Origin of the sequence: Micromonospora sp. NPDC051196 (genome assembly GCF_040682415.1) — a bacterium.
GTDB lineage: Bacteria > Actinomycetota > Actinomycetes > Mycobacteriales > Micromonosporaceae > Micromonospora.
The window spans coordinates 283,431-341,101 of the sequence record NZ_JBFBAY010000001.1; the positions used below are offsets into that span (position 1 = coordinate 283,431).

Annotated in this window: 51 protein-coding genes and 1 tRNA gene (2 of these 52 cut by a window edge); 37 read left to right on the forward strand and 15 right to left on the reverse strand. The window is 70.3% G+C overall.

The features are described 5' to 3' along the window. Nucleotides 1–205 carry the start of a class II fructose-bisphosphatase gene (glpX, locus tag AB0M35_RS01375; protein ID WP_363740285.1) on the reverse strand. 827 nt of this gene lie to the left of the window's left edge, so 205 of the gene's 1,032 nt are visible here — the first part of the coding sequence; the start codon lies at nucleotides 203–205; its stop codon lies beyond the left edge, outside the window. Between the two features lie 157 nt (nucleotides 206–362). Here glpX and AB0M35_RS01380 point away from each other — a divergent pair, with 157 nt between their 5' ends. From AB0M35_RS01380 to AB0M35_RS01390, 3 genes are all read left to right on the forward strand, one after another. Beyond that, the gene (locus tag AB0M35_RS01380) at nucleotides 363–1,004 is read left to right on the forward strand and encodes a DUF4245 family protein (protein WP_363740286.1); all 642 of its coding nucleotides are present in this window, start codon (nucleotides 363–365) and stop codon (nucleotides 1,002–1,004) included. Between the two features lie 103 nt (nucleotides 1,005–1,107). After that, complete coding sequence (locus tag AB0M35_RS01385) at nucleotides 1,108–1,908, forward strand: hypothetical protein (RefSeq protein ID WP_363740287.1); 801 nt, start codon at nucleotides 1,108–1,110, stop codon at nucleotides 1,906–1,908. Nucleotides 1,909–2,100: 192 nt separating this feature from the next. Beyond that, nucleotides 2,101–2,940: a hypothetical protein gene (locus AB0M35_RS01390; protein WP_363740288.1), complete on the forward strand. Its 840-nt coding sequence runs from the start codon at nucleotides 2,101–2,103 to the stop codon at nucleotides 2,938–2,940. A gap of 137 nt (nucleotides 2,941–3,077) precedes the next feature. Here AB0M35_RS01390 and AB0M35_RS01395 read toward each other — a convergent pair whose 3' ends face one another. Further along, nucleotides 3,078–3,299 carry an exodeoxyribonuclease VII small subunit gene (locus AB0M35_RS01395; RefSeq protein ID WP_363740289.1) on the reverse strand — a complete coding sequence of 74 codons (222 nt, stop codon included), beginning with the start codon at nucleotides 3,297–3,299 and terminating at the stop codon, nucleotides 3,078–3,080. A 43-nt stretch (nucleotides 3,300–3,342) separates the two neighbouring features. Continuing rightward, entirely contained in the window at nucleotides 3,343–4,563 is a 1,221-nt protein-coding gene (xseA, locus tag AB0M35_RS01400; protein WP_363740290.1) for an exodeoxyribonuclease VII large subunit, read from the reverse strand. A gap of 154 nt (nucleotides 4,564–4,717) precedes the next feature. Here xseA and AB0M35_RS01405 point away from each other — a divergent pair, with 154 nt between their 5' ends. The 3 genes from AB0M35_RS01405 to AB0M35_RS01415 all read left to right on the forward strand — a co-directional run bounded on the left by AB0M35_RS01405 (nucleotide 4,718) and on the right by AB0M35_RS01415 (nucleotide 7,127). After that, nucleotides 4,718–5,695 (forward strand): 4-hydroxy-3-methylbut-2-enyl diphosphate reductase, encoded by a 978-nt coding sequence (locus AB0M35_RS01405; RefSeq protein ID WP_363740291.1) that lies wholly within the window; start codon nucleotides 4,718–4,720, stop codon nucleotides 5,693–5,695. A 58-nt stretch (nucleotides 5,696–5,753) separates the two neighbouring features. Further along, entirely contained in the window at nucleotides 5,754–6,194 is a 441-nt protein-coding gene (locus AB0M35_RS01410) for a hypothetical protein (protein WP_363740292.1), read from the forward strand. Nucleotides 6,195–6,263: 69 nt separating this feature from the next. Beyond that, nucleotides 6,264–7,127: a hypothetical protein gene (locus AB0M35_RS01415; RefSeq protein ID WP_363740293.1), complete on the forward strand. Its 864-nt coding sequence runs from the start codon at nucleotides 6,264–6,266 to the stop codon at nucleotides 7,125–7,127. Nucleotides 7,128–7,236: 109 nt separating this feature from the next. Here the strand turns inward: AB0M35_RS01415 and AB0M35_RS01420 are convergent, their stop codons facing one another. The 3 genes from AB0M35_RS01420 to AB0M35_RS01430 form a co-directional block, all read right to left on the reverse strand. Further along, nucleotides 7,237–10,503 carry a S8 family serine peptidase gene (locus AB0M35_RS01420; protein ID WP_363740294.1) on the reverse strand — a complete coding sequence of 1,089 codons (3,267 nt, stop codon included), beginning with the start codon at nucleotides 10,501–10,503 and terminating at the stop codon, nucleotides 7,237–7,239. 162 nt (nucleotides 10,504–10,665) lie between these two features. Then, complete coding sequence (locus AB0M35_RS01425) at nucleotides 10,666–11,838, reverse strand: DNA recombination protein RmuC (protein WP_363740295.1); 1,173 nt, start codon at nucleotides 11,836–11,838, stop codon at nucleotides 10,666–10,668. Nucleotides 11,839–11,962: 124 nt separating this feature from the next. Next, nucleotides 11,963–14,701: a sugar-binding protein gene (locus AB0M35_RS01430; RefSeq protein ID WP_363740296.1), complete on the reverse strand. Its 2,739-nt coding sequence runs from the start codon at nucleotides 14,699–14,701 to the stop codon at nucleotides 11,963–11,965. Nucleotides 14,702–15,291: 590 nt separating this feature from the next. On the opposite strand from AB0M35_RS01430, the gene AB0M35_RS01435 reads away from it, so the two are divergent. The 7 genes from AB0M35_RS01435 (at nucleotide 15,292) to AB0M35_RS01465 (ending at nucleotide 24,044) form a co-directional block, all read left to right on the forward strand. After that, complete coding sequence (locus AB0M35_RS01435; RefSeq protein ID WP_363740297.1) at nucleotides 15,292–16,374, forward strand: ROK family transcriptional regulator; 1,083 nt, start codon at nucleotides 15,292–15,294, stop codon at nucleotides 16,372–16,374. Nucleotides 16,375–16,737: 363 nt separating this feature from the next. Continuing rightward, nucleotides 16,738–17,796 (forward strand): extracellular solute-binding protein, encoded by a 1,059-nt coding sequence (locus AB0M35_RS01440; protein WP_363740298.1) that lies wholly within the window; start codon nucleotides 16,738–16,740, stop codon nucleotides 17,794–17,796. Nucleotides 17,797–17,857: 61 nt separating this feature from the next. Further along, nucleotides 17,858–18,931 (forward strand): ABC transporter ATP-binding protein, encoded by a 1,074-nt coding sequence (locus AB0M35_RS01445; RefSeq protein WP_363740299.1) that lies wholly within the window; start codon nucleotides 17,858–17,860, stop codon nucleotides 18,929–18,931. Further along, nucleotides 18,928–20,676, forward strand: coding sequence for an iron ABC transporter permease (locus tag AB0M35_RS01450; RefSeq protein ID WP_363740300.1), 1,749 nt, complete (start codon nucleotides 18,928–18,930; stop codon nucleotides 20,674–20,676). Before AB0M35_RS01445 ends, AB0M35_RS01450 begins: the two co-directional genes overlap by 4 nt. Continuing rightward, entirely contained in the window at nucleotides 20,664–21,539 is an 876-nt protein-coding gene (locus AB0M35_RS01455; RefSeq protein ID WP_363740301.1) for a creatininase family protein, read from the forward strand. Before AB0M35_RS01450 ends, AB0M35_RS01455 begins: the two co-directional genes overlap by 13 nt. Nucleotides 21,540–21,585: 46 nt before the next feature. After that, complete coding sequence (locus AB0M35_RS01460) at nucleotides 21,586–23,046, forward strand: lyase family protein (RefSeq protein ID WP_363740302.1); 1,461 nt, start codon at nucleotides 21,586–21,588, stop codon at nucleotides 23,044–23,046. Between the two features lie 98 nt (nucleotides 23,047–23,144). After that, nucleotides 23,145–24,044 (forward strand): ROK family protein, encoded by a 900-nt coding sequence (locus tag AB0M35_RS01465; protein WP_363740303.1) that lies wholly within the window; start codon nucleotides 23,145–23,147, stop codon nucleotides 24,042–24,044. 153 nt (nucleotides 24,045–24,197) lie between these two features. Here the strand turns inward: AB0M35_RS01465 and AB0M35_RS01470 are convergent, their stop codons facing one another. The 3 genes from AB0M35_RS01470 to AB0M35_RS01480 form a co-directional block, all read right to left on the reverse strand. Continuing rightward, nucleotides 24,198–25,580 carry a hypothetical protein gene (locus tag AB0M35_RS01470; RefSeq protein WP_363740304.1) on the reverse strand — a complete coding sequence of 461 codons (1,383 nt, stop codon included), beginning with the start codon at nucleotides 25,578–25,580 and terminating at the stop codon, nucleotides 24,198–24,200. A gap of 376 nt (nucleotides 25,581–25,956) precedes the next feature. Continuing rightward, nucleotides 25,957–28,743: a phosphoenolpyruvate carboxylase gene (gene ppc / locus AB0M35_RS01475; protein WP_363740305.1), complete on the reverse strand. Its 2,787-nt coding sequence runs from the start codon at nucleotides 28,741–28,743 to the stop codon at nucleotides 25,957–25,959. Between the two features lie 152 nt (nucleotides 28,744–28,895). Further along, complete coding sequence (locus AB0M35_RS01480; RefSeq protein WP_363740306.1) at nucleotides 28,896–29,924, reverse strand: hypothetical protein; 1,029 nt, start codon at nucleotides 29,922–29,924, stop codon at nucleotides 28,896–28,898. 86 nt (nucleotides 29,925–30,010) lie between these two features. Between AB0M35_RS01480 and AB0M35_RS01485 the strand changes: the two genes are divergently transcribed. Next, on the forward strand, nucleotides 30,011–31,051 hold the full coding sequence (locus AB0M35_RS01485; protein ID WP_363740307.1) for a S66 peptidase family protein: 1,041 nt from the start codon (nucleotides 30,011–30,013) through the stop codon (nucleotides 31,049–31,051). Between the two features lie 96 nt (nucleotides 31,052–31,147). On the opposite strand, the gene AB0M35_RS01490 is transcribed toward AB0M35_RS01485, so the two are convergent. Then, entirely contained in the window at nucleotides 31,148–31,837 is a 690-nt protein-coding gene (locus AB0M35_RS01490; RefSeq protein WP_363740308.1) for a hypothetical protein, read from the reverse strand. Between the two features lie 332 nt (nucleotides 31,838–32,169). Here AB0M35_RS01490 and mfd point away from each other — a divergent pair, with 332 nt between their 5' ends. The 4 genes from mfd (at nucleotide 32,170) to AB0M35_RS01510 (ending at nucleotide 39,395) form a co-directional block, all read left to right on the forward strand. Beyond that, a complete protein-coding gene (gene mfd / locus AB0M35_RS01495) occupies nucleotides 32,170–35,850 on the forward strand; it encodes a transcription-repair coupling factor (RefSeq protein ID WP_363740309.1) in 3,681 nt (1,226 codons plus the stop codon). A 67-nt stretch (nucleotides 35,851–35,917) separates the two neighbouring features. After that, nucleotides 35,918–36,694, forward strand: coding sequence for a hypothetical protein (locus AB0M35_RS01500; RefSeq protein ID WP_363740310.1), 777 nt, complete (start codon nucleotides 35,918–35,920; stop codon nucleotides 36,692–36,694). Between the two features lie 2 nt (nucleotides 36,695–36,696). After that, on the forward strand, nucleotides 36,697–37,668 hold the full coding sequence (locus AB0M35_RS01505) for a nucleoside triphosphate pyrophosphohydrolase (RefSeq protein ID WP_363740311.1): 972 nt from the start codon (nucleotides 36,697–36,699) through the stop codon (nucleotides 37,666–37,668). A gap of 107 nt (nucleotides 37,669–37,775) precedes the next feature. Beyond that, nucleotides 37,776–39,395 (forward strand): DUF885 domain-containing protein, encoded by a 1,620-nt coding sequence (locus AB0M35_RS01510; protein ID WP_363740312.1) that lies wholly within the window; start codon nucleotides 37,776–37,778, stop codon nucleotides 39,393–39,395. A gap of 3 nt (nucleotides 39,396–39,398) precedes the next feature. Here AB0M35_RS01510 and AB0M35_RS01515 read toward each other — a convergent pair whose 3' ends face one another. Continuing rightward, nucleotides 39,399–40,091: a hypothetical protein gene (locus AB0M35_RS01515; RefSeq protein WP_363740313.1), complete on the reverse strand. Its 693-nt coding sequence runs from the start codon at nucleotides 40,089–40,091 to the stop codon at nucleotides 39,399–39,401. A gap of 220 nt (nucleotides 40,092–40,311) precedes the next feature. Between AB0M35_RS01515 and eno the strand changes: the two genes are divergently transcribed. From eno to AB0M35_RS01535, 4 genes are read left to right on the forward strand one after another with little or no spacing between them, the layout of a single operon-like run. After that, nucleotides 40,312–41,595 (forward strand): phosphopyruvate hydratase, encoded by a 1,284-nt coding sequence (eno, locus tag AB0M35_RS01520; protein WP_363740314.1) that lies wholly within the window; start codon nucleotides 40,312–40,314, stop codon nucleotides 41,593–41,595. Between the two features lie 30 nt (nucleotides 41,596–41,625). Further along, the gene (locus AB0M35_RS01525; RefSeq protein WP_363740315.1) at nucleotides 41,626–42,273 is read left to right on the forward strand and encodes a septum formation initiator family protein; all 648 of its coding nucleotides are present in this window, start codon (nucleotides 41,626–41,628) and stop codon (nucleotides 42,271–42,273) included. 22 nt (nucleotides 42,274–42,295) lie between these two features. Next, nucleotides 42,296–42,853, forward strand: coding sequence for a DUF501 domain-containing protein (locus AB0M35_RS01530; protein WP_363740316.1), 558 nt, complete (start codon nucleotides 42,296–42,298; stop codon nucleotides 42,851–42,853). Further along, nucleotides 42,850–43,383, forward strand: a complete 534-nt coding sequence (locus AB0M35_RS01535; protein WP_363740317.1) for an amino-acid N-acetyltransferase — start codon at nucleotides 42,850–42,852, stop codon at nucleotides 43,381–43,383. The genes AB0M35_RS01530 and AB0M35_RS01535 overlap by 4 nt, the downstream gene beginning before the upstream one ends. Before the next feature lie 60 nt (nucleotides 43,384–43,443). Here the strand turns inward: AB0M35_RS01535 and AB0M35_RS01540 are convergent, their stop codons facing one another. After that, nucleotides 43,444–43,638, reverse strand: coding sequence for a DUF397 domain-containing protein (locus tag AB0M35_RS01540; RefSeq protein ID WP_363741833.1), 195 nt, complete (start codon nucleotides 43,636–43,638; stop codon nucleotides 43,444–43,446). After that, nucleotides 43,635–44,453, reverse strand: coding sequence for a helix-turn-helix transcriptional regulator (locus tag AB0M35_RS01545; RefSeq protein ID WP_363740318.1), 819 nt, complete (start codon nucleotides 44,451–44,453; stop codon nucleotides 43,635–43,637). Before AB0M35_RS01545 ends, AB0M35_RS01540 begins: the two co-directional genes overlap by 4 nt. A 284-nt stretch (nucleotides 44,454–44,737) precedes the next feature. Between AB0M35_RS01545 and AB0M35_RS01550 the strand changes: the two genes are divergently transcribed. The 15 genes from AB0M35_RS01550 to AB0M35_RS01620 all read left to right on the forward strand — a co-directional run bounded on the left by AB0M35_RS01550 (nucleotide 44,738) and on the right by AB0M35_RS01620 (nucleotide 55,991). After that, nucleotides 44,738–45,079 carry a hypothetical protein gene (locus tag AB0M35_RS01550; RefSeq protein ID WP_363740319.1) on the forward strand — a complete coding sequence of 114 codons (342 nt, stop codon included), beginning with the start codon at nucleotides 44,738–44,740 and terminating at the stop codon, nucleotides 45,077–45,079. A gap of 48 nt (nucleotides 45,080–45,127) precedes the next feature. Further along, complete coding sequence (locus AB0M35_RS01555; protein ID WP_363741836.1) at nucleotides 45,128–46,069, forward strand: Ppx/GppA phosphatase family protein; 942 nt, start codon at nucleotides 45,128–45,130, stop codon at nucleotides 46,067–46,069. Between the two features lie 36 nt (nucleotides 46,070–46,105). Beyond that, nucleotides 46,106–46,309, forward strand: a complete 204-nt coding sequence (locus AB0M35_RS01560; RefSeq protein WP_013731632.1) for an Arc family DNA-binding protein — start codon at nucleotides 46,106–46,108, stop codon at nucleotides 46,307–46,309. Further along, nucleotides 46,306–46,683: a Fic family protein gene (locus AB0M35_RS01565; RefSeq protein ID WP_363740320.1), complete on the forward strand. Its 378-nt coding sequence runs from the start codon at nucleotides 46,306–46,308 to the stop codon at nucleotides 46,681–46,683. Before AB0M35_RS01560 ends, AB0M35_RS01565 begins: the two co-directional genes overlap by 4 nt. Nucleotides 46,684–46,843: 160 nt before the next feature. Beyond that, a complete protein-coding gene (locus tag AB0M35_RS01570; protein ID WP_363740321.1) occupies nucleotides 46,844–47,530 on the forward strand; it encodes a dienelactone hydrolase family protein in 687 nt (228 codons plus the stop codon). A 19-nt stretch (nucleotides 47,531–47,549) separates the two neighbouring features. Next, the gene (locus AB0M35_RS01575; protein ID WP_363741839.1) at nucleotides 47,550–48,263 is read left to right on the forward strand and encodes a uracil-DNA glycosylase; all 714 of its coding nucleotides are present in this window, start codon (nucleotides 47,550–47,552) and stop codon (nucleotides 48,261–48,263) included. A 77-nt stretch (nucleotides 48,264–48,340) separates the two neighbouring features. Continuing rightward, nucleotides 48,341–49,069, forward strand: coding sequence for a DUF4129 domain-containing protein (locus tag AB0M35_RS01580; protein ID WP_363740322.1), 729 nt, complete (start codon nucleotides 48,341–48,343; stop codon nucleotides 49,067–49,069). Further along, nucleotides 49,066–49,653, forward strand: coding sequence for a hypothetical protein (locus AB0M35_RS01585; protein WP_363740323.1), 588 nt, complete (start codon nucleotides 49,066–49,068; stop codon nucleotides 49,651–49,653). Before AB0M35_RS01580 ends, AB0M35_RS01585 begins: the two co-directional genes overlap by 4 nt. After that, nucleotides 49,653–50,660, forward strand: a complete 1,008-nt coding sequence (locus AB0M35_RS01590) for a MoxR family ATPase (RefSeq protein ID WP_363740324.1) — start codon at nucleotides 49,653–49,655, stop codon at nucleotides 50,658–50,660. Before AB0M35_RS01585 ends, AB0M35_RS01590 begins: the two co-directional genes overlap by 1 nt. A gap of 6 nt (nucleotides 50,661–50,666) precedes the next feature. Beyond that, on the forward strand, nucleotides 50,667–52,043 hold the full coding sequence (locus AB0M35_RS01595; RefSeq protein ID WP_363740325.1) for a DUF58 domain-containing protein: 1,377 nt from the start codon (nucleotides 50,667–50,669) through the stop codon (nucleotides 52,041–52,043). Next, nucleotides 52,040–52,606, forward strand: coding sequence for a hypothetical protein (locus AB0M35_RS01600; RefSeq protein ID WP_363740326.1), 567 nt, complete (start codon nucleotides 52,040–52,042; stop codon nucleotides 52,604–52,606). The genes AB0M35_RS01595 and AB0M35_RS01600 overlap by 4 nt, the downstream gene beginning before the upstream one ends. A 155-nt stretch (nucleotides 52,607–52,761) precedes the next feature. Beyond that, the gene (locus tag AB0M35_RS01605; protein WP_363740327.1) at nucleotides 52,762–54,075 is read left to right on the forward strand and encodes an NAD(P)/FAD-dependent oxidoreductase; all 1,314 of its coding nucleotides are present in this window, start codon (nucleotides 52,762–52,764) and stop codon (nucleotides 54,073–54,075) included. A gap of 213 nt (nucleotides 54,076–54,288) precedes the next feature. Further along, nucleotides 54,289–54,369 (forward strand) — tRNA-Leu (locus tag AB0M35_RS01610). 103 nt (nucleotides 54,370–54,472) lie between these two features. Next, nucleotides 54,473–55,351, forward strand: a complete 879-nt coding sequence (locus AB0M35_RS01615; protein ID WP_363740328.1) for a Bax inhibitor-1/YccA family protein — start codon at nucleotides 54,473–54,475, stop codon at nucleotides 55,349–55,351. 319 nt (nucleotides 55,352–55,670) lie between these two features. Then, nucleotides 55,671–55,991: a hypothetical protein gene (locus tag AB0M35_RS01620; RefSeq protein ID WP_363740329.1), complete on the forward strand. Its 321-nt coding sequence runs from the start codon at nucleotides 55,671–55,673 to the stop codon at nucleotides 55,989–55,991. A gap of 100 nt (nucleotides 55,992–56,091) precedes the next feature. Here the strand turns inward: AB0M35_RS01620 and AB0M35_RS01625 are convergent, their stop codons facing one another. Next, nucleotides 56,092–57,351: an acetyl-CoA C-acetyltransferase gene (locus tag AB0M35_RS01625; protein WP_363740330.1), complete on the reverse strand. Its 1,260-nt coding sequence runs from the start codon at nucleotides 57,349–57,351 to the stop codon at nucleotides 56,092–56,094. Between the two features lie 133 nt (nucleotides 57,352–57,484). Beyond that, nucleotides 57,485–57,671, reverse strand: partial view of an SGNH/GDSL hydrolase family protein gene (locus tag AB0M35_RS01630; RefSeq protein WP_363740331.1) — the end only. It continues 617 nt past the right edge of the window; the window shows 187 of its 804 coding nt (coding positions 618–804); its start codon lies off the right edge, out of view; the stop codon is at nucleotides 57,485–57,487.

A 57,671-nucleotide genomic window follows, 5' to 3' on the forward strand; every position in this document is an offset into this window, starting at 1 on the left:
CCTCGCCGATCACCACGATCCCACGCATGGGAATCGAGTTGATCAGCTTGCGCATCGCGTCGACGGCGGCGCCGTCGCCGCCCTCCTTGTCGCCCCGACCGACCCAGCGGCCGGCAGCCATCGCTGCCGCCTCGGTGACCCGGACGAGGTCGAGGGCGAGGTTGCGGTCGAGATCTTGTGGGGTACGCGTCCTGGTGGTCGTCATCTGAACGGCTCCTCCTCGCGGCGGTGCGGGGTTGACCGGGCCGACGGTGAGCTGCTGCCGGCTTTGTTCCTGATCCTCACACGATGGCTGACACGGAGCCGGGGCGGGGCGGTGATGGGCCGGATACCGCCGGTCGGGCGGCTGCCAGAATGGCGGGGTGGAACCCGCACAGCCTGCCGACCGCGAACCCGCAGACCAGCCACCGGGCGATGACCGGCCGACCGCCGACCGACAGGATGGCCCGGGCGGGCCTGACCGGTTGCCGGGCCCGTCGGAGGCCCCCGGGAAGCCTGCCTCCACCCGCTCGCCGCGCGACATGGCCATCTCGCTGCTGGTGCTCCTGATCCCGATCGCTCTGCTGCTCGCCTTCTACCGAGGTTTTCTCGGCGGTGACCAGCCGACTCCGGTCGATCCGACGCCCGCCTTCGAACAGGCGCGGTCCGCTGGGGAGTTCCCGGTGAGCGAGCCGTCCGGGCTGGGCAAGGGATGGCAGTCCATCCGGGCCACCTACCGCGCGGTCGAGGGGGGTGCCACCCTGCGGGTGGGATATGTCACCCCGGAAGGACGTGGCGTCCAGTTGGTGCAGAGCAACGTGCCGCCGGAGCAGCTGCTGCCCACCGAACTCACCGACGCGGGACGACCGCAGGGGCAGACCGATCTCGGTGGTGGCACCTGGCAGCGGTACACCGCGCGGGGTAACGAGCAGGCGCTGGTGCTACTCCAGCCGGACCGCACCGTGATCGTGGTCGGCGATGCCCGGGACAACGAACTGCGGGAGATGGCCGGCGCCGTGGACTGATTTATGGGCCGCGAAGTGTCGCTCCTATCCGTTACGCTCCCGGACGTTCGTTTCTCGGGTGGTGTGAACCGTCCGGCTTTCCCAGTTTGAGAAGAGATTGTCTGTGAAGATTCGACGCTGGAGCGTCGGCGTTCTCGCCGCCACCTTGCTGGTTCCCGGCGTAGCCGCCTGCAATTCCGACGCCACCGACTCGTCCAGCGGGTCGGGCACGTCAGCCTCCATCCCGAAGGACCCGAAGACGGCCCTGGTCGCCTCCACCAAGGAGTTGAACGACGGGAACTTCACCTTCACGATCGACTCGGAGTCGATCAAGGGGGGTGGCAGCGTCCACAAGCCGAGCAACAGCGCGCAGTTCTCCATGACGGTCGGCGACGAGACCTTCACGATGGAGATGGAGATCATCAAGATCGACTCCGACAGCTACGTGAAGATGGACCTGGGTGAGCTGTTCGCCGGCCTCCCCGGGGCGGAAGACATGAAGGGCAAGTACCAGCACGTCGACGCCACCAAGGCCGGCAACGCCAAGGGCCTCGACATCTTCAAGGACGGCACCGACCCGGCCAACTCCGCCGAGATGTTCAAGGGTCTGGGTGAGGTCCAGGAGGCCGGGCCGGGCACCTACAGCGGCAAGATCGACATTACCGCCGCCAAGGACTCCGTGGCCGCGGACGAGGACATGCTCAAGGCCCTGGGTGACCAGGCCAAGGAGATCCCGTTCACCGCGAAGGTCGACGACCAGGGCCGGCTGACCGAGCTGGTGCTCTCCGTGCCGGCCGCCGGCGAGCTCAAGGCGCAGGAGATCACCGTCAAGTACGCCGACTACGGTGCGGCCAGCCCCGCCAAGAAGCCGGCGGATAACGAGATCGTCGAGGCCAACGAGCAGCTCCTGGAGATGTTCAGCTAGGTCGACAGGTGTCACCCGGACGGGGGAGCGGGCATGATCCGCTTCCCCGTCCGGCGTCTGTGGGGTGGGTGGCGGACCGGGATCCCGGGAGTCGGTGCCGGAGTAGGTGATTGCCCGACCGGCCGGCAGGGAACAGAGAAGACAGCCTTCCGGCGCGCGAGATGCGTCGGGCGACCCTGCTGGGAGACACCGATGACCGTTCGACGACTGAGCGCCGGCCTGATGGCCGCCGCGTTGCTTACGCCCGGAGTCGCCGCCTGCACCACCACCGGTGACGGCACCGCCGGGACCACCGCCACGCCGTCGGCCACCACCACCGCCAGTGGTGCGGCCGGTGACGCCGACGCCAAGCAGGCATTGCTGGACTCCACCCGGGAGATCAGCAACGGCAACTTCCGGTTCCGGATGTCCGGTGCCGGCTCCACCGCCGAGGGGCAGGTCCACCAGCCGAGCCAGAGCGCCCAGATGAAGGTGAGCATCGGCGAGCCGACCGACGACCTCGCGATGACACTCGACCTCATCCACGCCAAGCCGGACAGCTGGGTCAAGCTGGATCTTCAGGGCGCGGCGGCGTCCAGCGTGCCGGGGCGGGACAAACTCAGCCTCGGCAAGTACCAGCACCTCGATCAGAGCCGCATCCAGGGCAACCGTAACCTCGGCTTCGACTTCGACAAGGTCGACCCGGCCGGCAGCGCGGTGCTCACCCAGGCCGTCACCGAGGTGCGCCGCACCGGCGATGGAGCGTACGCTGGCACCATCGACCTGTCGAAGGCCGCCGAGGCCGGATCGCTCGACCAGGGCCTGATCACCGCGCTCGGCGCGCAGGCGAACTCGGTGCCGTTCACCGCCACGACCGACGCGCAGGGTCGGCTCACCGAGATGGTCCTTCAGGTCCCCGGCGTTCAGGCGGGGGCGGCGACCCAGGAGATCCGGGTGACCTACAGCGACTACGGCAACGCGACCGCCGCCCAGAAGCCCCCGGCCGACCAGGTCGTCGAGGCGCCGCCGGAGCTGTACAACCTCTTCGACTGAGAACTACCGATCGCGCGGCGGGAGCTGACCGGCTCCCGCCGCGTTCCGCTGGCCTCGCGCCGCGTTCCGCTGGCCTCGCGCGGCGGACAGCGCCGGAAGGGTGGGCTTGCGCGGTGATGGCGGTTCGCGTCGGGTGATCAGTCGGTGGTGGCCTGCCGGCCGGCGTCGATACGGGCCCGGGCCCCGTCGAGCCAACGCTGGCAGATCACCGCGAGCGCCTCGCCCCGCTCCCAGAGCGCCAGCGACTCCTCCAGCGACGTCCCGCCGGCCTCCAGCCGATCCACCACCGATGCGAGTTCGGCGCGGGCCTGTTCGTAGCTGAGCCGCTCGTCGGGCCCGCTCGTCTGCTCGTCAGTCATCGCACCCATCTCAGCACAACGGCCCGACACCGCCCACCACCGGTCAGCTGGTCACCGTGGCGGACAGTTCCCCGTCGGCGAGGCGTACCCGCAGGGGATCGCCGACACCGACCTGATCGGCCGCTCGGACGACGTGGCCGTCGGCGCGCTGCACGATGGCGTACCCACGATCGAGGGTGGCGGCGGGGGAGAGCGCCCGCAGCCGGGCCAGGGTGTGCCGCAGGTCGTCGTCGGCGGCGGCGAGTCGGTGGCCCAGGCAGCGTTCGGCGCGCTGGCGCAGGGCGGCCAGGTCGGCGGCCCGCTGTTCGACCATCACCTGCGGGCGGGCCAGCACCGGCCGGGAGCGTAGCGCGTCGATGCGGTGGGTTTCCCGGTCGACGAGGTTGTGCACCGCCCGGTGCAGCCGGTGGCGCGCCTGGTTGATCAGGCGGATCTCCTCGGCCAGGTCGGGCACCACCCGCTTGGCGGCGTCGGTGGGCGTCGAGGCGCGTACGTCGGCCACGTAGTCGACCAGTGGCGCGTCGGTCTCATGGCCGATCGCGCTGACCACCGGCGTACGGCAGGCGTAAACGGCCCGGCACAGCGCCTCGTCGGAGAAGGGCAACAGATCCTCGATGCCGCCGCCACCGCGCGCCAGGATGATCACGTCGATGCTCGGGTCGCTGTCCAGCACCTTGAGCGCGTCGATGATCTGCGGAACGGCGCTGGGGCCCTGCACGGCGACGTTCACGGTGCGGAACTCCACGGCCGGCCAGCGACGGCGGGCGTTGGTGAGCACGTCCCGCTCGGCGGCGCTGGCTCGGCCGGTGATCAGCCCGATGCGCTGCGGCAGGAACGGGGGGCGGCGCTTACGGGCCCGGTCGAACAGCCCTTCGGCGGCGAGCAGTTTCTTGAGCTTTTCCAACCGGGCCAGCAGCTCGCCCAGGCCGACCTGACGGATCTCGTCGGCCCGCAGGCTGAGGGTGCCCCGGGCGGCGTAGAACTCCGGCTTGGCGTGCACCACGATCCGGGCGCCCTCACGCAGCTCGGGAGCGCCGGAGTCGAGCACGTCACGGTTGGTCGTGACGGTCAGGCTCAACTCGGCCGACGGGTCACGCAGAGTCAGGAAGACCGTGCTGGCGCCGGGTCGGCGGCTGATCTGCGCCACCTGTCCGTCGACCCACACCCACCCCAGCCGAGCGACCCAGGCGCCGATCTTCTGGCTCACCACCCGCACCGGCCAAGGCTCTTCCGAACTGCTCGCTCCCACCCCGCCATCCCCCACACCCCCACCCTAATTCCCCCACCCCCCTCCCGCCCCACCCCCACTCTCTCTATTGATCATGAGGTTGGCGGTGGTTCGGAGATCGACAACTGCCGCCAACCTCATGATCAACAGGTTGAGGGCGGGGGAGGGAGGGGGCGCGTAGGATGGGTGGGTGATTGAGGCTGGGACCGGTAAGCGCGTGCTTTTGGCCAAGCCCCGCGGTTATTGCGCGGGTGTCGACCGGGCGGTGCAGACCGTCGAGGAGGCGCTCAAGCTCTACGGTGCTCCGATCTATGTTCGCAAGCAGATCGTGCACAACAAGCACGTGGTGCGGACGCTGGAGGCCAAGGGGGCGATCTTCGTGGAGGAGAACGAGGAGGTGCCCGAGGGCGCCACCGTGATCTTCTCCGCCCACGGGGTGGCACCCGAGGTCTACGAGCAGGCGAAGGAGCGGTCGCTGAAGGCGATCGACGCGACCTGCCCGTTGGTGACCAAGGTGCACCAGGAGGCGAAGCGGTTCGCCGCCGAGGATTACGACATCCTGCTCATCGGTCACGAGGGCCACGAGGAGGTCATCGGCACCGCCGGCGAGGCCCCGGAGCACATCCAGTTGGTGGACGGTCCGGAGGACGCCGACCGGATCACCGTGCGTGACCCGAACAAGGTCGTCTGGTTGTCGCAGACCACGCTGTCGGTGGACGAGACCATGGAAACGGTGGCCCGGCTCAAGAAGCGGCTGCCGATGCTCCAGTCGCCGCCCAGCGACGACATCTGCTACGCGACCAGCAACCGTCAGCACGTGGTCAAGGAGATCGCGGCTGAGTGCGACGTGGTGATCGTGGTCGGCTCGCGCAACTCGTCGAACTCCGTACGCCTGGTCGAGGTGGCCCTCGACGCGGGCGCCCGCGCCGGTCATCTGGTCGACTTCGCGCACGAGATCGACGACGCCTGGCTGGCCGGTGCGCAGACGGTGGGCCTGACCTCGGGAGCCAGTGTTCCTGACGAGTTGGTCCAGGAGGTGCTGACCCATCTCGCCGAGCGCGGCTACACCGACGTGGAGGAGGTGGTGACCGCCAACGAGCGACTCACCTTCTCGTTGCCGCAGGAGCTCAAGCGCGACATGAAGGCCGCTGCGGCGGCCCGCAGCTGAGTGGCCCGCGACGCCGCATGATGGAACGGTTCGCCCTGCTACCGCGTCGGAGTCAGGTATGAAGACCCTTCGGATCGCCGCTGCCGCGCTGATCGTCTGCACTGCGCTCGTCGCCTGCGCCGGTCAGGACGCCGGAGACGGCACCACCACCCCGACGGGAGCGCCGTCCGTGACCGAGTTGCCCACCCCGGATCCGACCGGCGCCGTACCCCCGCCTTCCGACCCGGTGGACCCGAGCGCACTGCCCAGCCGGCCCGGCAAACGTCCGGGCGGCCCGCCGCAGCCGACGTCCACCAGTGAGATGACCCTGACCGGTCAGATCGAGTCCGGTGTCGAGCCCGGTTGCCTGCTGCTCGACGGCTATCTGCTGCTCGGCGGCCCGCGCGAGGTGCTCACCGCCGGCGCGTCGGTGACGGTGACCGGTCGACCCGCACCTGGCCTGATGACCACCTGCCAGCAGGGCACCCCGTTCCAGGTGGCGTCCGCCAAGCGCGCCTGAGGTAGCCGTCTGCCGAGAGCCGTGGTGGCTGGCGGTGTCCCGGTCGTGGCCGGACGGCAGGATGCATCGATGCGTTCACGATCGTTGCTCCTGTCGATGGCGGGGCTCCTGGCCGCCGTACACGTGGCGGGTGTGCTCACGGCCGCGCCGATCCTGCGCCAAGCCGAGGTCCTCGCGGTGGCCGTGCTCCTGGCGTACGCGCTGCTTGCCGGGTTGCCGTCGCCGCGCTGGATGGCGCCGGTCGGGCTGATCGTGGTGGCCGTCGACGCATGGTGGACGATGCCTGTCGATCCTGCCGACGGCTATCGGTGGCAGCTCCTTCAGCCCGGGCCGCCGCCCGACTTCACCATGGGACTGCGTACCGGGCTTCAGCTGACCTGGGCGGCGCTGGTCCTCGTGCTGCTGCTGATCCTGACGGCCTGGCGGCAGAGGGCTCGCCGCCCGAGTCGGCGGTTCGTGACCGGGCTCGTGATGGCCGCCGGGACGGTGGTGGGGTACGCGGTGCTCCGAGTGGTCGAGAGGCACCGCAACAACATGGTGGACACCGGGCTGTCGGACGACCATGGCCGGCAGTCCGAAACCGGCGTGGCCGCCGCCGCGGTTCTCGCGCCACTCGCGCTCGCGCTCGCCGCCGTCCTGCTCGCCGCGCTGCTCGTTCGTCGGAGTCATCGGTTGGCCGCCGGTGGTGCGGTTCTGCTGTTGGTGGCCGCTCTGTTCCAGTTCGATGCGGCTCTCGCCCCGTACACCCTGCTGCCGCTCTCCCCGAGCCGGGGGACGTTGTTCACCGGCGCCATGGTCAGCCCGGCCCTGGTCACGGCGCCGGCTTTGACCGTCGCCGCCGAACTGGCGGGCTACCTGCTGCTCGTGGCCGGACTCCGGACCAGGCGTACGGAACGGTCGAGGTTGGGGCGACCGGGGCCCGCTGTCGGATAGGTCAGAGGCCGGGGAAGAGCACGGAGCGAGTCATGTCGGGGTTGGACGGACGGGAGCCCGTCTCCGGCGATCCGGAGACGGGCTCCCTGGGTGGTGCGGTGGTGGTGGGTCAGTTCACCGCGCCGATGTTGACGGAGCCGCGGCCGACGACCGCGCCTTCGCTGGTCACCACGGACAGATCACCGGAGAGGGTCCGGCCTGCGGGCGGGGCGGACTGGGCGGTCACCGTACCCGTGAGGGTGCCGGTGGCGCCGTGCGCCAGGGTGAGGCTGCTGCCCGCCGCCGTCAGGGTGCCGAGCGCCGGCGAGGAGTACGAGTCCCGGTAGTCGTACGCGGTGCTGCCGCCCGCGCCGTCCACCGAGTACGCCTCCACGACGACCGTGTAGGTGCCGGCCGCCGGGTTGTTGAGGGTGACGAACTCCTCCGAGTCGCCGTCGGCGTTGTACGCCACCAGGACACCGCCCCGGTAGACGAACAGGTCGAGGTCGGCGCTGGCGTTGGAGACGTTGCCGATGCGGGCGGTGAAGCTGGTGGCCCCCGCCGGGACAACGACGGTGAACTCCTGCACGGCGAGCTCGACGATGGTCGGCCGTTCGGTGTGCGTGCTGGACAGCGCGCCACCCTGGCCGGTCACCGTGACCGGGCCGAAGGTGTTCTTCAGCGACCAGGTCACCGGGGTCGGCGTACCGGTGGTCACCGACGGCAGTTCGACCACGGCCGGCTCGACCGCGACGCCCTGCACCCGTGCCTGGAGCTGGAACGGGTTGTTCAGCGACGGCGAGGTACGCCGCGACTCGACCTCGATCTCCCAGATGCCCGGCATCGGGTTGGCGTAGTCACGCTCGAACGGGTTGCAGACCACCGTGCTGACGTGGTTGGTGAAGCAGGCCAGGCTGGAGGTGCTCTCCACCGGCACGCCGTACGGGTTGATCGCGATGAAGCGGGTCTGCGACGCGGTGGCGATGCCGGAGAGGTTCACCTGCAACGCACCGGCACCCGGCGGCACGGTCACGAAGTACGACGTGGTGTGGTTGCGGTCCACCGTGCCCTGCGTCGAGTAGGCGAAGTTGGGCTGCACGACGTCGTTCGAGGCCACCACCACGGCGGAGAACTCGAAGTCGATCGTGTTGGTGGCCTTGTCGTCCACGGTGACGATGGTGCTGTGCGCGCCGGCGGTCTTCGGCTTGGCGGTGACCGTGATGGTGACGGTCTGGTTCAGCGGCAGGGTGACGTTCTTCGGCGCCGAGAAGGTGCCGTTGTTGCCACGCAGGCCGATGTTGTGCTTGATGTTGCCGGCCGGGCCGCTGGTCCGGGTCAGCTTCACCTGGTACGACTTCGACTGGTTGATCTTCTGTCCACCGTTGGCCGAGTCGCAGCGGTTGTAGATGCCGGTGCCCTGGTTCGGGGTGGCCAGCTGGCTGGACAGCGGGGTGCAGACCGGAGCGTCGGCGGTGTACGAGCGGGTCTGGACGCCCTTGCGGAGCAGCTTCCAGGCGCCCGGCACGTCGAACATGCCGTAGCCCTGACCGTAGGTGGGGGTGTCGGCGATCGGCTTGGCCGAGGTGAAGATCGCCCGGCGCAGCGCCTCCGGCGTGACGCCCAGGTGGTTCGCCTTGGCGGCCGAGAGCAGCAGGGCGGCGGCACCGGCGGCCTGCGGGGAGGCCATCGACGTACCGTTGAACATGGCGTAGCCCGGCGGCAGCGCGTAGCCGGCCTCGGGGACCGGGCTGCCGGCCTGCCAGACCGGGGTGGTGGAGATTGCCGAACCCGGCGCGGCGATGTTCGGCTTGGCGCCGCCGTCCTCACGCGGGCCGCGCGAGGAGAAGTTGAACAGCGCGTTCTTCTTCTTGACCACCGAGCCGTAGTTGGCCAGCCAGGTGTCCTTGCTGACGCTCGCGGCCACGCTGACCACGTTGCTCGACGCCGACGGGTCGCCGATGGTGTTCACACCCGGGCCGGAGTTGCCGGCCGAGATGAACATCTGCACCCCGTACGTGGTGATCAGGTTGTTGTAGAGGGTGGCGCGGGCGTTGTTGCCGTCGTTGAGCGCCGGCAGGCCACCGATCGACATGTTGATGACGTCGACCCCACGGTTGATCACCAGATCGGCCATGCCGGTGGTGAGTGCGGCGTAGGTGCAGCCGCCGCCCCAGGAGCAGGCGCGGGAGGAAACAATCTTGGCGCCGGGGGCGGCACCGTTGAACGCGCTGTTGCCCATCATGCTGTTGGCGGCGGTGATGCCGGCCACGTGGGTGCCGTGCGCGCTCTCGATGATGCCGATGTTGACGTAGTCGACCAGGCCCGGACCACCGACCGGCGCGGTGTCGACGTTCTTGCGGTACTCGACCACGAACGACATCCGCTCCTTGACCGGAGTCGCCGGGTTGTCCGTGCCGAAGTAACCGACGTCGAACTTCTCCTTGTACGGCCGCATCAGGGCCTCGTCGGTGAAGTCGCCGTCCTGGTCGGTGTCGACCCAGATGTTGTTGGTCGCCGGGTCGTACAGGACGCCCCACTGGTCGGTGCGGTCGCCGTCGCGGTTGACGTCACCGGCCGGTTCGCTGTTGGTCGTGATCGACTCACTGAACAGGTTGAACCGGTAGGTGCCGGCCGGTGCGGTCCAGGTGCGGCCGGCGAGGGTGAACGACGGGCCGGTCACCTGGTTGAGCATCGGACGCCAGCTGGCGTCCTCAAGCGGGTCGGTGGCGGTGACCCAGTCGACGATCTTCCGCTCGCCGGTGGTGGTCTGCTGGAGCGCCGGGTGCTCCAGGTCCACACCGGAGTCCATGACGCCGATGGTGACGCCCCGGCCGTCCCACTTCTTGTTGGACTTGACGAACTTGACCGCGCCGGTCTCGCCGGTCGGCATGTAGGGGTTGTCGGCAGGGGTCGTGGCGCCGGGGCCGCTGAGCGTGGCGCCCTGCCTGTCACCCTTCTTGGCGCCCTGGACGACCTCCGGCTTGGGGTCGGGCAGTTGGATCTTCTCGTCGAGGTCGACGGCGGCGACGCCGGGCAGGGTGGCGGCCTTGACCGCCTTGCTGGTCGGCACCTTGGCCAGCACGTAACCGATGGTGTCGTAGCGTTCGGCGACGGCAGCGCCCAGGCCCTTGAGGTCGTCGGCGACGTCCTTCGCCTTGCCCTTGTCGGTGGCGACGATCATCGTGACGGTCGGGGCCTTCTTGGCCTCTGCCTCGGCGAGCAACTTGGCGTCGTGCTCGCCCAGTGCCTCGGCGGGGGTGACCTGGGCCGGGTCGGATCCAGCAGGAGCGGCGCTCGCGGTGGCGGTACCGCCCACCACGGACACAGCGCCAGCCGCCATGACCGAGGCGAAGAGCGCGGCGGAGGTACGCCGGCTCAGGTTTCGGGGTCTACTCACGTTCTCTTTCCTCCAGAGAACTCAGGCGCCCTCAGATGCAGGGCACGCGTGAGCGAAATCCTTCGTGGTGCCGCCCGTCAATGTCACTACCGACAGGTACGTTGTGACCATCTCGTGATACGTGAGACGCGCAATGTCACATCGAAGGTGGTAAAGGCCCGATTAGGCTGACCGACTTCGACCATCCGAGATGGAGTCATCGGCCAGCAACTCAGCAGCCTGCGGCTGGCGGGGAGCCAGCTCGACCTGCCCCGGCGTGGTCAGCTCCTGGTCGGAAACGCCCAGCTCAGCCAACTTGCGGGCGCTGACCAGCACCCGAGCCTCCAGCGACCCCACCGCCCGGTTGTACGCGGTCACCGCACCACCGAGCGACGCGCCGAGTTTTCCGACATGATCGCCGAGGGTGGAAAGGCGACCATACAGTTCACGGGCCAGGGAATGCACCGCGACGGCGTTGCGGGCCAACTGCTCTTGGCGCCAGGACCAGGCCACCGTACGCAGCATTGCGACCAGAGTGGCCGGGGTGGCCAGCACCACGTTGCGGGCGAATGCGTACTCCAGAAGGGTGGGGTCGCGCTGCAAGGCCACATCGAGGAACGGGTCGGCCGGCACGAACAGCACCACGAACTCCGGGGTCGACTCGAATGCCGTCCAGTACGACTTGGCAGCCAGCGCGTCCACATGGGCCCGCAGGTGCCTGGCATGGGCGTCCAGTTGAGTGTCGCGGCTGCGCTCGTCGCGAGCCTCCATCGCGGTCAGGTACGCGTCGAACGGGGCCTTCGCGTCCACCACCACCGTCCGGCCGCCATGCAGTCGGACGACCAGGTCGGGGCGTACGGTCTGCTGGTCGGTGGCGGCGGTGACCTGTTCGGAGAAGTCGCAGTGTTCCAGCATGCCGGCCGCCTCGACGATCCGGCGCAGTTGGTGCTCGCCCCACCGGCCGCGTACCTGCGGCGCACGCAACGCCGCGACCAGCTGTTTGGTCTCGGTACGCAGCTCGCCGGAGACGCTGCTCATCGCCCTGACCTGCTCACGCAGTTCGGCGTACGCGTCAACCCGGTCACGTTCCAGTTCGGTCACCCGCTGCTCGTAGCGGCGCAGGGTGTCGTGCAGTGGGGCGACCGCCCGGGCGACCGCCTCCTGTGACTGGGCCGTCGCCTCGTAGCTCAGCGCCCGCATCGACTGTTCCAGTCGCCCCTCGCCCTCACGGGTGGCCCGCAGGGTGGCGTCCAACCGGGCGATCTCGGTGGCCGCCCGGGACCGGGCCGCGAACCAGCCCACCGCGCCACCGGCACCGAGACAGACGACGACCACTGCCAGGGTCGCTAGCTCCATCTTCACGAGCTTGCCAAAGATGTGCCGACGGTGCCGCGCTGGGGCCGGAAATGCCGATGGGCCGGGCACAAGGCCCGGCCCATCGCCGGTCACCGCATCAGATCGACGCGGTGACCGGGTTCGGTCACTTCAGCTTGTGAGCGAGACCGAGGGTGGCGCCGTCGCGCTCGTACGAGACGAGCAGCGAGGAGCCGGCCGGCAGGGCACCGGTGAGGGGCAGGACCAGGGTGCGGTCCTTGTTCAGCGAAACCTCGGTCTGCGCCACGACCCGCTCACCGTCCCAGATGAAGACCCGGGCGACGCCGGACTTCTTCACCTTCAACTCCACCGAGACCTTCGAGGAGGACTTGGTGACCTTCTTGATCTTGAGGATCTTCTCGTCAAGAGCCGCGTAGCCACCCGGTGCTACCCCGTCCGAGACGGACTGGAGGATGGTCTGCGGCGACTTGACGCTCTGCGCCGCGGTGTCGGGCATGATCGGAGCCTTCGGCGCCGCCGGCCGCGCCGGCAGGCCCGGCAGGGTGGCGACACCCCAGCGCCACGCGTCGGCCCGCACGCCGCTCCAGGTCGACCAGCCGATCCGGGTCTGCGTGGAGAGGTCCTGCGTGTCCGAGTCGTTGACCAGGATGTTCATGCCCATGTTGTTCGGGTCGATGGTGTCCGGCAGCACGCTGAACGGAACCTTGACCTCGATCTGGTACCCGGTGCCGGTGAGAACCGAGGCGACCTCGAGACCCGGTGCGGTCTCCGGGCCACCCTGGTGGTTGTCCCGCTCCCGGGCGAAGCACGGCGGGTTGCCGTTGGCCGGGTCGTTGGTGGCCGGGAAGAGCGCCACGTTGAACACCGTGGAGGTGTTCGCCGAGTTGCCCCGCGGGTCGATACCGAACTCGACGGCGTCGGCACGCCGCGGACGCTTGCAGTCCTCCGGCAGCAGGAACCGGCCGAGCACGTCATCAGTGATGTTGAAGATGGCGTACAGGGCGTCGTCGGTGTGGGCGATCTGGGCGGTGCCGGAGATGTCCGCCGCCGTGGTGGCGGTGCCCTCCCAGCGCGTCGAGATGTCGATCACCTCGCCGGTGTACTCGTGGGAGTGGCCGTGGCCGTCGACGGTCGGCGCCGTGGTGGCCTTCGGGATCACCGTGGTCGGCACCAGGTTGAAGGCACCCGGCTCGGTGGCGCTGCCACCGTTGTAGGTGGTCTCGATCTGGAGCCGGTACGCACCGTTGTCCGGCGCCCGGTTGGCCGTCGGCAGGGTGGCGTCGGTGTTGGTCACCGTGAAGGTCACCGAGCTACGGGTACCAGGCTGGAGCCCGCTGTACGGCAGCTGCTGCGGGGTCGCCGAGAAGCCGGCCGGCAGGTTCAGCCGGACGGTGCCGGACTGGACAGTGTCGCTGTGGTTGGCCAGGTCCACCCGGACGCTGCGGCTCTTACCGCTCGGGATGTTGAGCAGCGACTCGATGAGGGCGTCGAGCTGCTTGACCTTCTTCTGCTCGGTCCACGCCCGGAAGTCCGCGATCTCCTCCAGCGGCTCGAGGGTGCCCCGAACCGGAGCGGTCGCCTGCACCCGCGCACTGCTGGTGCCGCTCCCGTCCTTGCTGCTGGTCATCGTTGCTTCGATCTTGAAGCGGGTGCCCACCGGAAGCTGCGCGGGCGCGGTGACCGTGAAGCTCTTCACGACCTCCTTGCCCTTCTTGAGCGTGCCGACGTTGCCGTTGCCGCTGACCTGCCAGCCGGCCGGAACCTGCAGCGCGACCTTGGCACCCTTGATGTCCTGGGTGGCGTAGAGGACGGTGTCGACCTTGATGGACTTGCCGGCGAGCACCTCCCACTTCTGCGGACGCACGTGGATCTCGGTGCCGAGCGGCAGACCACCCGGAGCACGGAGGGTGGCGCCCTGGAGCGCACCGGTGCCGGCGCCCACGTTCGGGTCCGGGTACGGGGTGCGGGTGTCGATCAGGGTCAGCCGGTTGCAGCCGATGTTGTCCGGGTTGGTCGTCGGGAAGGAGCTGTTGCCCCAGCCCTGCGACACGTACTCCCGGCGGGCCCAGGTCGTGACCGTGTTCCACCGGTTGCCGTCGTGACGCGCCGACTCGTAACCCTGCCAGGTGCCGAAGATGACGTTGCTGGCCTCAGCCGGCGTGAAGCTGGTCTCGCACGAGGGCCCGCTGTTGCCGGAGCCGCTGCCACCGGTCTGGAAGATCCGGGAGACCCGCCAGGGCTCGAGGCCCTCCTTGGTGATCTGCTCCGGGAACTTCTTCGGGTCGGCCGCGGCGTAGAAGGCGTCGACGGCCAGCATCGCGGCTTCCTGGTGGTTGCCGTGGTTGCCCTGGGTGGCCGAGGGGTTCATCGTGAGGATGACCTCGGGCCTGGTGGTCCGCAGGACCCGTACGATGCGGGACAGCGTCTCGTCGTAGCCCCAGACCTCGGCGGTCAGGGGAGCGCTGGCGGTGTACCAGAAGTCGAGGGCGTCGAGGTTGTAGATGTGTTCGATGCCGGCGTAGCCGACCGCCCTGCGCTCCTCGGCCTCCCGGAGGATGCCGAGATCCGGGCCCTCCTCGAAGCCGGTGGCGTTACCGCCACCCTCGCCGCGCGTGGTGGTGATTACGCCGGCCTTCATGCCGTGATACTCGTTCCAGTATCCCAGCATGCCGAGCTGGCCGGCCTCGTCATCGGGGTGGGCGCCGATGAACATGATGTCCAGGTCAACCGGCTTGTCGGACTTCTTGGACGGGTTCTTCGGCTGGCTCTTCGAAGGTGACGGGTGCTTGGGCGACGAGCCCTTGCCGTGAGCCTGAACCGGTGCGGCCAGGCCCAGCGAGAGCAGACTGCACATGGCGATTGTCGCCGGAGTGCGCCATCTCATGGGCATACCTCTTCGTTTGGGAGCGAGTGCTGCGTCTGGGACGGATGCAGGCCCGGCCGAGGCCCCCTGACACACGCTCGTGCCGGGCCCTGATGACAGACAGCTGTCCACTGGAGACCAGGGCGGTCTCCACGAGTGATGGTTGCTAGACAACGGAGTAGGTCGTGCACACGCACCGTCACGGTGTGAGCGGTGCGAAACGGTGGCGGGGGTAGCTCCACCGGAAGGCCTTCGGGCCGTAACGCTAGGAATCTTGCGCTCCGGTAGTCAATAGTCCCGAACGACTTTCTTCCTTCTCCGAAGAAACGATCCCCCTGTTCAGGCACCATGGAGCATCGGGGGATCTTGATAATAAAAACCCTTTGCCCGACTTTGTGCTGCTCGACTTCTCCGCTGGGGTCCGATGTGTGCCTTCGGAGGGGGCAGGCGCGTCTCGATCTCCTGTCAATCTCTCGTTTGCGCTGGTGAGAGCTGAGATCATCTCGTTACTTGACGGTCCACTTTTTTCTCAGTAGGAAGAAACTGTGTCCGACAGAGCATCAACCAGCCCGGTCAGCCGAGAGCGGTCCCGTGAGATCAAGCGTCTCTCGGTGATCCTGGCTGCCCGGCAGGCGCGGCTGCTGTCCCGAGTGGATCTCGCTGAGATGACCGGCCTTCCGGCGGCCACGGTGACCGCGCTCGTGCGGGAACTCATCGCCGAGGGCTACCTCATCGAGCGAGGGCCGGGTGCCCCGACCACCGGCCGGCCCCGGGAGATGCTCGAGTTCAATCCGCGTGCCGAACTTGTCGCGGCGGTCTCACTCGAACCACCCCGGATCAGTTGCGAGATCGCCGACAGCGAGGGCGCGCTCATCGCGCATCGCACCGCGCGCTTCGGTGGGGACGTGGTCGAGACCGTCTGCGCGTTCGTCCTCGACCTGGTCGGCGACAACCTGCCGTCACTGCGCGGTGTCGCGATCGCGGTGCCGGGCGTCTCCACCAACGGCGCGGTACGCCTCGCGCCGTCGGTGGGGCTGGTCGAGGCGTGGCCCATCGGTGAGTCGGTCCAGCAGCGACTCGGCGTACCTGTCGTCGTCGACAACGACGTCAACCTCATGGCCGCCGGTGAGTGTGTGGCCGGTGCCGGGGCGGACGTCGCCAACCTGCTGCTGATCCACGTCGCCGACGGCATCGGCGCCGGACTCGTGCTCGACGGCAAGGTCCGCCGCGGCGCCAGCGGAGCGGCGGGCGAGGTGGGTTTCCTGCCCGTGGACGCCGCGCCAGTGCGCAGCTACAGCGGCGTCGGCGAGTTCGAGGCCCGCTGGTCGGTCAACGCGATCGCGGAACGGCTGGTCGCCCTGCACCCGGGACGGCGACCCGAGTCGCCGGTACGGGAACTGATCGAGCTCGCCGCCACGTCGAAGCCGGCCCGCGAGTATCTCGACGAGGTCCTCGACGCCTGGGCGCGGCTCATCCTCTCCTGCGTCTGTGTGATCGACCCGGGTTTGGTGCTGCTCAGCGGTGCCGCCGCGGAACTCGACGACGCCGCGCTCGAACAGATCCAGAGTCTTCTCGCCGCCAAGACCCCCGCACCCACCGAGGTGCGGCGGGCCACCCTTGGTGACCAGGCCGTACTGCACGGAGCGATCAGCTACGCGCTGTCGGCTGCGGTCCCGCTGCCCTCACTGCCCTGACCAGACCCCGACCACAACCACACCGCCTCAACCCCCGAAACACCACCACCCCACCCTCCTGACACATCGCGTCCCCCTACGCCGCCGCCCCCGACATCCCCACCCCGCAACATCGACACCCCGGAACACCGCCAACCCTCAGCACCGACACCAACGGGCATCCTTCGTCGCCTTCGTGGCGACCGCGTCCGCGCTGCGAACAGCCGGCCGCGAGTGATGCATCCCGACGTGTCCGCTCCGGGCCCGGCCCGATCTTCGACCCTTCCCCGACCGTCGATCCACCTACCCCGGCACCTTGCCGAGTCCGATTTACAGCTATCTATCGGAAACTTCCCATAGATCCCCCGTCAAGTGGAGGTACCAATGAGACGTCGTCCTTTGGCCATGGCCATCGCGATCGGCGCGATGCTGGCTGTCACCGCAGGCTGCGGCGGCAGTGACAACGACGGCGACACCGGCTCGTCCGGCGCTCCGACGGCCGAGAAGTTCGTCATCTACAGCGCCCGTGACAAGTCGGTCACCGACTACGTCGTCGAGCAGTTCACGGCCAAGAACCCGGAGTACAAGGGCAAGGTCGAGGTGCTCAACATGGGCGCCCAGGAGGTCCTGGAGCGGGTCCGGGCCGAGAAGGCCAACCCGCAGGCGTCCGTCTGGTGGGGCGGCACCCAGCAGGGTCTGGCCGCCGGCGCCTCGGAGGATCTGCTGGAGTCGTGGCAGCCCTCGTTCGCGGCGAAGATGGACGCGCGGTACAAGGACGAGCAGGGCCGTTGGTTCGGCGAGATCCTGCTGCCCGAGATCATCATGTACAACAACAAGGCGCTGACCCCGCAGACCGCGCCGCAGGACTGGGACGACCTGATCGACCCGAAGTGGAAAGACAAGATCATCATCCGGGACGTGGCGGCCTCGGGCACCATGCGCTCGATCTACTCCTCGATGATCCAGCGGCTCTCGCCGGACGGCTCCAACCCGCAGCCGGGCTACGACTGGCTGCTCAAGCTCGACACCAACACCGTCGAGTACGCCGCCAACCCGGCCGACCTCTACCTGAAGATGTCGCGTGAGCAGGGCGTGGTGAGCGCCTGGAACCTGCAGGACGTGCTGCTGCAGGCCAACGAGGGCATGCCGTTCGACTACATCATGCCGACCTCCGGCGCTCCGGTGCTCGTCGACGGTGTCGCCGCGGTCAAGGGTGGCAACACCGCCGCCGCGCAGAAGTTCCTGGAGTTCCTCTTCGACGACTCGCTGCGCGCCACGCTCGCCAAGGACTACTTCCAGATCCCCGCGGTGGAGATCGCCGAGAAGCCGGAGTGGCTGGCCAACCTCAACCTCAAGCCGATGAACGTCGACTGGGACGTGATCGGCAAGAACGAGACGGCGTGGATCACCCACTGGAACGCCGAGATCAAGGACAAGGGCTGAGTTGACTGGGGTCCGGGTCGTGCCACGGCACGACCCGGCTCCGTCCTGGAAGGACCCAGAAATGATCGATGTCCGGCTGACTGCCGTCAGCAAGCGCTTCGACAAGTCGAGCGATGCCGCGGCGGTCGACGAGGTCACCGTCACCATCGGCGCCGGCGAGTTCTTCACTCTGCTCGGACCCAGTGGCTGCGGCAAGACGACGACCCTGCGAATGGTGGCAGGCTTCTATTTTCCGACCTCCGGGCAGATCCACTTCGGTGACGACGATGTCACGCACTGGTCGCCGAACAAGCGGGACACCGGGATGGTGTTCCAGAACTACGCGCTCTTCCCGCACATGACGGTGGCGCAGAACGTCGCGTACGGACTCAGGGTTCGTCGGGTGTCCCGCGCCGAGCGGGACCGCCGGGTCGAGGAAGCGCTCGCCCAGGTGCACCTCTCCGGGTACGGCGAACGGCGCATCGACGCGCTCTCCGGTGGCCAGCAGCAGCGGGTGGCCCTGGCCCGAGCACTGGTCATCCGACCCCGCACCCTGCTGCTCGACGAGCCGCTGTCCAACCTGGACGCCAAGCTGCGCGAGGAGACCCGGTCCGAGATTCGGCGGATCCAGCGGGAGAGCGGCAACACGGCCATCTACGTGACGCACGACCAGGCCGAGGCAATGGCGATGTCGGACCGGATCGCCGTCATGCAGTCCGGCAAGGTTCAGCAGGTCGGTTCCCCGCAGGAGATCTACTACCGCCCTGCGAACGCCTTCGTGGCCCGCTTCATCGGGCGCAGCAACGTCCTGAGCCTGCCGGTGGTCGGCGCCGGCGAGAACAAGGTCGACGTCCGCCTGCCCAGCGGCGCGACGATCGAGGTCGGTGCCGCGGCCGGACATGGCCTCACCGAGGGCGACACCGCGTTGGTGTCGGCCCGCCCCGAGCACATCACGCTCGCCGGCCCTGACGACGAGTCCGCCCTGCGCGGCCGGGTCACCCATGTCGAGTTCACCGGAATGGCGACCAACCTCACCATCGACAGCGACGGGACCGAGGTGATGGCAGCCGTCATCGACGCACCGGCGGCCATCAACGTCGGCGACCTCGTGGGCCTGCGGCTCGTACGCGAACGCCTCTGGGTGGTCAAGCCGTGACCGCTCTGCCCGAAACCGCCCCACCCCGGATGGCCGCGCTGCGCCGACGTCTGGCCGGCGGCACCAACTCACAGTGGTTCCCGTACCTGCTCGTGCTGCCGCTCGTCCTGGTGCTCTACGGCTACGTCGTGCACCCGATGTTCGCCACCTTCTCGGAGAGCGTCAGCGAGAACGGCACCCGCAACTACCTCCAGTTCTTCACCTCCTCCGGGGTCGCCCGGGAGTCGCTGTTCACCTCCCTGTTCATCTCGGCGGCGAGCGTGCTGCTCTGCGGGATCGTCGGCGTCTCCATGGCGTTCCTGCTCAAGCGGTTCAGCTTCCGCGGTCGCCGGCTCATCGAGGCGATCATCCTGGTGCCGGCCGCCCTGCCGCCGCTGATCGGCGCCGTGTCGTTCCAGTTGCTCTACAGCAACATCGGCATCGTGCCCCGAGGGCTGCAGGCGATCTTCGGCACCGAGCGGCCGATCATGGCCTTCGACGGGATCGCCGGGGTGCTCGTGGTGCACACGTTCACCATGTACCCCTTCTTCTACCTGGCCGCCGCCGCGGCGCTGGCCGGGATGGACCCCTCGGTCGAGGAGGCGGCGTACAACCTCGGCGCCGGCCGGGTGCGGGTCTGGCGTACGGTCCTGCTGCCGATGCTCACCCCGGCGATGGTCTCGGCGTCGCTGCTGGTCTTCATGACCTCGCTGGCGTCCTACACCGCGCCACTGCTGTTCAACGTCAGCCAGACCATGACGATGCAGATCTACATCAACCGCACCAACGGCGACCTGCCGATGGCGTCGGCGTACGCCTCTGTGCTGGGCATCGTCTCCATCATCTTCCTGCTGGCGATGCGCTGGTACGAAGGCCGGCGCAGCTACCAGTCGCAGTCGAAGGGCATCTCGGCGAACCGTCGGGAACTGACCAACCCGATCGGTCGTTGGCTGGCACCGGTCGCGTCGGTGCTGGCCACGATGGTGCTGCTCGCCCCGGTCGCCACGATCGCGCTCGTCGCCTTCTCCGAGAACCGGTCCTGGACCACCCAGGTGCTGCCGGAGACGTACACGCTGGACAACTTCGTCACCATCTTCTCCGACCCCAAGGCATTCGAGCCGATCCTCAACTCGGTACAGATGAGCCTGCTCGCGGCCGTCGGCTGCGTGGTCATCGGTGTGCTCGTCGCGTACGCCGTGCGGCGCCTGAAGTTCTTCGGCCGTGGGCTGCTCGACGTGGCGGTGATGATCGCCTGGGCGCTGCCCGGAACGGTCGTGGCGATCAACCTGATCTCGGCCTTCAGCACCGGCAACGCCTTCAGCTTCGGGCAGGTCCTGATCGGCACCTTCTGGATCCTGCCGCTGGCATACTTCGTGCGGTTCCTGCCGATCGTGTTCCGGTCCAGCTCCGCCGCGCTGGCGCTGATCGACCCCTCGTTGGAGGAGGCCGCCCGCAACCTCGGTGCCTCCTGGCTGCGGGCCTTCTACACCATCACCGTACGGCTGATGCTGCCCGGCGTGCTGGCCGGCGCGTTGCTGGCCTTCGTGCACGGTGTCGGCGAGTTCGTCGCCTCGGTGCTGATCTACACCTCCTCGACCGTGCCGATCTCGGTGGCGATCAACAACCGGATGTACTCGTTCGAACTCGGCACCGCAGCGGCCTACGGCATGCTCCAGGTGCTGCTGATCTTCGTGGTGATGTGGTTCTCCGGCCGGCTGGAGAGCAGCCGTACCGCGACCCGGAGGGCCGAGCAGTGGACGAACTGATCGAGCGGTGGAAGACCGAGGGCGGACTGCTCCCGATCACCCGGGTGCCCGGTCACGCGCTGGCTGCCGTGGCCGAAGCGGCGGACCTCGCGGTGCTGCCGGTCGGCGCCGTCGAGTGGCACGGTCCGCACCTGCCGCTCGGCACCGACCTGCTGCTCGCCGAGGGGTTCGCCGGGGAACTGGCCACCGGCACGGCCCGCGCCGTGCTCTTTCCCGCCGCACCGTACGCCGCCTGCCCCGGCCAGACCCGGCCCTGGCCGGGCACGGTGGCGCTACGGCCCGAGATCGCCGTGGGCTACCTCAGCGACGTGCTCGCCGGCATCGTCGAGGCGGGCTTCCCCCGGCTGCTCGTGGTCAACGGTCACGACGCCAACCTTTCCACGGTCCGCGCCGCGATGGAGTGGGTCTCCGGCCGACACCTGGCGAGCCTGCTGCTGGTCAACTGGTTCCAACTGGTCAGCCCGGACGAGACGGGCGAGATCTTCGGCACCCTGCCGGCCCGGGGGCACGGCGGAGCGTACGAGAGCTCCGCCGTGCTCGGTTTCGACCCCGAGGCGGTGCACCTGGCCGCCACGCCGGACCTGCCACCGAAACCGAAGCTACCCACCCCGTACCCGTACGTGCTCGTCGAGTCGCGGCCCGACCCTTGGCAGGGCTGGTCGGGCCACGTCTCGCTGGCCAACGAGACGGCCGGACGACGAATCCGCCAACTGGCCGGCACGCGGCTGCGTGAGGTGATCGAGGCGTGGCTGACGGCACCGTTACCCAGCCCGCCAGGGACGGACCAGCCTGGCTGGTCCGACCGGCCTGCCTGGTCCGACCGGCCCGACGGGACCGGTCGGTCGGACCAGGCGGTCGGATGACCCGCTCGTCGGTTGCGCAGGAGAACGGACCAACTGGGAGGCCACGATGACCCCGTCACTGACCACTTACCAACAGCACCATCTGCGCGTCGTGTTCGAGCATCACGCCGCCAACCTGTACCCGGCGATGGTCAAGGCCAGCCAGGCCCACGTCGTGATGCTCGCCGAGCAGGGGCTGATCCCCGCCGACTCCGCCGCGACGATGCTGCGTGGCCTGCTCGTCCTGGCCCAGGACCAACCCGGCGACCTCGACTACGACGGCAGCGTCGAGGACGTGTACTACACGCTGGAGAAGCGCCTCGCCGCCGCATGCGGGATCGAGGCGTCCCAGCTCAGCGTGCAACTCGCCCGCAGCCGCAACGACCTCGACGCCGGGGTGTTCCGGATGGTGCTGCGCGATCAGCTCCTCGCAGTGCTCGACGCGATGCTGGCGACCGGCCGGACCGTGCTGGACCGGGCCGACCGGCACGCCGACGTGGTGGTCACCGGCTACACCCACCGTCGCCCCGCCCAGCCGACCAGCATCGGCCACGTCTTCGCCGGCTATGCCGAGGCGCTGGCCGGTGAGGGGGTCGCCTACGCCGACCTGCTGGACGAGATGAACCGCTCGCCCCTGGGCTCCTGCGCCTTCGCCGGTACCGACCTGGACATCTCGCCCCGTCGCCTGGCGGACCTGCTCGGCTTCGAGCGGCTCATCGTCAACTCGTACGAGGCGGTGGCGGGTGCGGACCACCTGGTGCGGGTCGCCACCCTCAACGCGCAGTCGCTCGCCACCGGGGCCCGGCTGGCCCGCACCCTGATGGACTGGCTGACCTGGGGCTGGGTGGTCACCCCCGCCTCGTTCACCCAGGGCAGCAGCATCATGCCGCAGAAGCGCAACCCCGTCGTACTGGAACACCTCGTCTCGATGGCCGGTGCCGCGGCGGCCGACGCCGCCAGCGTGCTCAACAACGTCGGCGCCGCCTGGTGGGAGGACTCCAACAACGCCACCACCGACGTGCAGGCCCGGCTCTGGGACAGCGACGACCGGGCGTACCGGTTCTTCTCCCTGCTCGGCGGGCTGATCGCGGAGCTGGATCCGCTGCGTCCGCCGACCAGCGAGGAGATCGTCGCCTCGGGTGCCACCACGACGGCCGCCGCCGACGCGCTGGCCCGCCACGGCGTACCGTTCCGGGGCGCCCACTCGCTGCTCGGCCGGCTGGTGCGGACCGGCGCGCCCGCCACCTGGACCGTCAAGGACGTCCGGCTGGCGGCCGTCGACCTCGGACTGGCCGACCAGCTCGACGAGGCCGCGATCGGTGATCTGCTGGCGGCCGCCGTCCGCCCCGAATTCGTGCTGCGTCGCGCCCAGGCCGACGGCCCCGGAGAGACCGCGGTACGGGAGCAGGTGGCGCAGTTGCGCTCGATAATGGACGATGTGGCGGCGCGGGCGGATGCCCTGCGGGACCGGCTGCACCGTGCCGACGCGGCGCTTGCCGAGGCGGTCGCGGCGAGGGTGAGCCCGTGACCGGGCAGCAGACGCAGCAACGTGCGACTGCGGCAGTCATGGCGCCGCGAGCGCAGAACCACCTGAACCGACGGCCCGAAGGGCGATCTGACATCACCATGGAACAACCGGTAAACCCGCGACTGCTCGGCATCGATTTCGGCGGCACGAAGATGGCGATCGGCGTGGGTGACGTCGACGGTCGTCTGCTCGTCTCCGAGCGACTGCCGACAAACGCCGAGCAGGGTGCACGGCAGGCTCTCACCCGGGCGCTCGACCGGGCCCGGGAACTCGCCGACGGGACCGGTGGCACGTTCGTGGCAGCCGGCATCGCCTCCCCCGGGGTGGTCCACGACCACGCCATCGAACTGGCGCCGAACGTCCCGGGCTGGGAGCAGCTGCGGCTGGCCGACGAGGTCCGCGCCCACCTGGGGGTGGATTCCGTGCGGGTGGCGAACGATCTCAACGCGGCCGCCTACGCCGAGCTGCGCCTCGGCGCGTTGCGCGGCGTCGATCCGGGCCTGGTGATCGGGCTCGGGACCGGCGTGGCCGCGGCGGTGACGGTCGGCGGCGAGGTGATCGCCGGACACCACGGTGCGGCCGGTGAGATCGCCTACGGCCTTACGGACCACAGTTGGCCCTCCGGCCTGGAACCGATGCTGGAGACGACCTTCTCCGGTCGGGCCCTGGACGAGTTGGCGGAGCGCCTGGGCCTGACCGGCCAGGCCGCCGCGCTCTGCGCCGCCGCGGTCCAACCGGGCCGCTTCCGGGACGAGTTGCGCCTGCGCGTCGACGAGTTGGCCCGCCACCTCGTCACCTGCTGCCTGCTGCTCGACCCGCACCGGATCGTGTTGGTCGGCAGCGTCGCCGGCAACGAGGTGGTGCGGGAGTTGCTCATCGAGCGGCTCACCCACGCACTGCCGTACCGGCCGGAGATCGTCCTGTCGGCCTTCGCGCAGGACGCCGCGCTGCTCGGCTCGCTCGCCATGGCCCTGGAGGCGCTGCCGGCGGCCGTCTGAGGGCCCGCCCGGCCACCCGCTCCCGTGCAGACGAACGACGAACCGGCCCAAGCTGTCGCTTGGGCCGGTTCGTCTCGTGTTTTGACCGTTGTGTGGGCAGGGTGGTCTGGCGGTGTGGTGTGGGTGTGTTCGTGGTGGTGTGGGGGTGGGGTGTTATTTGCCCTTGTGGATGGCGTTCTTGCGGATGACGGGGTAGCGGGTGCGGCGTTTGCGGCGTTTTCCGGTGGGGCGGCCGGGTCCGGGGTGGCCGGGTTTCGGGTGGCCTGGTGGTTGCCAGGCGTTGCGCAGAGCGGGCGAAACCTGTCGGCGGGTCTGGCCGGGAGTCGGGGTGGTGGTGGCGGGTTCCCAGGGCAGCCGGTGGTGGGTGAGGTGGGTGCGGGTGCAGAACAGGTGTAGGTAGGCGTAGGCGTGTAGGCGGAGCCAGGTGGTCAGGGTGTCGGGTTGGCGGGGGTGGAAGTCCGGGGCGTGGGCGGTGGTCTTCAAGTACCGGAAGTAGTGCTCGATGTCGTAGCGGGTCAGGTAGGTCATGACGAGGGTGAGCAGGTCGTGGCGGGTGCCGGAGTACCAGAGTGCGAGGTCGCCGGCGCGGCGGCTGGGGCGTAGGTGCTGGACCCGGGCGAGTAGCACGGTGCCTTCGACGATCGGGAGGGTGGTCTGGTCGGTGAAGCCGCGGCTGGCGCGGGTGAGTTTGGGGTGGACGTGGTGCCAGGCCCGGACGGTGACGGTGCCGTAGATGCCGACCGGGCCGCTGACACCGGCGTCCGGGTGTAGGTCGGGTTCGCGCAGGGGCAGCCGGAATCCGTGTCGGCGGGGCCGGCCGCCGAGGGGGTGAGCGGCCCGGCGTTCGGGTCTGGTCCACATGGTCTGCGAGGTCGCGAGCCTGACCAGGACGTCCGCGGGAATCCTGCGTTCGCGGATCAGGTGGGTGATCCGGGCCGCGGGGTAGCCGGAATCGAGGAGGAACAGCGACGGGTCGCCCGGGCGGGCGCCGTCGGCTGCGCAGACCTGTGCGATGTGGCCGACGGTGACCTCGACCAGGTCGTCGTCGGAGGTGATGCGGTCGACCAGGACCGGCACGACCCACGAGTCCGGGGTCAGGGTCAACCGGACGACGTGCTGATACCGCCACCCGGTCTTGATCAGCGCCGCGCCGCGCGGGCCGCCCGGGGTGTACTGCGGTTGCCGGTCCGGGCTGGTCGGCGCGTTCGGCCGGGGCCAGGCGGTGGTGTCGACGGCGTACACCCGCGGCAGACCGGACCGTACGGCGATCCGGCACGCCGCCCGCAACGCCCGGCCGGTATCGATCTCACCGTCGCGTAACGCCCGGTACGCCGCGGCGTGCCCGGTGACCGCGCCCAGCGACAGATGCGCCGGGCAGCCACACCGTCCCTGGTCCACGGCCAACTCGTCGACCAGCGAGAACAACGTCCTCGACCGGGACACGAGGACACCCTCGTACAACTCCCGCCGCCACGAATCCAACAAGATCCGGCCCAGCTCGCGGTCACCGGCACCGGTAGCCGTTACGCTCCTCATCGAGAACCCTGCCCATTGATGATCTTTGTGTGAGAACTCAGATCATGGACAGGGTTCTCCCTGTTCCGCTAGACCTCGACCACCACAAATCCCCACGATGGTCAAAACACGAGACGAACCGGCCCAAGCTGTCGCTTGGGCCGGTTCGTCGCATCAACAGGCAGCCACACGCCGAAGCCAAAGCCCCCGGCAGCCAGCCGACGACCCCCCCACCCACCCCCACCCACCCCCACCCCACCCCGCACCCCCGAGGAGTGTTGATCATGAGGTTGGCGGCACCTTGAAGATCAACGAGTGCCGCCAACCTCATGATCAACACCGAAGGGTGGGTGGAGTTGATCATCGGGCGCCGCGCGAGGGCGGCGCGCAGCCGGCGTCAGCCGGTGTTGCGCATGCCGGCGGCGATGCCGTTGACGGTGGTGAGCAGGGCGCGTTCCAATGCCGTGCCGTCGCTGGGGGCCCGCCGCCCGCCCGGCGCGGTGATCACCGCACGACCGGCCGCACCCGAGTCACGGTACTGGCGCAGCAGCGCCACCTGGAGGTGGTGCAGCGGTTCCAGGTAGGTGTCGCGCACCGCGAGGGTGCGTTGCAGCACGGGGGAGTTCTCCAGCAGGTCCGGTGAGTCGGTGACCGCCAGCACCTCGCGCCGGGTCAACTCGTACTCCTGCTCGATCTTGGCGAAGATCGGGTGCAGCTTCTTCGGGACCAGGGTCTCCACGTACCGCCGGGCGATGCCGAGGTCGGTCTTGGTCAGCATCATCTCCACGTTCGACAGGAACGTGCGGAAGAAGTGCCAGTTGCGGTGCATCTCGGCCAGCACGTCGGCCAACCCGGCCTCCCGGGCAGCCGCCAGGCCGGAGCCCACCCCGTACCAGCCGGGCACGATCTGCCGGGTCTGGGTCCAGCCGAACACCCACGGGATGGCCCGCAGCCCGGCCAGCCCGGCCCCGGTGTTCGGTCGCTTCGCCGGCCGGGAGCCGATGTTCAACGCGCCGAGCAGTTCGGTCGGCGTGGAGGCCCAGAAGTACGCCGGCAGATCCGGATCCTCCACCAGCGAGCGGTACGACCGGTAGGCCGAGGAGGACACCACGTCCATCGCCGCGTCCCAGCGCTCCAGCATCTCGGCGGGCTGCCGGGGCGCGGTGTGCAGCAGGGTGGCCTGAAGCACGGCGGCCACGGTCAGTTCCAGGTTCTCTCGGGCCAGCGCCGGCAGCGTGTATTTGTCGGAGATGACCTCGCCCTGCTCGGTCACCTTGATCGCGCCGTCCAACGTGCCGTACGGCTGGGCCAGGATCGCGTCGTGCGTCGGCCCACCGCCGCGTCCCACCGTGCCGCCCCGGCCGTGGAACAGCCGCAGGTGCACACCGTGCCGGGCGGCCACGTCCCGCAGCGCCCGCTGCGCCCGGTGGATGGACCACTGGCTGGTGGTGATGCCGGCCTCCTTGTTGGAGTCGGAGTAGCCCAGCATCACCTCCTGCACGTCACCCCGGGCCGCCACCAGCGCCCGGTACGCGGGCAGCGACAGCAACTCGTCGAGCAGCTCACCACCGGCGTTCAACTCGGCGGGGGTCTCCAGCAGCGGCACGATGCCGATGCGTGCCCGCCCGCTGTGCACGTCGACCAGCCCCGCCTCGCGGGCCAGCACCACCGCGGCGAGTACGTCGTCCACCCCGAGGGTCATCGAGATGATGTACGACTCGATGACCTCGCTGCCGAACCGGTCCTGCGCCTCGCGGATGGTGCTGAACACGTCGAACGTCTTGCGGGCCGACTCGGACAGCGGAGTGTCCGCAGCCGACAGCGGTCGGCGGCCGGTCAGCTCGTCGGCGAGCAGCTTGGTGCGCTCCAGCCGGGTCAACGACGGGTAGTCGTCGACCTCGCCCACCGCCGCGTACAGCTGGGCGAGCACCTCGTGGTGCTTCTCGGCGTGCTCCCGTACGTCCATCGTCGCCAGATGCAGGCCGAACGCGGAGACGGTACGGATGGTCGAGGCGAGTCGTCCGACGGCGGTGAGCTGGCCGGAGTTGCGGGCCAGCGAGGCGCGCAGCAGCTCCAGGTCGGCGATCAGCTCGGCCGAGCCACGGTAGTCGCGCCCCGGTACGTGCGGGGTGTCCTGGCGCAGCCGCGCGCGGGTGTTGGCCAGCTTGGCACGTACGCAGCGGGCCTTGAGCCGGTACGGCTCCTCGGCGTTGACCCGACGGAACCGGGGCGCCACCTCGGGCAGCGCGTCCAGGTCGGCGGCGAGGCTGGCGGAAAGATCCAGGGACACCCCGCGCAGCCGGCGGGACACCGACACCTCGTTGATCAGCTCTTCCATCGCCGCCTCGGTGGCGGTCAGCCCGTGCTCGTGCTGGATGGCCAGCACCTCCCGGGTGACCGTCGGGGTGACGAACGGGTTGCCGTCGCGGTCACCGCCGATCCAGGTGCCGAAGGTCAGCGGACGGGCCGTCGGTGAGGTCTCCACGCCGAGGGTGCGCAGCGTCTCGGCGAGGTCGTCGAGCACCTGCGGGGCGGCCTCGGCGTACAGGTCGCGCAGGTAGTAGATGGCGTTGCGGGCCTCGTCGGTCGGGTCCGGCCGGTCCAGCCGCAGCTCGTCGGTCTGCCACATCAGGTCGAGCAACTCGGCCAGCCGCCGGTTCGCCGGGCCCTCGTCGCTGGCGCCGTAGAGGATCGCGTTGGTGGTCTCGGCGTCCAACTCGTCGGCGATGGCGCGCAGCTTCGACAGGATCGACCGGCGGGCGGCCTCGGTCGGGTGGGCGGTGAAGACCGGGCGGATCGCCAACCGGCGGGCCACCGCCGCAATCTCCTCCGCCGGCACTCCCCGCTCGGAGATCATCTTGGCCGCCTGGTCCAGCCAACCGCCCTGCATCGCCCGGCGTCGACGCAGGTCACGGGCCCGGTGCACCTGCTCGGTGATGTTGGCCAGGTGGAAGTAGGTGGAGAAGGCGCGAGCCAGCTTGGTGCCGGTGGTCACGTCGAGCCCACCGAGGCGGCGCGCGGCGGCCGGGGCGTCGGTGCGGACCTGCGCGCGGATCTCCTCCACGAGGTCGAGCAGCGGCCGACCCTCCTGGCGCGCCAGGGTCTGCCCGAGCAGGGTGCCCAGCCTGCGGATGTCGGCGCGCAGGGCGGCGTCGGGGCCGTCGTGATCGTGCTGGTCGGTCACCATGCGCTCCTCACGTTGGTGCGAAGGACAGCGCTGTCCGACTTCCCCCGATCGTATCCGCGACGGGCCGGGTGAAAGGAGGGGACCCTTGTTATCGCTTTCTGTATAGGAAGGGCCCCTTCTTAACCCCACGGGCTGTCGATCGGCGGATATCAGCGCTGGTCGGTGCGGTGGTGGCGGCCCGGCCGGGCGGCGGTGTGCCGGCCGCGGACCAGGGCTGCGGTGATCAATCCCACGATTCCGGCGGCCACCCAGATCGCCAGCCCAGTCAACGGCCAACGGGCCGCCCGGCTGTCGAAGTAGACCGCCGACTTGATCAGATCGGTGGCCGGCCCCGGTACGTTCCAGAGGTGCATGCCGCGCAGTATCGCGGGCAGGAACTCCGGGGCGTACACGCCTCCGGAACCCGGGTTGCCGAGCACCACCAGCAGCAGGATCACCAGCCCGGTGCCGAACAGGCCGAGCCAGCCCTGCACCGCCGAGGCCACCATGGCGGCGGCGAACGCGGCCAACGCCCCGACGGCGGCGATCTTCACGACATCGTCCGGCCACACCCCGAAGACCGGCCCGACGAGCACCGCACCGACGATCCCGAGCAGCACGGCGTATATGGCGAGGGAGGCGATGCGCAGCCCGGCCCCGCGTAGCCCGGCGGGCGCGGTGCCCAGCGAGAGGCCGAGCACGGTCGAGGCCAGGTATCCGCCGAGCACGAACCCGACCGCAAGATAGAACGGCACCAGTCCGCGTGGATCGTCGGGCGAGACCGGCACCTGGTCGGTCACCTGGATCGGCACCCCGGCCTGTTGGCCGGCCGTGGTGATCACCTGCTGCAGCACGTCGGTGGCGGCGGGTGCGGAGGCGCTGGCGAGGGTGAGCGTCAGAGCGCCGTCGGCGGCGGCGACGAGGGTGGCGTACACCTCGCGGCTGTTCAGCGCGGTCTCGGCGGCGGCCGGGTCGGCGTACGAGATGGCCTCGACGCTGTCGGTCTGCTCCCGCACGGCGGCGAGCAGCCTCTGCGCGGCCTGGTCGCCGGTGACCACTGCGACCGGCACGTCCCGGGGATTGGGCGCGTGCAGTGCGCCCACGTACGCGGCGATGAAGGCCGATGCCAGGATCAGCGTCCCGAACAGCAGCGCTGCGGTACGAGGCAGCCAGTCACGCACCGCACTCTCCTCACCCACGTACGTCAGAGTAGGGACGGGCACGCCGGTCTCGTGGCGGTTCGGCCTGCGCAGACGCCGGGGCGGTGGCCGGTACCGTTCGGGGAATGGCAGCGTTGATCTATCCGCCCAAGCCCCGGCCCGGCGACCGCGTCGCGGTCGTCTCACCCTCGGCCGGTCTGCCAGCCGTCTTCCCGAATGTGTACGAGTTGGGGCTGCGTCGGTTGCGCGAGGAGTTCGGCCTGGAGCCGGTGGAGTACCCGACCACCCGGATCATGGGTGCCGACCCGCGCGAGCGCGCCCGCGACCTGACCGACGCCTTTGCCGACCCGAGCATCACCGCCGTGCTGGCCACCGTCGGCGGCGACGATCTGATCACCGTCATCCCGCACCTGGACGACGAGGTGCTCCGGGCCAACCCGAAGCCCTACTTCGGGTACTCGGACAACACGAATGTGCTCAACCACCTGCACCGGCTGGGGATGGTGAGCTACCACGGCGGCTCGGTGCTGGTACACCTCGGCAGGCCCGGCGCGCTGCATCCGCTCACCGCCGACTCGCTGCGCGCGGCGCTGTTCGGCTCCGACTGGTACGACCTCACCCCGGCGCGGCAGTGGGGCGACGAGCCGAACGACTGGAACGACCCCAACTGCCTGGCGGACGAGCCGGTGATGTTCCCCGGCACCGGTTGGCACTGGCAGGGCCCGGCGACGGTGGTCGAGGGGCGCACCTGGGGCGGCAACCTGGAGGTGCTGCACTGGCTGCTCGCCGCCGACCGGGTCGCCCCGGCGGAGTCGCTGCACGGCTCGGTCCTGCTGATGGAGACCTCCGAGGAGTTGCCGCCGGCCGTCGAGGTCTACCGAATCCTGCGCAACCTCGGCGAGCGCGGCCTGCTCGCCGGCTTCCCCGCCGCACTGGTCGGCCGCGCGAAGGCGTGGGAGTTCGGCCGCCGGCTCACCCCGCCCGAGAAGACGGCGTACGCCCAGCAGCAGCGGGCCGCGGTCAGCCGGGCCTTCGCCGAGTACGCCCCGGACGCGGTGCTGGTCTTCGACGTGGACCTCGGCCACACCGACCCCCAGTTGATCATCCCCTACGGCGGTCAGGTCCGCGTCGACCCTCTCGCCCGCCGCATCTCCGTCCGCTACTGAGGGCGGCAACAGAGGCCCGCCGTTTCGCCGAAACGGCGGGGTGCGCAGCGGCAGGAAACCCCCGTTTCGGCGAAACGGAGTTGCCGGGGAGGGGGCTCAGGTGAGGTGGCAGCGGTTGGCGCTGAAGTGGGCGACGGCGGCGAGGATCTCCGCCTCGGACTTGTCGGCGAAGTTGAGGGTGGCGACCAGGCCGGAACCGTGCAGGGCGCTCAGCGCCCCACTGTCCAACGCCGTGTAGAAGCCGGCCTTCGGCAGTATCCGGGGATCGTAGGGCTTGACCACGAGCATCTTCTCGAAGGTCCAGCGGCGGCGGGAGATCTGCGCGATGGCCTCCCAGGGCAACCAGACCGCCTGGCCGCGGGTGGGTCGGGTGCGGATCCACAACCCGGCCGGGCTCAGCGCCAGCACCGGGGCACGCCCGAACAACCACAACTGGATCCCGATCGGGACGGCGCTCAGCGCGAGCAGGCAGCCCACCAGGCCCAGGATGCTCAAAGCGGCGTTCCCGCGCAGGTCGGGGTCGGCGGAATCCAGGATGCCGAGGCCGGCGCAGGTGGCGAGCGGGGCGACGAGCAGCGGCGTGATGCCGCCGAAGAGCAGCCCTCGCTTGACGAGGTTGGGGCGTACGACGAAGGGCTGGTCCTCCGGAATGCGGGCGACCATGGGTACCTGCGGCGGGGGAGCACCCGGCGGTTGGCCGCCGTACGGCAACTGCGGTGGATAGCCGGGTGGCGGCTGGCCGCCGTACGGCGGTTGGGGCGGGTAGCCGGGTGGCGGGTTGGTCACGGTTCTCCCGTCTCAGATGGATACGGGCGTAGGCGCGGGCCGGGAAGGTGCCGTCGCCGGGCGTTCGATCGGAACCCTCGGTGGTGTGCAGGCCGCCGTCGGCGAAAACGCCCTTCGCGTCGGACTGCGTACCAGAATCGCCGTCCAGCGTGGGCAGCCGATCACAGACGGGTGGCAGCGTCAAGATCCTCCGGTGCGCGGTGGGTGAGCCTGAGCACGGCAACAGCCGTGGACGACGCTGGATCGTCGGCCCGGAGAGATAGTGTCGACCGGTAGACCCCCCGTCCGGTCGGACGCGGGGTGCTCGTCGTGTCCTCGCCTCGGAAGTGATCATGACTGCGCTCACCGGACTGTTCGCCGCCGCCCTTGCCGACCCGGGTCTGGCCCGGGTCCGTGACCTGGCGCGCTCCGGTGCGGCCCAGGTCGATGGCCTTGACCTGACCGCACCGCCGGCCCTGCGTCCGTTCGCGGTCGCCGCCGTCGCGGCAGATCCCGCCGTAGGCAGCTCAGGCGATGGCGCGGGTGGCGGTGCGGGACAGCCGGTACTGGCGGTGACGGCGACCAGTCGGGAGGCCGAGGATCTGGTCGCCGCGTTGGGCACGCTGCTGCCGGCCGAGCAGGTGGCGATCTTCCCGAGCTGGGAGACCCTGCCGCACGAGCGGCTTTCGCCGCGTTCCGACACCGTAGGTCGGCGGCTGGCGGTGCTGCGCCGGCTCGCGCATCCGGACTCGACCGACGCGCACGGGCGTACCGGGCCGTTGCGGGTGGTCGTCGCGCCGGTGCGCTCGCTGCTTCAACCGCAGCTCAAGGGGCTCGGCGACCTGGATCCGGTGCGGTTGTCCGCCGGGGACGAAGCCGACCTGGAGCAGGTCGCCCGCCGGTTGACCGACATGGCGTACGCGCGGGTCGACCTGGTCACCAAGCGGGGCGAGTTCGCCGTACGCGGCGGCATCCTGGACGTCTTCCCGCCCACCGACGAGCATCCGTCCCGGGTCGAGTTCTGGGGCGACGAGGTGGAGGAGATCCGCACCTTCGCCGTCGCCGACCAGCGCACCATCGAGCAGGTCGCCCAGCTCTGGGCGCCGCCCTGTCGGGAACTGCTGCTCACCCCGGCGGTACGCGAGCGGGCCGCCGCGCTGGCGCAGCAGCACCCGGAACTGGCCGAGATCCTGGACAAGCTGGCCGGCGGCGTACCGGTGGAGGGGATGGAGTCCCTCGCACCGGTGCTGATCGGCGCAGACTCGATGGAGCTGCTGCTGGACTGCATGCCGGCCGGCACCCACGTACTGCTCTGCGACCCGGAGCGGATCCGCACCCGCGCGCACGACCTGGTGCGTACCTCGGATGAGTTTCTGGCGGCCAGTTGGGCCGCAGCCGCCGTCGGGGGCCAGGCCCCGATCGACCTCGGCGCCGCCGCCTTCCGGACCCTGGCCGACGTACGCGCGCACGCCGCGACCCTGCGCCAGCCCTGGTGGACACTGTCCCCCTTCGGGCTGGCCGAACCGGGCACCGTGCAGCGGCAGCCGTGGGAGGACGCACCGGACACCGTCGACGTCACCCCGGACGACGCGATCGCGGTGACGCTGGCCGCCCAGCCGGCACCGCTCTACCACGGTGAGACGGCCCGGGTGGTCGACGACCTGTTGCGGTGGGCGGCCGAGGGCTGGTCGATCGCGCTGGTCTTCGAGGGGCACGGTCCCGCCCAGCGGGCGGTCGAGGTGCTCCGCGACGGCGGCCTCGGGGCCAGGATGATCGAGCAGGTTCCGAGTGCGCCCGCCCCCGGCGAGCTGCTGGTCACCTGCGGCAGCCTGACCGGCGGTTTCGTCGACGAGGCGGCCCGCTTCGTGCTGCTCACCGGCAACGACGTCACCGGTGGTCGGGGCGCCTCGACCCGGGACATGCGCAAGATGCCGAGCCGGCGGCGCAACACCATCGACCCGCTGGAGCTGCGGGCCGGCGACCACGTCGTGCACGAGCAGCACGGCATCGGCCGGTACGTGGAACTGGTGCAGCGCACGGTCAACGGCGCGTCCCGCGAATACCTCGTCATCGAGTACGCGCCGAGCAAGCGCGGCCAGCCGGGCGACCGTCTCTTCGTCCCCACCGACCAGCTCGACCAGCTCAGCAGGTACGTCGGCGGCGAACAGCCCACCCTGCACAAGATGGGCGGCTCGGACTGGCAGAAGTCCAAGGCCCGCGCCCGCAAGGCGGTCAAGGAGATCGCCGCCCAGCTGATCCAGCTCTACGCCGCCCGCAAAGCGTCCAAGGGGCACAACTTCGGGCCGGACACGCCGTGGCAGCGGGAGTTGGAGGACGCCTTCCCCTGGCAGGAGACGCCCGACCAGCTCGCCGCCATCGACGAGGTCAAACGGGACATGGAGCAGAGCGTCCCGATGGACCGGCTGATCTGCGGCGACGTCGGCTACGGCAAGACCGAGATCGCGGTACGGGCGGCGTTCAAGGCGGTGCAGGACGGCAAGCAGGTCGCCGTGCTGGTGCCGACCACCCTGCTGGTGCAGCAGCACTACAACACGTTCGCCGAGCGGATGAGCCAGTTCCCGGTGACGATCCGGCAGCTGTCCCGGTTCCAGACGCCGAAGGAGGCCGAGCAGACGCTGGAGATGGTGGCCAACGGCACCGCCGACATCGTCATCGGCACCCACCGGCTGCTGGCGGCGGCCACCCGGTTCAAGTCGCTGGGCCTGGTGATCGTCGACGAGGAGCAGCGTTTCGGTGTCGAGCACAAGGAACACCTGAAGTCGATGCGGGCGGCGGTCGACGTGCTGAGCATGTCGGCCACCCCGATCCCGCGCACCCTGGAGATGGCGATCACCGGCATCCGGGAGATGTCCACCATCGCCACCCCGCCGGAGGAGCGGCACCCGGTGCTCACCGCCGTCGGGGCGTACGACGACCGGCAGGTCGCCGCCGCCATCCACCGCGAGCTGCTCCGCGACGGCCAGGTCTTCTACCTGCACAACCGGGTCGAGTCGATCGAGCGGACCGCCCGCAAGCTGCGGGAACTGGTGCCCGAGGCCCGGGTCGCGGTGGCGCACGGCCAGATGGGCGAGGAATCCCTGGAGAAGGTCATGGTCGGCTTCTGGGAGAAGGAGTTCGACGTCCTGGTCTGCACCACGATCGTCGAGTCCGGCATCGACATCCCGAACGCCAACACGCTGATCGTGGAGCGGGCCGACCTGCTCGGCCTGGCCCAGCTGCACCAGATCCGGGGCCGGGTGGGCCGGGGCCGGGAGCGGGCGTACGCGTACTTCCTCTACCCGCCGGACAAGCCGCTCACCGAGCACGCGCACGAGCGGTTGGCCACCATCGCCCAGCACACCGAGCTGGGCGCCGGCATGTACGTGGCGATGAAGGACCTGGAGATCCGGGGCGCCGGCAACCTGCTCGGCGGCGAGCAGTCCGGGCACATCGAGGGCGTCGGGTTCGACCTGTACGTCCGCATGGTCGGCGAGGCGGTGTCGGCGTTCAAGGGCGAGCAGCCTGAGTCCGACGGCACGGTGGACGACGTCCGAATTGACTTGCCGGTGGACGCGCATCTGCCGCACGACTACGTGGGCGTGGAACGGCTGCGCCTGGAGATGTACCGCAAGCTCGCCGAGGCGCGCGACGAGGAGCGGCTGCGCGAGGTGGCCGCCGAGATGACCGACCGGTACGGCGAGCCACCCGCCCCGGTGCAGAACCTCATCGCGGTGGCGCGCTTCCGGCTGCTGGCCCGCCGCTACGGCCTGACCGACGTCAGCATGCAGGGCAAGCATCTGCGCTTCAGCCCGCTGCCGCTGCCCGACTCGAAGCAGTTGCGGCTCAAGCGCTACCACCCCGACTCGGTCTACAAGACCGCGTTGGACCAGGTCAGCGTCCCGCGCCCGACGACCCGCCGGATCGGCGGGGAGCCGCTGCGCGACCAGGCCCTGCTGGACTGGTGCGCCCAACTGCTCTCCGACGTCCTCGGCGCTCCCACGGCCCCTCAGCCCGCCACCGCCGGAGCCCGCTGACCCACCCACCCGGCTCCGGCGGAACCCTCCCAGCCAGGGCGGGAACCGGTCATGAGAGAGTGACGGAATGCGTGCTCGCCGTCTTGTCGCCGTCGCCAGCGTGGCGGTCGGCCTTGTCGCCCTCTCCGGCTGTCGTTCCGAACCCGGTGTCGCCGCCTATATCGGTGATCATTCGGTCACCGAGGATGCGGTCACCGCGCTCATCGACGACGCGCGGGCGAAGAACCCGGCGCCGACCGAGGAGGACGGGGCGTTGCCGGGGCAGGCGCCGCGGCTGCCCGGGCGCAGCGAGGTGGTGAGTGTCCTGGTGCTCAGCGAGGTGTGCGAGCGGGTTTCCGCCGCCGAGGGTTACCGGGCCCAGAACGAGGTCGACCCCGCGCAGATCGCCCAGGGTGTCGGCCTGAACCCCGAGACCGAGTACGTGCGCCGCACCGCCGAGCTCTACGGCTGCCTGTCCGGCATCCCGGTCGGCGAGCCGGTGGCCCCGACCCAGCAGGAGTTGGCTGACCTGGTCGACGCGGGCAAGCGGGCCGGTGCCGTACCAGCCGAGGTGACCGTGGAGCAGGCTGCCGGTCAGCTCGACGGTGAGCAGTTGCGCTACGCGCTGGCCAACCGTAACTCGTTGGCTGAGGCGGTCGAGGCGTACGACGTGACGGTCAACCCCCGCTACCGGCCGCTGGTGTTCCCGGTGCTGAGCTTCTCCGGCGCGACTCCGATCGTCGCGGTGGGCGTGCCGCTCGGCGAGCCGGCCTCGACCGCGGTCACCGACATCTCCACCCCGAAGCCGCAGTCGGCGCCGGATCATGCGGACGAAGGTGACCAGGCGGGTCAAGGGCACGGCTGAGCATGCCCCGGATCGTCCTGCTGGTGACCTCGCCCCGGTTGCCGGCCGGTCTGCTGACGGCAGCGGCGTGGGATGTCGTACGCACCGCTGTGGTGCTGGCCGGAGCGGAGAGCGAGCTGGCCACGGCGATCCGGTCGGCGGGCGGGCAGGTGCGGGTGCCGGACGGCCCGGCGGTGCCGGCGTTGCTGGATGCCGCGGCGGCGAACGACACGGTGGTCTGGCTGGCGGGCCCGGCCGGCGACGAGGCGCTGGCCCGGGAACTCGGCCTGCGGCTGGCCCGGGAGCCGGGGCTGGCCGAGCTGGAGCTGATGTACGGCTCGTGGGATCCACCCGGCGCCCGCCTGCTGGACGCGGTGGCCGTGTTGGATCGGCTGCTCTCGCCCGGCGGTGATCCCTGGAAGCGGGCGCAGACCCACCAGAGCCTGGCGGTCTTCCTGCTTGAGGAGTGCTACGAGGCGTACGACGCGATCGTCGCCTCGGACACCGACGCGCTTCGCGAGGAACTGGGCGACGTGCTGCTCCAGGTGGTGCTGCATGCCCGGCTGGCCGAGGAACTGCCCGAGGGCGCGCGATGGAACATCGACGACGTGGCCGGCGGGCTGGTCGACAAGATGGTCCGGCGTAATCCGCACGTCTTCGCCGGTGCCGAGGCGGGCAGCCTGGAGGAGATCACCGCGAACTGGGAGCGGATCAAGCAGGCCGAGAAGTCCCGCAGGTCGGTGCTCGACGGCATCGCGCTGAGTCAGCCCGCGCTCGCCCTGGCCGCGAAGATCCTGGAGCGCGCCGACCGCGCCGACCTGACCGTCCCGCTCCCGTCCCCCGATGCCCAATCAGACCCCGAAGCCGCCCTGGGCGCCACCCTCCTGAGCGCGGTGGCCCGGGCCCGCGAGGCCGGTCTCGACCCCGAGTCCGCCCTCCGCCACACCACCCTCACCTACGCCCAAACCCTCCGCTCCACTGAATCTTCGAGTTGATCAAGAGGTTTGCGTCTGAATCGGCTTCCGACGAGACGCAAACTTCTTGATCAACTCGCCGGTGTCGGGGCAGCGCCGGGACGGGTGGGGGTGGGTAGGGTCGGGGGGTGGAGCCGTTTGGGGTGGTGGCGGAGCGGGTCGTCGAGGCGCTGCTGATCAGTCGACCGGGTTTGGCCAGTGCGGCGGGGGATCATCGATTTGATGATCGATTGCCGGATCTCAGCGCTGACGCCGTCGCGGGGGACCGGGCGATGCTGGTGGACGCGGCGAGCGTGCTGTGTGAGATCGATGCGGACGCCCTCGACGTCGAGGAGCGGGTGGATCATGCATTGCTGGCCACGCTGGTCGACCGCTGTCTGTTCGAGCTGACCGAGATCCGGGAGCACGAGTGGAATCCGCTCGTGCACAACCCCGGGCCGCTGCTGCACGGGCTGCTTTCCCGGCCGTACGCGCCGGCCGAACAGCGGCTGACCGCGTTGGCCGGGCGGCTCGCCGCCGTACCGGACGCGCTGGCCACCGCGCGTGCGACGTTGCGTGACCTGCCCCGTATCCACGCCGAGGCGGCCCTCGGGCAGTTCACCGGCACGGCGGCGCTGATCCGCGACGAGGTACCGGCGTTGCTCGACCAGGCACCCGCGCTGCTGGACCGGGTCGAGCCGGCGGCCACCGGCGCGATCGCCGCGTTGGAGGAGTTCGTCGCCTGGCTGCGCGCCGGCCTGGCCGCCGATCCGGGTCCCGGCCGCGATCCGCGACTGGGCCGACGCAGGTGGGAGGCGCGACTGTGGTACGCCCTCGACACCGAGCTGAGCGCTGCCGAGATCCAGCGCCGGGCCTGGGCGAACCTCGACCGGGTCGGTGCGGAGATCCGCGCCGCGGCGGTCGAACTGGTCGGTGGCCCGGCCGACGACGAGACGGTACGCCGAGCCCTCGACCTGCTCGCCGCCGAGCATCCGGACAACCACACCATCGTCGACCTCGCCTCGATCACCATGGACGAGGCGACCGACTTCGTCCGCGCCCGCGACCTGGTGTCGGTGCCGGCCGACCGGTGCGTGATCCAGGTGATGCCGGAGTTCGCCCGGGGTGTGGCGGTGGCCTACTGCGACGCTCCCGGTGCCCTGGAGACGGCCGAACTGCCCACGTTCTACTGCATCGCGCCGACCCCGGCGGACTGGCCGGCACACCGGGTGGACTCCTTCTACCGCGAATACAACGACCACATGATCCGCAACCTGACGGTGCACGAGGCGATGCCGGGGCACTCCCTTCAGCTCGCCCATGCCCGCCGGCACGTCGGCACCACTCGGGTACGGGCGCTGACCCGCTCGGGCCCGTTCGTGGAGGGCTGGGCGGTCTACGCCGAACAGCTGATGGCCGAGCACGGCTTCGGCGGCCTGCCAGTGCGGTTGCAGCAGCTCAAGATGCAGTTGCGGATGACCCTCAACACGTTGCTCGACCAACTGGTGCATGCCGAGGACGTGCCCGAGACCGAGGCGATGGCGCTGCTGACCGGGTGTGGCTTCCAGGAGGAGGGCGAAGCAGCGGGAAAGTGGCGTCGAGCCCTGCTCACCTCCACCCAGCTGTCGACCTACTTCGTCGGTTACAGCGAGGTGGCGGAGATCGCCGCGTCCCGTCCGCCCGAGGTGTCGCTACGCGACTGGCACGACGAGATGCTGGCTCACAACTGCCCTTCGCCGCGCCACCTGCGCACCCTGATGGGGCTGTGAGACTCAGGAGCCGGTCCGACGCCGGTCCACGATCCCGGCGCCCTGCGGCAGCTCGAAGGCCGCCCCGTCGACCTGCTCCTGGAAACGGCTCAGTGCCAACTCCACCGGCTCGCCGTCGACCCGGCCGGTGAAGCTGCCCAGCGCCCCTTCGCCGGTCACGCAGGCGGAGAAGTCCTCACCCTGCTGCCGGACCTCGACGCAGGTGGCCAAGAGGCCGGCGATCGTGGTGCCGCTGGAGGTGATGACCGCAGCCGGGTCCAGGGCGGCGCTGGTCAGTAGCCCCATCACCATCGGTGGGGTGACCAGACCTTCCCGCTCGGCGGCGGCGTAGACGATCACCGAGGGCTTGCTGTTGGCGGCCGGCGGCGCTTCGAGGGTGCAGACCGTACGCTTGCCCTCGTTGTCGCAGTGCGTGGTCGCCTCGGCGGTGACCGTGAGCTTTCCGCCCGGCCATTCGTACGCGGACCGGGCCGGGTCCTGAGCCTGGCTGATCAGGGCGGTCCGCCCCCCACCCAGCTGGTACTCCGCCGAGTAGGTCAACTCCAGCGCCCGATCCATCTTGGCGGCCAGATCGTTGACGATGTCGGCCCGCCCCATGGCCCGCCCGGCGTCGTCGAGAGCCTGACAGCCGGTGACGGTGAGCAACACGGCGGCCGACGCTGCGAGCGTACGAAGGGTGGTCGAGGCGGCGGGCATGGCGCCCAGCCTGATCGATCAGGTCCCGCTCGCGCAAACTCGTTGCCGGTTGACGCACGAGAATCCGGGAATGTCCGACCCGTCCCTGCCGGAACGGCGGGTCGCAAGGCCGCCCGGTCGCGGTGCGGTCGGGCGGGGACCGATACGCTGCGTTCAACACCTGCCTCAGCCGCACCGTCGCGGCCGATACCGGACGAGACCACACAAGAGGAGCGACTCAGTGGCAACCATCGAGGTAATCGAGGCTCGGGAGATCCTGGACTCGCGGGGTAACCCGACCGTCGAGGTCGAGGTCGGGCTCGACGACGGGACGATCTCCCGCGCGGCCGTGCCTTCCGGCGCCTCGACCGGCGCCTTCGAGGCGATCGAGCTGCGCGACGGTGACAAGGGCCGCTACCTGGGCAAGGGAGTGGAGAAGGCGGTCGCCAACATCGAGGACCGGATCGTCGACCAGCTGATCGGCTATGAGGCCAGCGAGCAGCGGGTCATCGACCAGAAGATGCTCGACATCGACGGCACCGACAACAAGGCCGAGCTGGGCGCCAACGCCATCCTCGGGGTGTCGCTGGCGGTGGCCAAGGCTGCGGCGGGCAGCGCTGAGCTGAGCCTCTTCCGCTACCTCGGTGGGCCGAACGCGCACCTGCTGCCGGTGCCGATGATGAACATCCTCAATGGTGGGGCACACGCCGACAGCAACGTCGACATCCAGGAGTTCATGATCGCGCCGATCGGCGCGCCGAGCTTCCGTGAGGCGCTGCGCTCGGGTGCCGAGGTCTACCACGCGCTGAAGTCGGTGTTGAAGAAGAAGGACCTGTCGACCGGGCTCGGTGACGAGGGCGGCTTCGCCCCGAACCTGCCCACCAACGCCGCCGCGCTGGACCTGATCGCCGAGGCGGTGGAGAAGGCCGGCTACCGGCTCGGCACCGACATCGTCTTCGCCCTCGACGTGGCCGCCACCGAGTTCTTCGCCGACGGCACGTACACCTTCGAGGGGGTCGCCAAGACCGCCGAGGAGATGAGCGAGTACTACACCAAGCTCGCCGATGCGTACCCGATCGTGTCGATCGAGGACCCGCTGGCCGAGGACGACTGGACCGGCTGGCAGACGCTGACCGCCGCGGTCGGCGACCGGATCCAGATCGTCGGCGACGACCTGTTCGTCACCAACCCGCAGCGCATCGCCCGGGGCATCGCCGAGAAGGCCGCGAACGCCGTGCTGGTGAAGGTCAACCAGATCGGTTCGTTGACCGAGACGCTGGACGCGGTCGACCTGGCCCACCGGGCCGGCTTCAAGTGCATGATGAGCCACCGGTCCGGGGAGACCGAGGACACCACCATTGCCGACCTCGCGGTGGCCACCGGCTGCGGCCAGATCAAGACCGGTGCCCCGGCCCGCTCGGACCGGGTGGCGAAGTACAACCAGCTGCTGCGCATCGAGGAGGAGCTGGCCGACGCGGCGCGGTACGCCGGCGCGGGCGCCTTCCCGCGCTACCGTTCCGCCTGAGCCGATGCGAGACCTCGGGGGAGGGGTGTGATGCACCAGCGCCGCACGCCGGGTGGTCAGCGTCCGGTCCGTCGGCCGGGGCACACCGGCCGACCCGGCACCGGTCGGGGCACGGTCCGCGACGGCGGGGTGCGCGCGGAGTCGCGTACCGCCGGTCGCGCGCCGTCGGCCGCCCGCGGTGCCGAGGGCGTACGCTCCGCCAAGCGGCCTGCCGCCAGGCGGGCGGCGGCCGGCGGGGTGACCCGGCTGGCCGCCCCCCGACCCCGAGGTCTCACCGGACGCGCCACCGTCCTCATCGCGGTGTTGATCGCGCTCGCGTTGGCCTACACCTATCCGGTCCGGGTCTACCTTGATCAACAGGCTGACATCGAACGGATGGAGGCCGCGCAGACGGCCCAACGGGAGCTGATCGCCGAGCTGACCACCCAGGCCGAGAAGTGGCAGGACGAGGCGTACATCGAGACGAAGGCCCGGGAACGGTTCTTCATGCGCCGGCCCGGCGAGAAGATGGTGATCCTGCTGGAGGATCCGGCCGGGGCGGCCCGGGACGCGGGCGAGAGCGGCGAGCCGGCGGCGCAGGTCAACCCGGACGCCTGGTACGACACCCTCTGGTCGAGTGTGCGGGCGGCCGACGCCGCGCAGCTCGACGCCGAGACCGACTCGCAGCTGGGCGAGTGAGCACCGAACGAAAGATGGCACCGTGACTGTCGTACCACCGCCGGAGCCGGCGGCGGCTTCCGTACCCCCACCGAAGCGTGAGCCGGCCACCGAGGCTGACCTGGCGGCGGTGGCCGCGCAGCTCGGCCGCCCGCCCCGGGGCACCCGCGCGGTGGCCCATCGCTGCCCGTGCGGCCTGCCCGACGTGGTGGAGACGACCCCCCGGCTGGCCGACGGCACCCCGTTCCCGACGCTGTACTACCTGACCTGCCCACGGGCGACCGCCGCGTGCAGCCGGCTGGAGTCGGCCGGGCTGATGCGGGAGATGGCGGACCGGCTGGCCACCGACCCGGAACTGGCTGCCCGCTACCGCGCCGCGCACGAGGACTACCTGACCCGTCGGGACGCGATCGCCGAGGTACCGGAGATCGCCGGCATCTCGGCCGGCGGCATGCCCGGCCGGGTCAAGTGTCTGCACGTGCACCTCGGCCATGCCCTCGGCGCCGGCCCCGGGGTCAACCCGTTCGGCGACGAGACCCTCGAACTGGTCGAACCCTGGTGGGCGGCCGGGCGCTGCGTCGACGTGCCGGAGGCCGAATGACCCCCGCCCCGGACGCGGTGGTGCCCGACGACATCGTGATCCGGCGGGCCCGCACCGCCGACGTACGGGCCATCCGGCGGCTGATCGACACCTACACCGACGACCGGCGGCTGCTCAGCAAGGCCACCGTGACCCTCTACGAGCATGTGCAGGAGTTCCGGGTGGCCAGCCGGGTCACCGACGGCGCGGTGGTGGGCTGCGGCGCGCTGCACGTGATGTGGGAGGACCTGGCCGAGATCCGTACCGTCGCCGTCGACCCGACCTGCCGGGGGCAGCGGATCGGGCACCGCATCGTCGCCGAACTGATCGACGTGGCCCGGGAGTTGGGTGTCGCCCGGATCTTCGTGCTGACCTTCGAGACCAACTTCTTCGGCTCGTTCGGCTTCACCGAGATCGACGGTGCGCCGGTGCCGCACACGGTCTACGAGCAGTTGCTGCGCTCCTACGACGAGGGTGTCGCCGAGTTCCTCGACCTGGAGCGGGTCAAGCCCAACACCCTGGGCAACACCCGGATGCTGCTGCGGCTCTGACCTCGGAACGCCTGCACGCTGAAGCCCTCGGCCAGCCGAGGGCTTCAGCGTCGGGGACGGTCAGGCGGTCGGGGTGGTCGTCTTCGCCAGCGCGATGAAGCTCGCCCAGGCGGTCGGGGTGAAGGCTAGGGTGCCGCCGTCCCGGTCCTTGGTGTCGCGGACGAGCACGACCCCGGTCAGGTTGTCGGCCACCTCCACGCACGACCCGCCGTTGGTGCCGGAGTAGGTCGACTTGCGCCAGTTGGCACCTGTCATGTCCATGTCTGCGCCGCTTCCTTGATCAGGTCGAGGGACTGCCTGCGGGGGAGCGCCTCACCCCGGACCGCCTCCCAGGTCCGTTGCAGGGCGGCCAGGTCGTCGGTGTGGTTGACGATCTGCGCCCGGACCTGGTGGTCGAGGTGGGCCACCACTGAGCCGTCGCCCAGAGTGGCGAGGATGAACCCTCCCTGCAACCCAGGGTAGATCTCGGTCTCCTCCGGCACCACGAGGATCTGCACGTGCGGCAACTCGGTGATCTTGACGAGTCGTTCGAGCTGCTCCCGCATGATGTCGGGGCGCCCGTTGATGCCCCGCCGGAGCACCATCGCGTCGAGCACCGCCACCACCGGCACCGGCACGTCCCGGGTGAGGATCGTCTGCCGGTCCAGCCGGGATGCCACTCGCTGATCGATCTGGTCGGGTAGGAGCAGTCCATCGCTCATGGTTGCCCGGGCGTATGCCTCGGTCTGGAAGATGCCGGGCACGAACGCCGGTTCGTACCAGCGCAGCAGCGCCGCCTCGCGTTCCAGCTCGATCCATTCCCGCAGCCACGACGGGGTCTGCTCCAGCTTCGACAACTCCCGCAGCATCCGGCCGAACCGCCCCTCCGCCGCCTCCGCGTCGAAGGCGGGATCGTGGGCGCGGTCGACGGCGAGCATGTAGTCCTTCGTCGGCGGACGACCGCCGGTCTCGACCGAGCTGACGTGTGAGCCGGAATAGCCGATGACCCGGCCGAAATCGTCCTGACTCAACCCGAGGTGAGCCCGGAGCAGCCGCAGTTCCTCGCGTACGTAGTCGATTGCGTTGCCCATCGATTCCTCACCTCTGCCCAATTCCGCCCGACGTCTTGTCAAACCGGCTCTGTAGCCGCTTCCACCTGCGCAGATGCCGTGAGCACCTATCGATGCCCATGCGGTCCTATGCAGACTCCCACACATACGGATCCGCTCCTATCCAGGAAGGGACGGGGTGGATTTCGTGTCGGGGCCGCCCTGGACTTCCCCCGTACCGGGGCGGCCCCTCCCAATCACCGATGTGCCGGAGGCCGATGTGCGTACCCGGTGCCTCAGCAGTGGCGAGCGAATGGTGAATGACGATGATCACTACTCAACTCCTGGGGTCGAGCCACGGTCCGCACCCCTCGCACCCGCGCGCTCTCGGAGCGAACGCCCCGCACACCCCGCTGCGGCCGATGTGGTGCTGTCGGGTCGACGGGCAGCCGTGGCCCTGCGCCGAGGCGCGGCTCCTGCTTCGCGTCGAGTTCGACCGGAACACCGTCGGCCTGACGATCTACCTCGCCGGCCTGATGTACGAGGCCATGCGCGATCTCTACCACCTCAACCCACATGACGGTCCCGAGCCGACGGCGCTGTTCGCCCGGTTCGTCGGTTGGGTGGGACGGGGAGGGGAAGCCCGGCGCGACGGGGACGGCGAGTAGGCGTTCGGGGCGCGGCGGCGCTATAGGGTGACCGACGTGACGACGCGTGTGGCCGCCATCGACTGCGGAACCAACTCCATCCGGTTGCTGGTCGCCGACCTGCCCGACCCGTCGGCGGGTTCGACCGCACCCCTGGTCGACCTGAACCGGCGGATGGAGATCGTGCGGCTCGGGCAGGGCGTGGACGCCACCGGCCGGCTGGCTCCGGAGGCGATCGAGCGGACCCGGGTCGCGTTGGCCGACTACGCCGCCGACATCGCGAAGCTGGGCGCCGAGCGGGTCCGGATGTGTGCCACCTCGGCCACCCGGGACGCCGAGAACGCCGCCGACTTCCGGGCCATGGTGCAGCAGACCCTGGGGGTGCCACCCGAGGTGGTCAGTGGCGACGAAGAGGCCCGGCTCTCCTTCACCGGTGCGGTGCGCGGGCTGCCCGCCGACGCGCAATCGCCGTACCTGGTGGTGGACATCGGCGGCGGCTCGACGGAGTTCGTCGTCGGCAGCCGGGACGCGGGTGTGCACGCGGCGATCTCCATGGACATCGGCTGCGTCCGGATGACCGAGCGGCACCTGCACGGCGACCCGCCCGGCCTCGACGAGGTCGCCGCCGCGCAGGCGGACATCGCGGTCGCGGTGGACCGGGCGCTGACCGCCGTGCCGGGGCGGGAGGCCGCCACGCTGGTCGGGCTCGCCGGCTCGGTCACCACCGTCGTCGCCATCGCTCAAGACCTCACCGAGTACGACCCGACCCGCATCCACCACGCCCGAGTGTCGTACGACCGGGTGGCCGAGGTGAGCGCACAGTTGCTGGCCATGACCCGTGATCAGCGGCTGGCGATCCCGGTGATGCACCCCGGCCGGGCGGACGTGATCGGCGCCGGTGCGCTGGTCCTCCGCGTGATCATGGAGCGTGCCGGGATGGATTCGGTGGTCGCCTCGGAACACGACATCCTCGACGGCATCGCCTGGAGCCTCGCAGAGACCTCAGGATAGGTGGTTCTCCCTGCATATGGGCGGTATGATTTCCATATGGTCACCACCGTCAATCTGCCTGACGGGCTGCATGAGCGGCTCAAGCAACTCGCCGAGCAGGAGCACCGCTCGATGAATGCCACCATCGTCGTGGCGGTCGAGGAGTATGTCTCGGCCCGCAATCATCGCGCCCGCGTACGGGACCTTGCGCGGGAGGTTGCCGAGCGCGACGCCGAACTGCTGCGGCGGTTGGCGGAGTGATCAACTACCTCGAGGTCGATGACCTCGTGGAGATCGCCTCGATCGTGTTGGGCGAGACACCGCAAGTTCGCGATTTCGGTCTGCTCTCGTCGGCGGTGGTCCGCCCGGCCACCGTTGTGTTCGGTCAAGAGGCTTACCCCGATATCTGGAGCAAGGCCGCCGCGCTACTGCACTCGGTCTGCATGAATCATGCCCTGATCGATGGAAACAAGCGTCTCGCCTGGGCGGCGGCACGTGTGTTTCTGGCCCTCAACGAGGTGCCGATCCAGGATGTCGACGTCGATCAGGCCGAGGCTCTCGTGATGTCGGTGGCCAGCGGCACTCTGACCGAGGTCTCCGACATCGCCCGCGAAATTCGCAAGCTCTACGTCTGACCATCGCACAACCGTAGACGCGGCCAGCGCGGATGCGAACAGGAGGTGAATGCCACTGTTTCGGCATCTTCCGGCGGGAGGTAACCGCGTGGCAGGCTACCGGCACGTAGGACCACTGGGCGACCAGCCAACGATGACTGACCGCTAGGAGGACGGGCCGATGGGCGAAATGGTGACCTACCGTAGCGGTGGCGGTACGGGTGAGGGATACCTCGCGATACCGGCCACCGGTACGGCCAGCCCTGCGGTCATCGTCATCCAGGACTGGTGGGGGCTCGCGCCACACATCCGGTCGGTGGTGGACCGGTTCGCCGAGGCGGGCTTCGTCGCGCTCGCCCCGGACTTCCGGCACGGTGAACCGGCCGGCAAGCCGAGCGAGCCCCGACAGATGCTGAACGGGCCGCAGATGGACGAGGCGGCGCGGGAAATAGCCGTGGCCGCCGACTACCTCGCCGGCCGGCACGAGGTCACCGGCAAGATCGGCTGTGCCGGTTTCTGCGCCGGGGCCAGCCTGGCGCTGTGGGCCGCGAGCTTCTCCGAGCGGATCGTCGCCACCACCGCGTTCTACCCCCGGCTGCCGTGGGAGGGGATGCGTTCGGAGTGGACGGACTACGCCGGCAAGGACGCGCTCGTGCACTGCTCCGAGGCGGACGGCACCTCGGCCGACCCGGGGGTGCAGGGCGTACGCCGGGCCATCGAGAACGCCGGCGGCACCTGCCACCTGCACGACTACCCGGGCACCGCGCACGCCTTCTTCAACGAGGACCGGCCGGAGCACTTTGACCAGCGCGCCGCCACCAGCGCCTGGGCCCGCAGCCTCGAACTCTTCCGGGCGAAGCTTGGCTGAGTCGCGTACCCCCGCCGAGGTGGTCGCCCGCGCAGCGCGGGCGACCGACCTGGCCGACCTCGACGCAGCGGTGAGCGATTGTTTCGCCTGTCCACGATTGGTCCAGTGGCGGGAAGAGGTGGCACGCACCAAGCGGGCCGCCTTCCGCGACCAGGAGTACTGGGGTCGACCGGTACCCGGCTTCGGTGACCCGTCGGCGCGGATCGCGATTCTCGGACTGGCCCCGGCGGCGCACGGCGGCAACCGCACCGGGCGGATCTTCACCGGTGACCGTTCCGGCGACGTGCTCTTCGCCGCGCTGCACCGAGCCGGCCTGGCCAACCAGCCCACCAGCGTGGCCGCCGACGACGGGCTGACGCTGCGGCACACCCGGATCTTCGCCGCCGTACGCTGCGCGCCGCCGGACAACAAGCCCACCCCCGCCGAGCGGGACACCTGCGCGCCGTGGCTGCACCGGGAGGTCGCCCTGATCCGGCCGACGCTGCGGGTGGTGGTCGCACTGGGCGCCTTCGCCTGGGCCGCCTGGTGGCCGGTGTCGCGGGACGTCTACGGTGTCGCCGCGCCCAGCCCGCGACCGTCGTTCGGCCATGGGGCACACTGGTCCGGCACGGCCGTACCGGAACTGCTCGGTTGTTACCACGTCAGCCAGCAGAACACCTTCACGGGGCGGCTGACACCAGGGATGCTGGACGACGTGTTCACCAGGGCGAAACGGTTGGCCGGGGTGGACTGAGGCTGCGGGGCGGTGGCGATGACGGATGGGATCCTGACCTGCCCGTCGTACGCCCCGGTGGCCCGGAGGTAGGCCGAATGGACGTTGTACGCAGGTGGTGGCCGGTCACAGCGGTGGCCGCGTTGCTCGCTGCCGTGGCGTTGGCCGCCACCCATTCCTCCATCGGGGCCAGCCGGATCCCGCCCGCCGTGCAGGACGCTCCCTTCGTGCTGGAATACCCGACCGGCGACCCCAGACCCTCCATTCCGGCCGAGCCGCGGCAAGCCGCCGAGCAGGCCAGCACCGCCCTCCCTGCCTGGCTCGGCACGGTGGCCGTGGTGCTGCTGGGGATGGCGCTGCTGGCCGCCCTCGGCTATCTGGGGTGGAGCGTGATGCAGTCGGTGGCCCGGCGGGTCACCCGGCGGCTGCCGGTCGGTACCACCCGACGCAACGCCGAAGGCACCGCCCGGGAGGTCGTCGCCGCGGTTGACGCCGGTCTGGTCGAACTGGACGATCGCTCCACCGACCCCCGGACCGCGGTGATCGCCTGCTGGGTACGCCTCGAAGAGGCCGCCGCCGCGGCAGGGGTGCCCCGGCTGACCGGGGACACCCCGACCGACCTGGTTACCCGGCTGCTGCGCGGCGACCCCTCCGCCGGTGTGCCGGCCATCGTCAGCGCCGATGTGCTGGCCGAGTTCGCGAACGTCTACCGGGAGGCCCGGTACGCCACCCGGCCGGTCGACGAACGCACCCGCGACCAGGCGCGCGCCGCGCTGCGCCGGTTGCGCGGCGAACTCACCGCCACGGTCGAGCAGGTGACGACGTGAGCAGCACCAGCATCGACGACCTGCTCAGCTTCTCCGAGGAGCGGCCGGTCCAGCCCGAGCAGCGCCGTGGCGGCCGGCTACGGTCGGTCGCCACGTTCCTCGGGGTCACCGCCGCCACGACCGTGGTGCTCGTCGCCGGGCTACGCGCCGTCGGCCTGCGGCTCTCGCTGCTGGTGCTGGTGGCCGCAGTCGTCACGTTGCTGCTGGTGCGTCGCATCGTGGCCCTGCTCGCCCCGCCGTCGAGAACCGTGCAGTCCGCCACGTCCCGTCCGGGTGGCGAGGAGGACGGCATGTACAACTGGGATGCCCGGGACGCGCTACGCACCGCGATCAACGGCTGGGAACTGCCGCTGGAATGGACGAAGAACCGTCCCGAACGTTTCACCAAGATGATCCTGCCCCGTCTCGCGGAACTGGCCGACGAGCGGCTGCGCCTCAAGCACGGCGTGACCCGTGAGTCGGATCCCGCCCGGGCCCGCGCCCTGCTGGGCGAGCGCCTGTGGCTGTTCCTGGAAACCCCGTCTCGCCGGATCCCCTCGCCGCGCGACCTCGCGGTGATCGTCGCCGAACTGGAGAAGATCTGATGAACGACGCCGCCCGGACCATGCCCCCCACCGAGGTCGGTCACCTCGCCCGGGCGGTACTGGACGCGGTGGGCCAGGTCGTGGTCGGCAAGCGGGACGCCCTGGAACTGGTGCTCGCCGGCATCCTCGCCGGTGGCCACGTGCTGCTGGAGGACCTGCCCGGCCTGGGCAAGACGCTCACCGCCCGGTGCTTCGCCCAGGCGCTCGGGTTGGACTTCCGCCGCCTCCAGTTCACCCCGGATCTGCTGCCCGCCGACGTCACCGGCTCCTTCCTGTACGACCAGCGCAGCGGTGACTTCACGTTCCGGGCCGGGCCGGTCTTCACGAACCTGCTGCTCGCCGACGAGATCAACCGGACCCCGCCGAAGACCCAGTCCGCCCTGCTGGAGGCGATGCAGGAGAAGCAGGTCTCGGTGGAAGGGGTGACCTACCGGCTGGACGAGCCGTTCCACGTGCTGGCCACCGCCAACCCCATCGAGTACGAGGGCACCTATCCGCTGCCGGAGGCGCAGTTGGACCGGTTCCTGTTGCGGGTGTCCTTCGGTTATCCGCCCCAGGACGAGGAGTGGGAGGTGCTGCGCCGCCGGATGGCCCGCCGCCGTGAGGAGGCCGAGATCAAGCCGGTGGTCGACGCGGCGACCCTGCGGGCCATGCAGGGGGCGTTGGAGGACGTCACCGTGGAGGATTCGGTGGGCCGCTACATGGTGGCGTTGACCGCGGCCACCCGCGAACATCCCTCGGTGCTGGTCGGTTCCTCCCCGCGCGGCTCGTTGGCGTTGCTGCTGCTGGCCCGGGTGCGGGCGGTGCTCTCCGGGCGGGACTACGTGGTGCCGGAGGACGTCAAGGAGGTGGCGGCACCGGCCCTGGCCCACCGGATCACCCTGCGGCCGGAGATGTGGCTGCGTCGGGTCGATCCGTCCTTCGTGGTCGGTGAGGTCCTCGATCAGACCCCGGCACCGGCCAGCGGGGCACTGCCCAGCTACGCCGCCGGGCGGCAGGGGATCTGACCCGACGTGAGGCTCGCGGACCGATCGGCACCGGCCGACTGGGCGCCCACTGCGGCACTCGGTCGGGCGGTGCTGCTCACCGGCCTGCTGCTGGTCGCGGCGGTGCTGCTGGGTCGAGTGGACCTGATCGTGCTGGCCGCCCCCTTCGCCCTCGGCACGGCGTACGCGCTGCGCCATCGGCCCACCGAGCTGCCCCGGGTGTGGGTCAGTGTCGACGAGGGGCACCTGGTGGAGGGGGGCGAGCTGGTCGGGCGGGTCAGCGTCGGCAACCCGGACGCGACACCGTACGACGTGGCCGTGCTCCGTACCCGGGTCTCGCCCTGGCTGCGTATCGACCGGGCCACCCTGGCCGGTGGCGCCGTCAGCGGGCGCAGCGGTGACCAGCGTTCGGTGACCGACCGGCCGTTCGTCACCTCGGTGGACCCGGACACGGCGGTGGACCTGGAACTGACCGGCACCGCCCGGCGCTGGGGGCGGCACCGGATCGGCCCGGCTGGCGCGCGGGTCGCCGCCGCGCAGGGCCTGCTGGTCTCCCGCGCGGTGATCGCCGAACCGGTCGTCAACCGGGTGTACCCGAAGACCGAGCCCTTCGAGGCGGTCAATGCGATGCCCCGGGCGGCCGGCCTGGTCGGCGCGCACCACTCGCGGCGGGCCGGTGAGGGAGGCGAGTTGGCCGGGGTACGGGTCTTTGCCCCCGGCGACCGGCTCCGCCGCATCGACTGGCGGGTGTCGCTGCGGGCCCGGCAACTGCACGTGGCCGCCACCCTCTCCGACCGGGACGCCGAGGTGGTCGTCCTGCTCGACGTGCTGGCCGAGGCGGGCCGCTCCGGCGGCATCGCCGGCACGGCCTCGGTGCTGGACACCACGGTCCGGGCCGCCGCCGCCATCGCCGAGCACTACCTGCACCGGGGTGACCGGGTGGCGCTGCTGGAGTACGGTCCGAGCGCCCGGCGACTGCGCCCGGCCACCGGGCGGCGGCAGTACCTGACCGTCCTGGAATGGCTGTTGGACGTGAAGGCCCAGCACTCCCCGCACGAGCCGTACGACCAGGTCTTCGGCTCGCAGCTGCTCTCCGCGGACGCCCTGGTGGTGGTGCTCACGCCGCTGCTGGAGGAGCGGTCGGCGCAGATGCTGGCCCGGTTGGCCCGTTCGGGGCGGTTCGTGGTCGCCGTGGACACCCTGCCGGCCGACCTGCCGCCGCCGAAGGATCGGGGTTGGGCCGAGGTGGCGTACCGGCTGTGGCGGCTGGACCGGGACACGATGATCGCGCAGCTGCGCGAGCACGGCGTGCCGGTCGTACCGTGGGCGGGCGCCGGCAGCCTCGACCAGGTCCTGCGCGACGTGGCGCGTCTGGCCACCGCCCCCCGGGTCGGTGGCCGGTGATCGACACCCTCACCGGTCGGGTTCGGGCGTGGCGGACGGCGGCCGGCCGGATCGCGCTGGCCCCGGTGTTGATCCGCCTCGGGATCTTCCTCAGTTCGCTGGCGGGCCTGCTGCTCGCGTACCCGGCCGAGGTCGTCGCGGGGCAGGCGCTGCTTGCGCTGCTCGGGGTCGCGGCGCTGCCCGCGCTGGCGCCGCGCCGGTTCTGGCCGACCTTCGCCGCGCTGGTCACCATCGGCGGCTGGCTGGTGGCCACCGACGGGTACGACCGGCCCGTCGCGCTGTGGCGGCTGATGGCCGTGGCGGTGCTGCTCTACCTCACGCATACGCTCTGCGCACTGGTCGCGGTCCTGCCGTACGACGCGGTGGTGGACCCGGACCTGATCGTGCGTTGGCTCACGCGTACCGGCGGGGTGTTGCTCGCCACGTCCGTACTCGGGGTGCTGCTGCTGGGACTGGGCCGCATCGGGGCGGGCACGGCCGGCTGGCAGTCCGTCACGATCGCCGGTCTCCTGGTCGCGCTCGCGGTGACCGCGTTGCTGGCCTGGCTGCTGAAACGCCGGTGACGCGGGGGGCGCAGGGGGCCTACGCGGCGGTCCTGCCAGAGTGCCCGAAGTGCTGTCAGCGGCCTGGGTAGCCCACGTCACACAGAGGTTGTGCTCGGTCACAGAAGGAGGCCGTGAACGGGATTAGCGCCGTCGGTGGGGGAAAGATGGTAGGCGTGAATCCGAAGCGGATCCTTGTGGTGGGTGCCGGGCACGTCGGTCTCTACGCGGCGCTGCGCCTGTCGAAGAAGCTGAGTTCCCGTGAGGCTGAGGTCATCGTCGTCGATCCCCAGCCGCACATGACGTACCAACCGTTCCTGCCGGAGGCGTCCGGGGGCAACATCTCTCCGCGACACGCCGTGGTGCCGCTGCGTCGCGAGTTGCGCAAGTGCACGGTAGTGGCCGGCGCGGTGACCCGCATCGAACACGACCGCAAGACCGCCACCGTCCAGCCGATCGTGGGCCCGCCCCGGGAGATCGCGTACGACCACGTGGTGGTCGCCCCCGGTTCGGTCTCCCGCACCCTGCCGATTCCCGGGCTGCACGAGCACGGCATCGGCTTCAAGACCATCGGTGAGGCCATCTACCTGCGTAACCACGTGTTGGAGCAGTTGGACGTGGCCGCCGCCACCACCGACCCGCAGGTGCGCCGCCGGGCGCTGACCTTCGTCTTCGTCGGTGGCGGGTACGCCGGCATCGAGGCGTTGGCCGAGATGGAGGACATGGCCCGCGACGCGCTGCGGTACTACCCGGAGCTGAAGACGTCGGACATGCGGTGGGTGCTGGTCGAGGCCACCCAGCGGGTGCTGCCCGAGGTCGACCGGGACATGGGTGCCTACACGGTGCAGCAGTTGCTGAAGCGGGACATGGACATCCGGCTGGACACCCGCCTGGAGTCCTGCGTCGACGGGGTGGTCAAGCTCTCCGACGGGGACAGCTTCAGCTCCGACACCATCGTCTGGACCGCCGGGGTGAAGCCCGCACCGATGCTGGACGCCACCGACTTTCCCCGCGACGACCGGCGCCGGGTCACCTGCCTGCCGACGCTCCAGGTGGTCGACGGCGACCGGGTGGTCGAGGGCGCGTGGAGCGCCGGCGACTGCGCCGCCGTGCCGGACCTGACCAAGGCGCCGGGCAACTACTGCTCGCCGAGTGCGCAGCACGCGGTGCGCCAGGCCCAGCGGATGGCCGACAACATCGTGGCGGTGATCCGGGGACGGGAGCCGGTCGCCTACAAGCACAAGCACGCCGGCAGCGTGGCCAGCCTCGGCCTGCACAAGGGTGTGGCCCAGGTCTACGGCATCAAGATGACCGGCTGGCCGGCCTGGTTCATGCACCGTACGTACCACATGAGCCGGATTCCCTCGTTCAACCGGAAGATCCGGGTGGTGGTCGACTGGACGCTGGCGTTCGTCCTCAAGCGTGAGGTCGTCGCCCTCGGCCAGTTGCACGACCCCCGCGAGGAATTCGCCGAAGCCTCCCGCAAGTAAGGAAGGGCCCCTTCTTAACGCCTCGCGTAGAGAAGGGGCCCCCTTTTAACATGTGCACCTGCTACCCGCCTGGTCGACGTTGGGTGGGGCGGGTGCGTTGACGTCTGTCGTTCCCGGATCAGGTGCGAGGTGGTCGGCGCACGGGACGTCGTACCGGCCGGGAAACCGCTACCGTGGCACTGCACCGCGCGTGCCGGCGCGTCGGGGTCACCCGCCCGGGTGGTGGAAAGGCAGACACGGCCGCCTTAAAAGCGGCTGCCGCAAGGCGTGCGGGTTCGACCCCCGCCCCGGGCACTCTCAGCGTTCCCTCAGCCTTCCGACGTCCAACCGGCTGTTGCGGCCGTTTACTCTTATAGGGCGCGTTGACGTGCCACGACCCCCTTAGGGAGGCCAGACAGTGAAGACTTCGAACCCGGTACTCGCTCGGCTCGGCCAGGCGGCCGAGCGGGAGCGTGCCGCCGGGTACGCCCCGACCGGGCCGTACGGACAGCCCGGCTACCCCCAGCAGCACCCGCAGGCCGGCTACCCCCAGCAGCCTGGTTACCCCCAGCAGTACCCGCCGCAGGCCGGCTACCCCGGCGCGCCGGGCTTCCCGTCCGCGCCGCAGGCGGTCACCCCCATGTCGATCGACGACGTGGTGGTCAAGACGGTCCTGCTCCTGGCCATCGTCGGCGTTTCCGCCGCGGCGGCCTGGACCCTGGTGCCCGACGCGCTGCTCGGTGTCGCCTGGATCGGCGCGGCCGTCGTCGGCCTGGTGCTCGGCTTGATCATCTCGTTCTCGCGGATGGCGAACCCGGCGCTGGTCGTCGCGTACGCCCTCGTCGAGGGCGTTCTCGTCGGCGCGATCAGCAAGTTCTTCGAGGCGCGTTACCCGGGCATCGTCATCCAGGCGGTCGTCGCCACCTTCGGTGTCTTCTTCGTGATGACCATGCTCTACAAGGCGCGGGTCATCCGGGCCACGCCGAAGTTCACCAAGGGCTTGATCGCGGTGATGGCCGGCCTGTTCGCGGTCATGCTGATCAACCTGGTGCTGTCGTTGTTCGGCGTCAACACCGGTCTGCGTGACGGCGGTGCGCTGGCCATCGGTTTCAGCCTGGTCTGCATCGTGGTCGCCTCGCTGAGCTTCGTGCTCAGCTTCAAGGAGGTCGAGGACGGCGTCCGGATGGGGCTGCCGCAGCGCTACTCCTGGGTGGCCGCGTTCGGCATCCTGGTCAGCCTGATCTGGCTCTACATCGAGATCCTGCGACTGCTGAGCTACTTCCAGGGCGACGACTGACCTCTCGCCCAGCGACCGACCGGCGCCCGCTCCCCCTGGGGACGGGCGCCGTCGTCATTCCCACCCCTCGTCCCCACCCCGCCCCCACCCCGCCCGCCCCCGCGCCCGCCCCTCGTCCCCGCCTCGCACTCGCGCCCCGCCCTCCCCGCCGATCATGCACTTTCCGTCGGGGCATAAGCCGCATAAGCGGTTAACCGGCGACCACAACTGCATGATCGACGGGGTGGAGATGGGGACGGCGAGGGCCGGGAGAGCGGAGGGCGGAGGGCGGCGGGGGTGAGAGGGGCGGGGCGGGGGTGGCGGTGGGTAGGGTTTGGGGGTGGGGGATGTGGAGTTGGGGCGGGGGGTGGAGTTGCTGGTGCGGCAGGTGGGGCACTGGCAGCAGGGACGATGGTCGGTGGTCGCCTCGGCCGGCAAGCTGTCCCGGGCCGATCTGGTGCACCGACTGATCCAGGACGTCGCCAACCTGGCGGCCGACGCGGAGGGGCGACCACGGCGGGTCGTACCCCGGCTCGACAACGACCTGGCTCTGCCCGACCAGCTCCGGGTTGTCACGGCCGACCTGCTCGCCGCCGACCCGTCCGATGAAGCTTTGGCCCGGGCCACGGCCGAGGTGGCCGCGACCCGAGCCACGCTTTAGCGACGGCCCGCCTGCCCGGTTGTCAGCGCTTGAGGGGACCGGCAGCCCGCGCTGATCGACGGCGTCGACGCTGACCTTGGGCCGGCGGGCAGCAAAGCGCTCAGCTGAGGCGCTCCAACACCATCGCCATGCCCTGCCCGCCACCGACGCACATGGTCTCCAGGCCGATGGTCTTGTCGTGCCACTGCAGGGCATTGAGCAGGGTGCCGGTGATGCGGGCGCCGGTCATCCCGAAGGGGTGGCCGACGGCGATCGCGCCGCCCATCACGTTCAACTTCTCCTCGGGAATCCCGAGCTGCCGGTACGACGGGATCACCTGGGCGGCGAACGCCTCGTTGATCTCGACGAGGTCGACATCGTCGATGGTCATCCCGGCCCGCTTGAGCGCCTGCCGACTCGCCTCGACCGGGCCGAGCCCCATGATCTCGGGAGACAGCGCGGTGACGCCGGTGGAGACGATCCGGGCCAGCGGGGTGACACCCAGCTCCTCGGCCCGCTGGGCGCTCATGATGACCACGGCGGCAGCCCCGTCGTTGAGCGGGCAGCAGTTGCCGGCGGTGATCCGGCCGTCCGGCCGGAAGACCGGTTTGAGGGCGGAGACAGTCTCCAGGGTCACCCCCGCACGGGGGCCGTCGTCGGCGCTGACCACCGTGCCGTCTCCGGTGGTGACCGGGGTGATCTCGCGGGCCCAGAAGCCGTCGGCGATCGCCTTCTCGGCCAGGTTCTGGCTGCGTACGCCGAATGCGTCCATGTCCGCGCGGGACACGTCGTACACCTGGGCCAGGTTTTCCGCGGTCTGCCCCATGGCGAGGTAGACGTCGGGGAGAGCACCCTCGTCGCGCGGGTCGGTCCAGACCGGGGCGTCAGCCTCGGAGCAGGCCTTGGAACGCTGCCGCGCCTCGGCGAAGCGCGGGTTCTCCCAGCGGCCCACCAGGGCCTGTGCCTCCGGCGGCAGGCCGTCGGAGCTGCCACGGGCGTACCGGGAGACGGCCTCGACCCCGGCGGAGACGAACACGTCTCCCTCGCCGGCCCGGATCGCGTGCATCGCCATCCGGGTGGTCTGCAACGACGAGGCGCAGTACCGGGTCAGCGTCGCGCCAGGCAGGCGGTCGAGACCCATCAGGACGGCGACCACCCGGGCCATGTTGAAGCCCTGCTCACCGCCGGGCAGCCCGCACCCCAGGTAGAGGTCGTCGATTTCCTGCCGGTCGAGCTGGGGGACCTTGTCCAGGGCGGCCTGCACGATGGTGGCGGCGAGGTCGTCCGGGCGGAGGTCACGGAGGGACCCCTTGTGGGCCCGACCGATGGGCGAGCGGGCGGTGGCGACGATCACGGCATCGCGTGGCGACTCAATCGGCATGCCCCAACGTTAACGCGCCAGTAACTTGCGGTGGAAGCCACCTGCTAGTGCAACCGAGCCTGGCCGACCGCCGTGGGTTGCGCGTCGCGAGCTATGGGCGGGGGAGGGCCGGGGCGGCGACCGTGCGTGCCGGTCAGCGGCGGGGAGTGACGGCCGCTGCGGCGGCCACCGCAGGCAACAGCGCGTGCGCCCAGACCCGGTAGCCGTCGGCGGAGGGGTGGTAGCCGTCGTGGCAGAACGTGCCGGCGTCGGCGCGGAACACCCGGCCGGTCTCGGTGGCCAGGTCGACCACCGTCCCCCCGGCGTCGAGGACCGCCTTC

Coding starts and splice junctions, on each gene's coding strand:
- AB0M35_RS01485 (WP_363740307.1), top strand. CDS start 30,011: ATGGCAGCGTTGATCTATCCGCCCAAGCCCCGGCCCGGCGACCGCGTC.
- AB0M35_RS01410 (WP_363740292.1), top strand. CDS start 5,754: ATGAAGACCCTTCGGATCGCCGCTGCCGCGCTGATCGTCTGCACTGCG.
- AB0M35_RS01570 (WP_363740321.1), top strand. CDS start 46,844: ATGGGCGAAATGGTGACCTACCGTAGCGGTGGCGGTACGGGTGAGGGA.
- AB0M35_RS01465 (WP_363740303.1), top strand. CDS start 23,145: ATGGAACAACCGGTAAACCCGCGACTGCTCGGCATCGATTTCGGCGGC.
- AB0M35_RS01445 (WP_363740299.1), top strand. CDS start 17,858: ATGATCGATGTCCGGCTGACTGCCGTCAGCAAGCGCTTCGACAAGTCG.
- AB0M35_RS01470 (WP_363740304.1), bottom strand. CDS start 25,580: ATGAGGAGCGTAACGGCTACCGGTGCCGGTGACCGCGAGCTGGGCCGG.
- AB0M35_RS01425 (WP_363740295.1), bottom strand. CDS start 11,838: ATGGAGCTAGCGACCCTGGCAGTGGTCGTCGTCTGTCTCGGTGCCGGT.
- AB0M35_RS01395 (WP_363740289.1), bottom strand. CDS start 3,299: ATGACTGACGAGCAGACGAGCGGGCCCGACGAGCGGCTCAGCTACGAA.
- AB0M35_RS01460 (WP_363740302.1), top strand. CDS start 21,586: ATGACCCCGTCACTGACCACTTACCAACAGCACCATCTGCGCGTCGTG.
- AB0M35_RS01415 (WP_363740293.1), top strand. CDS start 6,264: ATGCGTTCACGATCGTTGCTCCTGTCGATGGCGGGGCTCCTGGCCGCC.
- AB0M35_RS01625 (WP_363740330.1), bottom strand. CDS start 57,351: ATGCCGATTGAGTCGCCACGCGATGCCGTGATCGTCGCCACCGCCCGC.
- AB0M35_RS01590 (WP_363740324.1), top strand. CDS start 49,653: ATGAACGACGCCGCCCGGACCATGCCCCCCACCGAGGTCGGTCACCTC.
- AB0M35_RS01580 (WP_363740322.1), top strand. CDS start 48,341: ATGGACGTTGTACGCAGGTGGTGGCCGGTCACAGCGGTGGCCGCGTTG.
- AB0M35_RS01390 (WP_363740288.1), top strand. CDS start 2,101: ATGACCGTTCGACGACTGAGCGCCGGCCTGATGGCCGCCGCGTTGCTT.
- AB0M35_RS01505 (WP_363740311.1), top strand. CDS start 36,697: ATGCCCCGGATCGTCCTGCTGGTGACCTCGCCCCGGTTGCCGGCCGGT.
- AB0M35_RS01525 (WP_363740315.1), top strand. CDS start 41,626: ATGCACCAGCGCCGCACGCCGGGTGGTCAGCGTCCGGTCCGTCGGCCG.
- AB0M35_RS01440 (WP_363740298.1), top strand. CDS start 16,738: ATGAGACGTCGTCCTTTGGCCATGGCCATCGCGATCGGCGCGATGCTG.
- AB0M35_RS01550 (WP_363740319.1), top strand. CDS start 44,738: ATGATCACTACTCAACTCCTGGGGTCGAGCCACGGTCCGCACCCCTCG.
- mfd (WP_363740309.1), top strand. CDS start 32,170: ATGACTGCGCTCACCGGACTGTTCGCCGCCGCCCTTGCCGACCCGGGT.
- AB0M35_RS01540 (WP_363741833.1), bottom strand. CDS start 43,638: ATGACAGGTGCCAACTGGCGCAAGTCGACCTACTCCGGCACCAACGGC.
- AB0M35_RS01545 (WP_363740318.1), bottom strand. CDS start 44,453: ATGGGCAACGCAATCGACTACGTACGCGAGGAACTGCGGCTGCTCCGG.
- AB0M35_RS01500 (WP_363740310.1), top strand. CDS start 35,918: ATGCGTGCTCGCCGTCTTGTCGCCGTCGCCAGCGTGGCGGTCGGCCTT.
- AB0M35_RS01430 (WP_363740296.1), bottom strand. CDS start 14,701: ATGAGATGGCGCACTCCGGCGACAATCGCCATGTGCAGTCTGCTCTCG.
- AB0M35_RS01560 (WP_013731632.1), top strand. CDS start 46,106: ATGGTCACCACCGTCAATCTGCCTGACGGGCTGCATGAGCGGCTCAAG.
- AB0M35_RS01515 (WP_363740313.1), bottom strand. CDS start 40,091: ATGCCCGCCGCCTCGACCACCCTTCGTACGCTCGCAGCGTCGGCCGCC.
- AB0M35_RS01535 (WP_363740317.1), top strand. CDS start 42,850: ATGACCCCCGCCCCGGACGCGGTGGTGCCCGACGACATCGTGATCCGG.